Raw genomic sequence first — 56,441 nt, 5'->3', positions numbered from 1 at the left:
ACAACGAATTCACCAAGGTCGCGGCCGAGGAATTCCAGCGCATGCTGATCGAAAAGCTGCCCACCGAAGACGTGGCGGCCCGCATCCAGGCCGAGGCCGAAGCGCTGCAATAGCCGCAATGCCGCGCCGGTTACCCGGCGCGGCTTCCATCGCAACGCATGCATCCGGAGGAGGGATAGAATGCGGAAATTGGCAAGGACAGGGGCCGTATTGGGCCTGCTGCTGGCAACGACGTCCCTGGCCCAGGCCGAGACGCTCAAATTCCTGACCTGGCAGCTCACCGAGGACACTTACGGTCCCTGGTGGGAAGCGGTAATCGACAAGTTCGAAGAGGCTCATCCCGGCGACACCATCGAGGCGACGCAGATCGCCCGGCAGGATTTTGCCGATACCATGATGACCCAGTTCGCCGGCGGCTCGCCACCCGATATCGTGCATCTGGCCTCGTTCGAATATCAGCCCTTCGCCGCCAATGGCTGGCTGGAAGACCTGGGCCCCTGGATCGAGAAGGCCGGGCTCGATCTCGATGGCTGGGCGGGGCAGAATCTCTGCACCTGGGACGGCACGACGCGCTGCATCAACCTGCAGTATTTCGCCTATATCATGGGGGTGAACACGGCGCTCCTGGATGAAGCCGGGCTTGAAATTCCCAAGGGCTGGGATGAATTCGTCGCCGCCGCCCGCGCCCTCACCAAGGACAATGATGGCGATGGTATTACCGATGTCTATGGCACCGGCCTGCACCTGGCCGCGGGCAACAACTACATCAACGACATGCTCAATTTCGTGCTGGATGCCGGCGGCAGCTGGACCACGCCCGATGGCAAGCCCGCCTTCGACACGCCGGAAATGGTCGCCGCCATCGATCACTGGGCCGCGCTGATCCGCGAGGGCCTGGTGCCGGCCGATACAACCGGGGGCGATGCCCGCCAGCTCTTTGTCGAAGGCAAGGTCGCCATGCGCATCGAAAATCCGGGCCTTGCCGGGGTGATCGAGACCTCGGCCTCCGAGGAGATGAAGCCCAATCTCAAGCTCGTGGCCTCTCCCTTCGATCCCCCGGTGGGCGGGGCCTCCGCCATTATCGGCATTCCCAGCGAAATTCCCGACGAGCGCAAACAGAAGGTCTGGGATTTCATCGCCATCGCCACGTCTCCCGAAATGCAGGAGCTGTTCTCCGAAATCGTCGGGGCACCCGCGCCGCGTCCCGGTTCGGTCACCGAGGCCGTGCTGGCCTCGACGCCCGAATATGGGCTGGTGGTCGAAGCCATGGACAAGGCCGCGGCGGCCGGGGTCGACCGCGTGCCGGTGGGCCTTGAGACCCATTACAATGAACTGGCCAGCATCGTGCGCGAGGAAATCCAGCGCATGATCATCGAAAACCGCACGGCGGAGGAAACCGCCGCCGTGCTGCAGGACTGCGTTTCGGCTCTGCAATAGAGTGACTGGATCGCCGGTTCTCCGGCGGTCCCTTTTTCTTCAGAAGGAGCATGGCGATGTCAGAACTCAGCCAGTCCCGCACCGCAACTGCAGCCCCGCGCCGGTCGTCCGGGCTTTTCGGCATCGATCTGGCCAGCCCCAAACATGCCAATAAGCTCGGCTATCTGCTGCTGGCTCCGGCGGCCCTGCTGATCCTGGCGATCCTCGTCTATCCCATGCTGCTGGCCATCGATATCAGCTTCCACGATGTCAAATTCGCCACGCTCTCCTTCGGCTCGGCCGACTATACGCTGGTCAATTACCAGAAGCTGTTCTCGTCTCCCGATTTCTGGAACGCGCTGCGCGTCACCGCCCAATTGTTGCTGGTCGTCACCTCCATCAGCATGGTGGTGGGCATGGGCACGGCTCTGCTGGTCAATCAGCAATTCCGCGGCCGCAGCTTTGCCCGCATGTTGATCGCCTTGCCCTGGGCCATTCCCGAAGTAGTGGCCGTGGTCACCTGGGTCTGGATCCTCGACGCCTCCTTCGGCGTGCTCAACTGGCTCCTGATCAAGATCGGGCTGATCGGTGGGCCGGTGAGCTGGTTCTCCAGCCCCAGCACCGCCTTTTCGGCGGTGACCATGGTCATGGTGTGGAAGGGCTATCCCTTCATTTCCATCATGATCCTGGCCGGCCTCCAGTCCATTCCCGAGGAATATTACCAGGCCGCCAAGGTCGATGGCGCCAATGTCTTCCAGCGCTTTTTCTGGGTCACCATACCCTGCATCGCTCCGGTCCTGGGCGTCACGCTCATCCTCACCGTGCTCTGGGTGTTCCGCGATTTTTCCATCATCTATGTATTGACCGGCGGCGGGCCGGTGGGGGCCACCGAAACGCTGGCTATCATGACCTATGAGGAAGCCTTCAATTTCTTCCGCATGGGCTATGCCTCCTCCATCGGCGTGGTGACGCTCGTCATCTGCGCCGTGATCAGCGCCTTCCTGGTCAAAAAGACCAGCCACGCCATCTATTAGGAGGCCGCCATGAAACGCACGCTGCCCCAATCCATCCTGCTCTATACCACGCTGGTCGTGGTGATTTCGGTCCTGCTGTTCCCGGTCTATTGGATGGTCATTACCTCCCTGGCCCCCAGCAATGCCCTGCGCAGTTTCCCGCCGCAATTCTGGCCGCACAACCCGCAATGGCAGACCTATACCAATCTGATCTTCAATACCGACATGCCCCGCTGGCTGCTGAACTCGGCCGTCGTGGCGCTCGCGGCAACCGGCATTTCCATGCTGGTCTCGGTGCTGGCCGCCTATAGCCTGTCGCGCTACACCATGAAGGGCAGCGAGGCGGTGGGCCTCTTCATCCTGATGAGCAAGATGCTGCCGGCCACCATGCTGATCATTCCGCTCTTCAGCATCTTCCGCAATCTGGGGCTCATGGGCTCGCTCTGGTCGCTGATCATCGCCCATGCCACCGCCATCGTTCCCTTCGCCACCTGGATGCTCAAGGGCTATTTCGATTCCATTCCCCAGGAGCTGGAACAGGCGGCCCAGGTCGACGGCTGCACACCCTGGGGTGCCCTTTTCCGCGTGATCCTGCCCGTTTCGGCGCCCGGCCTGGCGGCAACTGCGCTTTATGGCTTCGTGCTGTCCTGGGCCGATTATCTCTATGCCCGCACTTTCCTCGCCAATGCCGCCGGCAATTGGACCGCCAATGTCGGCATCGCCACCTTCAAGGGCGAATACCAGACCGATTGGAACGTCATCATGGCGGCTTCCCTCCTGGCCGCCCTGCCCATCATGATCGCCTATCTCTTCCTGCAACGCTATCTCGTCGGCGGTCTCACCGCTGGCGCGGGAAAGTAATCTCCATGGCCGAAATTCAGATACAGAACCTCAACAAGACCTATGGCGCCTTCCACGCCCTCAAGGACATGTCGCTCCACATTGCCGATGGCGAATTCACCGTCTTTGTCGGCCCTTCCGGCTGCGGCAAATCCACCGCCCTCAAGATCCTGGCGGGCCTGGAAGCGGCCAGCACGGGGCGCATCCTGATTGGCGGCGAGGACGTGACCGACCTGGCTCCCGGCAAGCGGGACATCGCCATGGTGTTCCAGAACTATGCGCTCTATCCCCATCTGACCGTGCGCCAGAATATCGGCTTCGGCCTCAAGATGCGCGGCACCAGCAAGCAGGAGATCGATAAGCGCGTCGAGCATGCCGCCCAGGCGCTTGAGATCACCGATCTCCTCGACCGCCGCCCGCGCGCCCTGTCGGGCGGCCAGCGCCAGCGCGTGGCCCTGGGTCGTGCCATCGTGCGTGAACCGCGCCTCTTTTTGATGGACGAACCGCTCTCCAATCTCGACGCCGCCTTGCGCGTACAGATGCGGGCCGAGATCACCGCGCTGCAAAAGCGTATCGGCACCACCACCATCTACGTCACCCACGACCAGACCGAAGCCATGACCATGGCCGACCGCATCGTCATCATGCGCAAGGGCGTGGTGCAGCAGATCGGCTCGCCCGACGAATTGTTCAACCGCCCCGCCAATATCTTCGTGGCCGGCTTTATCGGCTCCCCGGCCATGAACTTCATCCGCGGCACCATCCTGGCCGAGAACGGACAATGGAGCGTCGACGCCGGCAGCCTCAGGCTTCCCCTGGGCGACAATGTCGCCGCGGCGGCCGCCGGCTATATCGGCAAGGAAATCATCTGCGGCATCCGGCCGGAATCCCTGGAACTGGCCGCCTCCGGCCAGCCGGCATTGGAGGTCGTGCCCAGCCTCGTCGAGAGCCTGGGCAATGAAGCCTATGTGCATTTCCGCATGCCGGGCCGCCAGGTGGCGGTGGCCGTAGCGGGCGAACATGAGCATGAAGCCAGCAGCAGCGGCACCCTCATCGCCCGGCTTTTCGATGGTGACAGGCCCGTCTCGGGCAAAACCGTGCGCCTCGCGCTCAAGCCAAACTCTTCCGTACACCTGTTCGATCCGGTTACAGAAGTGGCGATCAGCTAGCGGAATCAGCCATGCCCGAACCGATGCGACTAGGCGACCACGAAATGCCCATGGGCACCTCCGCCCTGGGTAAGGGGCTCTATGTGCTCGACCTGCTGGGCGAGGTCGACCGGCCGCAGCGCTTCACCCAATTGCTCAAGCTCACCGGCTTTCCCAAGGGAACGCTCCATCGCATCCTTGAGGCGCTGATGGAATTTCGCCTCATCCGCCTCAACGAGGCCGACCAGACCTATCGGCTCGGGCCGCGCCTGTTCGAGCTGGCGCACAAGGTCTGGGACGAGTTCGACCTGCGCGGGGCTGCCGCACCCGAGCTGGATCGGCTGGCCGATCTGACCCACGAAACTGTCTCGCTCTGCGAAATCGAAAGCGGCGCCATTCTCTATATCGACCGGCGCCTGGCCAGTGACGCCTTCGGTTTCCGCATCGAGGTCGGCCGCCGCGCGCCGCTGCACAATACGGCCGGCGGCAAGGCGCTGATGAGTTTCCTCGCCCCCCATCGCCAGCGCAGCCTCATCGCCGAATTGATGGCCTCGGACGATCCGGGCAAGAAGCCCGGCAACGAGGCCGAATTGCTGGCCGATCTCAGTCTCACGCGCGCTCGCGGCTATGCTCTTTCCATCGAGGACCATGTTCCCGGCGTCGTCTCGGTGGCCGCCCCTGTGCTCGACCATCGCCATGAACCCATTGCCGCCATCGGCGTATCGGGCCCGCGCGAGCGTATTTCCATCGACCGCCTGCACACGATCGGCCGCGACCTGATGGAAGCGGCCCGCCGCATTTCGGGCAATGTCGGAGCCACTGCCATGAGCATCAATGCGCCCGAACGGCCCCGCACCACCATCGCGGCCAATGCCGAATGCGTGCTGCCCGTGGCGGCCCATCTTGGGGAGGGGCCGGTCTGGACTGGCGCCGACCGGAGCCTCCTCTGGCTCGATATCCTGGCGCCCGCCGTCCATGTCTTTGATCCCGTGACCGGACAGGACCGCGCCCTCAAAGTGCCGCGCATGGTGACCTCCATCGCCGCCCGCCGGCAGGGTGGCCATGCCGTCATGACCCAGAACGGGCTCGAACTGCTCGATATCGCCACCGGCGCGCTGACCCCGGTGGTCGATCCCGAAGCCGCCATGGGGACCAATCGCTTCAACGACGCCAAATGCGACCGCCGTGGCCGGTTCTGGGCCGGCAGCATGGCGCTCGATGCTTCCGCCCCCTCGGGCAGCCTCTATTGCATCGAGCCCGATGCCAGCTGGCGCCGCGTCGATACCGGCTTCACCGTTTCCAACGGCATGGATTGGAGCCCCGATGACAGGCAGATGTATTTCGCCGATTCCGCCCAGGGCTGCGTCTTCGCCTATGATTTCGATCTCGACACTGGCTCGGTGGCCAACCGTCGGCCGCTGATCCAGATCCCGCCCGTTGAGGGCAAGCCCGACGGGCTCACCGTCGATGCCGAGGGCTATATCTGGGTCGCCGTCTGGGATGGCTGGTCGGTGCGCCGCTATGCCCCCGATGGCCGGCTCGACCGCGTGGTCGGCGTGCCGGTTCCCCGTCCCTCCAGCTGCTGTTTCGGTGGGCCTGATCTCGACCGGCTCTATATTACTTCAGGCCGCATCCGGCTGGCCGAGCGCATGCTGGTCGAAGCCCCGCTTTCGGGCGGCCTCTTCGTGTTCGAGCCGGGGGTTCGGGGTCAGCCAGGGGGGATGTTTGCCGGATGAGCACGACCAGCATCTATGCCGGCCTGCGCGGACGGCCCGTCCTGGTCACCGGCGCTGCAACGGGCATCGGCCGCGCCATTGCCCTGGCCTTTGCCGGGCAGGGCGCCCCGGTCGGCATCATCGATCGCGATGCGGCGGGCGCCGAGGCCGTGGTCGCCGAAATCGTTCAGGCCGGCGGGCAGGCAATGTCGTCGCCAGCCGATGTCGCCGATATCGCGGCGCTCCAGCAAGCCATCGCCGCCGTGGCCGAAGCGCTGGGCCCCATTCGCGTGCTGGTCAACAATGCCGGCAACGACCAGCGCCATGATTTTGCAAGCATCACGCCCGATTATTGGGACGAGCGCATGGCCATCAACCTGCGCCATCTGGCCTTTGCCGCCCAGGCGGTAACGCCGGGCATGCAGGCCGCGGGCCATGGGGTGATCCTCAATCTGGGCTCCACCTCCTGGATGCAGGGGACTGCTGGGCTTTTGGCCTATGGCACCGCCAAGGCCGCCATTGGCGGCTTCACCCAATGCCTCGCGCGCGATCTCGGACCCTCCGGTATCCGCGTCATGTGCATCGCGCCCGGCCGCACCATGACGGAACGGGCGACCGCAGGTCTCACCCCGGCCTATATCGACCAGACGCTCGAGCGCCAGGCGGTCAAGACCCTGGTGCAGCCCGAGGACATCGCAAACCTCGCCCTCTGGCTCGCCTCCGACGACGCTGGGATCATGACCGGCCAAACCATCATCGCCGATGGCGGCCACATGATGCGCTAGGGCCGGGCGAGGGGGTTTCTTTCAGGAGAGCCCCGGTCTGCCTCCCTCCCCTTGTGGAGAAGGAATGAGGGTGGGGGCTGAATTTCCCACTGGTATGGATCGTCGAGCGTGCTGCAGCGCAGCAAGGCTTATGCCGTCTTTATGCGCCCCGCCCACAAACCGCATGGCGCCATTACGCGCTTCGGGCCTAAACCGGTATCACCTTGACCGGAGGGTCTCCATGTCCCGCTTTTTTGGCTATTCCCACTATTATCTCCTCCAGCAGCAGCGCCGCACCGCCGGCGATGATCGCCATGCTTCGGCCGATGAAGCCGGTGTTCCGGGCCGCACCCTGCTGCTGCTCGGCTTTTTGGCGGTGTCGGGCGGCATCGCGGCTTGCCTTGTGCTGGCCGGCTGACCGGCAGGCGCGCCGGGCCGCTCTCACGCGGGCCGGGCTGGCTCTGCTGCTGGCTCTTATCAGCCAGGGCGCTGCCGCTTTCGATACCTGTATCTATGTCGATGAGGCGGGCAGCGTGCTGCGCATGAACCCCAGCCAGTCCTCGGCCACTCTCACCAGGCCCGACACGACGGAGATTGCCTGCTCGATCACGGCGCCCCCTTCGCCCGGCAAGGTGCGCCAAGGCGTTTGCCAGGATCAGCCGGATTGGACATTCGACGTTTTCAGCGGCACGTCCGATCCAGACCTGGCCGAGGACGATATTCTCGCTTTTCGCGGCGAACTTTGGTCCCGCAAATGCGCCTTTACGCGCTAGCTGCGTTCGATGGAATTGACGGCGTGTTCCATCAGCGACACCAGCGTCATCTTGGCGGGGGCATAGTCGGAATCGCGGCGTTCGATCTGGAGAAACCCCTGTTCGCGCAGCGTCTTGCTGAGCGTGGTCAGGTCGCGGCCATCCTCGACCACGATAAGTTCGCCGGAACGCATTCGAACCTTGTAAAGGGCCATGGCAGAGTAACCTTGAGCGCGGGAAGGGGAACCGAGAGAGCGGCCCATTGCGGCGGGGGCCGGCTCTCTCGTGGGCGTTCCCGGATTCTTCCGGGCTCGTGGTTAACTTGCCCTCTGCCTCGCCGGGGCGCCACGTAAACCCTTTATTAACCTTTATGAAGATGGTTAATATTGGCTTGCCTGCTCCGCTTTGCCCGTGGATCTCGCAAGAAGATGAGCTATTTCAAAGTGTTACTGGTCAGGGATTGCTAAAAAGCAAGCGATTTTGCTGGTGCAAAAAGTTACCATGCGTTCAGATTGAGTTCAGTCTTATTCGGGCACACTCCAGGCCTAATCTGTTGCGTGCATAGGGGCGTTACCCATGATTTCGGCCATGACCAGTTTTCTGCGCGACGAAGCGGGCGTGACCCCGGTCGAATATGGTTTGATCGCCGCAATTATCGTGGTTGCCACCACCTGCGCGGTCTCCGCTGCTGGCTTCAGCCTGGCCGACATCGCCAATCTGGCGCAGGGCCACTAGGTCCAGTTCCTATTCAGCTTTTCTGACGGGTAGACAGCCGTAATCCAGTCCCTCCTCTCGAAGGGAAGGAGCGGATCGGGGCCTCTCGGCTGACCTCAAATCTAAATGTCGATTCGGTCTGGAAACGGCCGTCCAAATAGCGCGATTGCCGTGCCCGGCTCAGCGCGGCTGAACCGCTGCCTCCACTTCCCAGTCCCGCCGCCGTGCCGGCTTGCTTGCGGCTCGGGTGACCGCCAGGTCGAGCTGATCGCGCAATTGCATGCTGGGCGTGAAGATCACGGTATGGCGCGGCGAAATGCGATGGGCGGTGCCGGTGCGCGGATTGCGGCCCAGCCGCTCGGCCCGGGGCCGAACCTGCAGCGAGCCGAAAGCGGTGAGCTTGACGCCCTCCCCCTCCATCAGGGCCTGCCCGATCAGCGCGAACATGGCATCGCCAATGGCCGCCACCTCATGCTTGGACATGCCGGTCTTTTGTGCTGCTGCTTCGCTGAGCATTGCGCGCGTGATTGTTTTGCTCACGATTTTCCTTCCCTGCCGCCATTAAATTCATAGGAGGAATTTAAGCCGCTGTCCAGCATTGTGCGCAGGGCGAGAAATATGATTTGATCGTTCAGGTTTAGTTGACTTATTTTAGAATGGTTATAAGTTAGGGGCAGTGTTAAGAGAGCCTCAATGCTATTAAATGCTTGAGTGCACGTCGTTTTTGGCCGTTGTCCCCGACTCGGCAGAAAGGTCCATCCGTGAGACTGACGCGTCAATCCAACTATGCCATTCGCGCCCTGGTCTATTGCGCGGTCAATGAGCCCGAGCTCAGCCGCGTCGCCGATATCGCCAAGTCCTACAATATTTCCGAACTGTTCCTGTTCAAGCTGATCAAGCCGCTGGTCGAAAACGGGCTGATCGAGACCGTGCGCGGCCGCCATGGCGGCATCAAGCTGGGCAAGCCCGCCGACCAGATCACCCTGTTCGATACGATCCGCCTCACCGAAGAAAATTTCGCCCTGGCCGAATGTTTCGAAGACGGCGCCGATTGCCCGCTGATCGGGGAATGCGATCTCAATGGCGCGCTCCGCGAAGCGCTGGGGGCCTTCTTCACCGTCCTGCAGAAATACACCATTGCCGATCTCGCCAGCAAAAAGCGCTCGATTCGCGACCGCCTCGGCCTCAATGTCATCGACGCCATGATGGCTCCCGCCGAATAATTTTCGGCCCCCGGTTTTGTCTCAACGCCGCTCCGGTCCACCGGGGCGGCGTTTTGCGTTCAGCCGCTGTTATTTTTTGGTTCGTCTCTGTGGCAAGATTCCATAAATATGAGTTTGACAGTCATGATTAGATATGGTTTTCTCCAGTTATCGCGAGCGCGCTGACAGTGGCCAGAGGGGTTGGTCCCCAGCGCAGCGAGCGGCACGACGGGGCTTGCTGCTACCGTCTCCCCGGGCTGGTCAGGGTCCTCAACGCCCTGACCAGCCTTTTTGCGCGCATTGATCTGGCGCACCGCCTGTGATCTATCCGGGCCGGAAATCCGGGATAATCATGGCCGCCGCACCACTTCTTTCGCTCCAGAACATTCACCTGACCTTCGGCGGCACCACGCTGCTCGAAAGCGCCGAGCTGATCGTCTCGCCCGGCCAGCGCATCGCGCTGGTGGGCCGCAATGGTTCGGGCAAGTCCACCCTGCTCAAGATTGCCGCCGGCGATGTCGCCCATGATGGCGGGGTGCGCTTCGTCGAGCCCAGCGCCACCGTGCGCTATCTGCCGCAAGAGCCTGATCTGTCAGCCTTCGCCACTACGCTCGCCTATGTCGAAGCGGGCCTCGGGCCGGGCGACGACATCTATCGCGCGCAGTATCTGCTCAATTCCCTGGGCCTCACCGGCGAGGAAAGCCCCAAAAATCTGTCGGGTGGCGAAGGCCGCCGCGCCGCTCTGGCGCGGGTTCTGGCGCCCAAGCCCGATATCCTGCTGCTCGACGAACCCACAAACCATCTCGATCTCCCCGCCATCGAATGGCTGCAGGCCGAACTCAATTCCTTGCGCTCGGCCATGGTGCTGATCAGCCACGATCGGCGCTTCCTGTCCGATCTCACCCGCGCCACCGTCTGGCTCGACCGCGGCGTCACCCGCCGGCTCGACAAGGGTTTCTCGGCCTTTGAAGCCTGGCGCGACCAGGTTCTGGAAGAAGAAGAACGCGACCGCCACAAGCTCGACCGCCAGATCGTGCGCGAAGAACATTGGCTGCGCTACGGCGTCACCGCCCGCCGCAAGCGCAATGTCGGACGTCTGGAACGCCTGGGCAATCTGCGCCAGGACAGGCGCGAGCAGCGCCGCGTGACCGGCAGCGTCAACATGACCGTCTCGGAGGGCCGCACCTCGGGCGCACTGGTTGTTGAAGCCGAAAATATCGTCAAATCCTATGGCGGCCGGCCCATCGTCAACGATTTTTCGACCCGCGTGCTGCGCGGCGACCGCATCGGCATTGTCGGCCCCAATGGTGCCGGCAAGACCACGCTGATCAAGATGCTGACCGGACTGCTTGAGCCCGATAGCGGCACGATCAAGCTGGGTTCGGCGCTGGAACTGGCCATGCTCGATCAGGGCCGCGCCAAGCTCGTGCCCGAAACCCGCCTCAAGGACGCACTGACCGGCGGGGGCAGCGACACCATCCACATCAATGGCGAGCCGCGCCATGTCGTGGGCTATATGAAAGACTTTCTGTTCACTCCCGAACAGGCCAATACCCCCATTGGCAAACTCTCGGGCGGCGAACGGGCCCGCGTCGCGCTGGCTCGTGCCCTCTCGCTCCCCTCAAATTTCCTCGTGCTGGACGAGCCGACCAACGATCTCGATCTGGAAACCCTAGATCTGCTTGAGGAAATGGTGTCGGACTATTCGGGCACTGTCATTGTCGTCAGCCATGACCGCGATTTTCTCGATCGCGTCGCCACTTCGGTCATCATTGCCGAGGGCGGCGGGCAATGGACTGAATATGCCGGCGGCTATTCCGACATGGTCATCCAGCGCGGCGAAGGGGTCAATGCCCGCGCCGCCGTCACCAAGCCCCACCGTGCCGGCAAGACGGCGCTGACGCAGACCACTGCCGCCACTGCCAAGCGCAAGCTCTCCTTCAAGGAAAAGCACGCGCTCGAAACCCTGCCCAAGGATATCGAAAAGCTCGAAGCCGAGATCAAGACGCTCAATGCGGTCCTGGCCGATGGCAATCTCTATGCCCGCGACCCCAATGGCTTTGCCGCCAAATCCAAGGCCCTGGCCGCCGCCGAAACCAAACGCGCCGCCGCCGAGGAGCAATGGCTGGAACTCGAACTGTTGCGGGAAGAGCTGGAGGGGTAGGGGGCGACCTCGGCGTCATCCCGGCTCGCGCCGGAATGACACGACGTGTACTCGACCCATCTCACCCACCGCGTCTCCCTCGGGCTTGACCCGAGGGCCGCTCTCCCCTCGGCACGCGCGGCGAATGATCCTCGGGTCAAGCCCGAGGAAGCGATTGTGGGTGGGGGAGGCCAGTGGACTCGATGTCATTCCGGCCTGCGCCGGAATGACTCAGTGGATTACCCTCCAAACGTCTCCGCCCTACCCGTTCACATTGCTGCGCCGGCGATATTCGCTCGCCACATAGAGGCAGATCAGCGCGAAAACCACGCCAATGCCCACCTGCGGCCAATCCATCCGGGCAATGAGGTCGGTGGTGTAGCTGATCGCGTTGAACGGCTCCTTGCCGATGAACCAGACGTCGACATAGCCGTCCTCGACCAGGGTGAAGGTCGTGCGATAGCCCAGATAGTCCCAGGTATGGGTGGAGAAGGGATGCAGGCCCCCAAGGGTAACCCATTCCAGCATGGCCACGATGGAGGGCAGCAGCAGCGATACCGGAATGGCCCAGCGGCCGATGGCGGTGGCCAAGGCGCCGACCAGCGCCATGAACGGCAGATACCACAATAATCCGCAAACGATGGTGACGAGGATCGCCAGCCCCACATGACCATAGACCACCGCGATATTGCCCAGCGCGGTAAAACTGCCCGTGCCATTGATCATGGTGGTGACAAAGGCCACGCCATAGAGCAGCAATCCGCTCAGCAGCGCCACGGCAAAGACCGTGCCCGGCAGGATGGTGACGGCCGCCGTCAGCTTGCTCAGCAGCATCTTGAAATCGCTGACCGGCATGGATTTCCAGAACAGCATGGAATTGTTGCGCTTGTCGGCGGCAAAGCCATCGGCGCAATAGAAGAACAAGGTGCCGGTGAGATAGAGCGACCAGGCAACGCCGAAGCCCAGAAAGCCGAGCTCGTAGATGCGCAGCGGGGCGACGGTGAACATGGCGCCCGAAAAACGCGCATCGACACGCCCCACCGTAAAGGCCAGCACCGTGGCGCCGAACAGCAGGATGACCAGCAGCAGGGGGCCATAGAGAAAGGCCCCCTTGTGTTCGATGAATTCGCGCCGCACCAGGGCAATGAAAGCCTTCATTGGGCCGGCTCCGGATTGGCGGTGGGCCGCTGCATCAGCGCAACGAACAGGTCCGACAGCGTCGGCGTCGAAAGCGTGCCGAAGGGTTCGAGCACGGCGCGGTCGACTCCGTCGAAGATCATGACGGTCTGGCCGAACCGGGTTTCCTCGTAGACCGGCTCATGTGCCCGGGCCGCGGCCTGCTGGGCCGGATCGTTGACGACCAATTGGGTAAACTTGTCGTTCACCGTCTCCATCTGCATATGCAGGATCAGTTCGCCATCGCGGATGAACATGATGTCGGACAGCATGAACTCGATCTCGTCCACCTGGTGGGTGGTGATGAGCAGAGTGCGCTCCTCGGTCATGTAATCTTCCAGCAGCCGCCGGTAGAAGCGTTTGCGATAGGTGATGTCGAGCCCCAGCGTGGGTTCGTCCAGCACCAGCAGCTTGGCGTCGATCGCCATCACCACGGCCAGGTGCAATTGCGCGATCATGCCCTTGGAGAGGGTCTTGATCTTCATCTCAGGCTTGATGTCGGTGCCAGCCAGGAAGCTCTGCGCCTTGGCCTGGCTGAAATTGGGATGGATATTGGAGAGCAGGGCAAACAGTTCCCGCACCCGCATGAACCGCGGCAGGCTCGCCACGTCAGAGATGAAGGCGACATTCTCCATCAGCTTGGCGCGCTTGGCGAAGGGATCTTCCCCCAGGACTCGGATCGTGCCTTCGCAATTGGTTAGGCCCAGCATGGCATTGAGCGTGGTGGTCTTGCCGGCGCCATTATGCCCGATCAGGCCATAGATGCGGCCGGGTGGAATATCGAAATCCAGCCCATGCAGGATTTCCTTGCCGCCGAACTTCTTGCGCAGGCCACGGGCCGAGACGATGGGTTCGACCGAAACAGAAAGATCAGTCATTTTTGATCAGCCCTTGTGCGGGAGGAGGAGTGGGAATTTTGGCGAGCAGACTGGCCACGTCCAATTCGAGCGCGGCAATTTGGGCGGCAATGCGGGGCCAGTCCTCCTTGAGGAATTTCTCCCGCTCATGGGCGAGCAATTCGGCTCGCGCCCCGGTTTTGACGAACATGCCCAGTCCCCTTCGCTTTTCCACCACGCCGATATCGACCAGAGCTTCGAATGCCTTGGTAACCGTCAGCGGATTGACCGAAAGGTCCCCGGCAATCTGGCGCACAGATGGCAGGGCATCCCCTTCCGCCGCAGCGCCGCGCAGGATCATCTCGATAAGCCGCTGCCGGATCTGCACGAAGATCGGCTGGCTGGTGTGAAAATCATCCATGTGTTGTGCCTATGTAGTGTGTTAGTTTTGTAGCACACTAAGCGCAGCTGTCAAGGGGTTTGAAGTTTGGTGATTTTGGGGTGTCAGCCGACCAGCACCGGATGGGTGCAGCGCACGCCATAGACCTTCACGTCGGCCTCGCCGATGGACACGCCCAGGGCCTTGAGCAGACCGGCAATAACCGGGTCGAGTACGGGACCCAGCGGCGTCAGCAGCGCCGACAGCAAGCCGGTGATAAGGTCCAGTCCGATGCCTATTACGGTGAGCCTGAGCGATCCCAGGAGCGATCCCATCAATGAGGTGATGATGGTGGTGGTCTTGGCGGTCTTGATGGTGCCCGCAGCGATGTCGGCAGACGAAAAGTTCAAGGCAACGGGGGTTCCCTGCGCAATTTCGGCGCGGGCGACAGCAGTCACTGTAATATTGGCCAGAATGATATTCAGCCTGATCAACGTGGCCACCCCGATATTGGGTATGGAGTTGAAGGCGCCAAACGTATTCTCGTTGACTTCACCCAGGATAAGACGCAACGCGCCTGGCCGCGCCAGGATGGTCGCGCTGCCATGCGGGTTTGCGCTGGTGGGGCAGGTGGCCGAACTGGCAATGGCCTCCGAATGGGCCGCTTCCAGATAGAGCGGAAGATTGACGTCGACTATGGGCAAAAGCCCCAGCAGGTCCAGCTTGAGTTTGGCGACAATTCTTGCACGGACCTGGGCGGTGCGCACCACCGTCTGAAGCGGGCCGATAGCGTACCAGCTGCCGCCTTGGGGCGGCTCGCCCACTGCAACGGTGGTGGTCAGACCCAGCAGGCCCGGTACATTCAGGTTCAGGCCGATATTGACCTGATGCTTGCTATCACTTAGGGCCGCGCTGGCCGAGAGCAGGTCCAGCGCGGAAATCTTGGTGAACAGGCCATTGGCCGCGCCGGTGCCGATATCGAAATCACCCAGCCCGCCCAGGCGCAGCAACTGGCCGAGTGGCAAAGTGCCATTGTTTCCAGCCGCATTGGCCAGCTTGCGCATAGCCGTCTGCTGCGTTCCGACCAGGAGATCGGCCAGCGCCGCCGCCAGCTTGCCATGGTCCACCCGCATGGCCAGCAGATCGTTATAGGTGCCGACATTGACGCCCATCTTGATGGCAAGCCTGTCGAGAAAGGCAAAGAGATCGACCTGCGCACCGACCAGGCCATTATAATCCAGCGCCGTCAGCGCGATATTGGTGCCGAGCAGCCCGTTGAGTACACCATTGATGGCCCCGCCTTCGACCTTGGCCAGCCGCGACCCCACGGAAAACGCCACCTGCGGGGTGACAGTTGCGATGGCCGAGGCGCTGATCGTGGGCGGTTCGGTCCAGCCATTGGCGAAATAAAGCGTACCCGGCTTGCTGAATGACACCTGCACTGCATTGACCGGCGTGGCATTGGCAACGAAGCGGTTGGCGGCGGCGACGGCCGGGTCGGGATTGTACCGGCCGGTCACCACCGTCAGCCCTGCCTGGGAGGCGGCAGTCATCAGCCCCGCATTCTGCAGGGATTTGTGTGCAACGCTTTGCGCCGTGGCGGCACTGGTCGCCGCTTCGAGCGCCGCCAGGTCTACCCCATTCTGCACCGCCCGGCGTTCGTAATAGAGCCCGCCGGCATCCACCGCAAAAGCCGCCACGACCGCGGAAACGGCAAAGCCGGCCGCGAACATCACCACCATATTGCCGCGCTGGCTGGCAATAAATCGCCGCCATAGAGTCATATGCCGCCCTTGCGAATGGTCGAACTATAGGCCATCTGCGCATTGGGCAGCGGCAGGGGTACATAGAGATTCCAGATCGGCAGTTCCGAAGCGTCGTAGTGCAAGGTCACCAGATATTGCGTCGGATCGCTGGTGTCGTCGCGGATATCGAAGGTCAGATGCGCGCTATCGATCAGCATGTACCCGTCGGCATTATTGTCGAGATAGGTCTCGACCAGCCGGTTCCGCTCGGTCTCGTTCAACCCGGCTATCGCGGTGCGCGCCGCGTCGGCCGTCAGCTGTTGCAGAGAATTGGCCGCCCCGAAATAAATCCCGTAGGCGAGCATGCCGGTGAGCAACAGCACAAAGACCGGCGTCAGAAGAGCGAATTCTATGGCAGACGTCGCTCGGTCGTCACGAACCCATGAAGCACGATGGGATCGCATAATAAGCCTCCCAGCTAGCCTAGATTATGCCAAAAGCCTGCGCCCAATTCGTTGACAGATCGTCAATTTTTACCGCTCAACTATTACGTATGCCTAAAATATAGGCAAATCTGGAATGGTAGATTGACCTTGCTGGCCGGGGTCTGGAAGGCTATCCAATGCGTACCAATAGGAGACCAGTGATGCCGCGCCATCCGTTCAAGATTGAAATCTGCGTCGAAGGCACCGATGGGCTGGTCGCGGCCCAAAATGCGGGTGCCGACCGGGTGGAACTTTGCGCGAGCCTGCTCGAAGGCGGGCTGACGCCCAGCCTGGGCGTGGTGCGCGAAGCCCTGCGCGTCGCCACTATTCCCTTCCACGTCATCATTCGTCCGCGCGGCGGCGATTTCCTCTATTCCGAGCTCGAATTCGCCAGCATGCTCGAGGACGTCAAGGCCATGCGCGAGCTGGGCGTGGCCGGTGTCGTCATCGGGTGCCTCACTGCCGATGGCGAGATCGATGAAGCGCGCACCAAGGCGCTGGTCGATGCCGCCCGCCCCCTCAAGGTCACCTGCCACCGCGCCTTCGACATGACGCATGATTACCGCGCCGCTATCGAGGCCCTGGTGCGCGCCGGGGTCGATCGCGTCTTGACCAGCGGGCAGCGTGACACCGCTCTTGAAGGCGTCGACATCCTCAAGGACACCACCGCCATTGCCGATGGCCGCATCGTCATCATGGCCTGCGGTGCCCTCGATCAGGACAATATCGCCCAGGTGCGCCGCGCCACTGGCGTCGATGAGATGCATTTCGCCGCCCTCAAGACGCTCAAAAGCACCATGGCCTTCCGCAATCCCCATGTCGGCATGGGTGGCACGGCCATCGAGCGCGAATATGAAATCACCGTGACCGACGAGAACGCGGTGCGCGCCACCATTGCAGCGGCGCGGGCGGCGGCTTGACGCTTCCGCCGCCGGCGTCGTGGCGCTAGGCTCGTCCGGTGAAGACACGAAATTATCTTTTTGCCCCGGACGACGCTTCGGCGCAGACCGCCCAGCTCATCGCCACCGCGGCGCGCGTCACCGGCTTCATGAAGGGAGCGCCGGGTGGTCACCGGCCGGGCTGGTATCGGCCAGGCGAAGACAATTCGGCCGTGCTGGCTCAGCTTCATGCCCGGCTGGCCGAAACCTATCCCGCGGCGGGCCCGGCATTCTGGGCCGTCCGCCTCTGGACCAACTTCCTCTGGCAACCCGCCTATCTTGCTGTTATCGCCGCCCATATCCACGGCGCCATGCCTGATCTCGGCCAGTTGTCGCAGCGTGTCGATGGCATCTATGCCGATGGCTATCGCCTGCCGGCCGGCCCGCACCAGGCTGGCTCAACCGAGCAATTGATCGCTTTGGCCGCCGCGTCCCTGCAGCCCTTCACCGCCGCCCTGCTCGATGAAATCAATGTCCTGGTCCGGCTCAAGCCATTACCGGCAAAGCGCCTCCTGGCCGATCGCATGCTCTCCATCATCGCCCGCCTGCCGCAATGGCAGGAGGTCAGCGCCGCAGCGGCGGAAGGCTATGGGCAGCAATGGCTGGCCGCATTGGGATCGAGCGGCCAGGGCCGCCTCGACCGGATTGGGGTGAGTGGTGGCCGTGAGGTGGTTATCGTGACGCGCAAGGGCTGCTGTCTCGATTATCTCATCGAACCCAAGGCCTATTGCGCCTCCTGCCCCAAACAGGGCGAAGCGGCCCGCATTGCCCGCCAGACGGCCAATGCCGTGGCGGAATTGGATTGATTTGGGCGGAGCGGTGCGGGCATTGATCTCGCCCACCCACTGCCGCTTCCTCGGGCTCGACCGAGGGTCACTCCCGAAAGATCCTCGGGTCAAGCCCGAGGAAGCGATTGTGGGAGAGGAGCTATCGCGCGAGAGTATCGCTATGGGCATGAACTCCTAATCGAATTCCTCATCGGGGTAGACGCCCCAGATCTCTTCCTGGCGCAGGTAGCCTGAATAGGCGCGGTGCTCGTCGCCCTGGGAGGCGCTGACTTCGCACCAGTCTCCGTCGCATTCCTTGATCTGTACGCGGAGCCCCGGCCCCAGCCGGGCCCGCACACCGGCATCGTCCGATTTGCTGCCCAACAGGTCGATTTCGCCATTGGCCATGACCGGGGTGACATAGCCGGCCCTGGTTCCCGAGAGCAGGTTCTGGTGCACCCAGCCCTCGTCGCCATCCACATCGCGGATTTTCCGCCACGTATCGAATTCCTGGATGATTTCGACCGGCACACCGGCCTTGAGATAGGTCCAGGCCACGTCATATTTAGTGCCCGGCCCCACCCGCACATTGATCGGGGTGGAGCGCGTGCTGGCAAAACGCGGCAGGGGCAGCCCGCTGGGATTGTCCGCTTGCGCCCAGGCCGGCGTGGCGCAGACCATCGTCAGCAGCGCCAGGCAAACCATCAGAATGCGGAGGACGAGGCTTTTGGGTAGCTGAATATGGCGGACGCGCAGCGCGCCGGAGGTCTCGTCAAACATGACTTTGCAGAAGGTCTGGATTTGCCCTATCACTACGCCATGATCCTTAATGGTCGCTGAAGGCGGGGTTGTCCACAAGCCTGCCCAGCCTCGCTTCCGGAACTTGATGACCAGCTCCAAACCCAAGATTCTCGTCACCCGGCGCCTGCCCGAATCCATCGAGGCGCGGATGGCGACGTTGTTCGAAACCGATATCAACGAAGGCGATGTTACCCTCACCGCCGATGATATTATCGAAGGACTGGCCGGCAAGGATGTGCTGGTAAGCTCCATTACCGATCGCATCGATGCCGATCTGGTTGCCCGGCTGCCCAAATCGGTGCGCCTCATTGCGCAGTTCGGCAATGGCGTCGACAATATCGATGTCGAGGCCGCCTGGGCGGCCGGGCTCACCGTCACCAATACGCCAAGCGTGCTCACCGAAGACACTGCCGATATGGCCATGGTGCTGATGCTGGCTCTGCCGCGCCGGCTGGTCGAAGGTACCCAGATGCTGGTGCGCGATGGCGTCTGGGCCGGCTGGTCGCCCACCTCCATGCTGGGGCATCGCTTGCGCGGCAAGGCGCTGGGCATTGTCGGCATGGGGCGCATCGGCACGGCGGTTGCGCAGCGGGCCAAGGCTTTCGGCCTGCACATCCATTATTTTTCCCGCAATCGCCGCCCGCCGGCCATAGAGACGCCGCTCGAAGCCACCTATTGGGACGATCTCGATGCCATGCTGGGCGTCGTCGATATCGTCTCTCTTCATACGCCCCATACCCGTGAGACCTTTCACATTCTGTCCGCCGAACGGCTGATGGCCATGAAGCCGGGCAGTTTCGTGGTCAATGTCTCGCGGCCTGAATTGATCGACGAGGCGGCGCTGGTCACCCAGATTGAAAACGGGCATCTGAGCGGGGCGGCGCTCGATGTTTTCGAAAACCGGCATGGCATTGATCCACGCCTATTGGCCCTGGCCGAGGACAATAAGGTCGTGCTGACTGCCCATATGGCTTCGGCCACGCTCGAGGCGCGTATCGAGATGGGCGAGACCGTCATCGTCAATATCCGCACCTTCATGGATGGCCACCAGCCGCCCCATCGCCTGCTGCCCGAGGGGCCACGCGATGCCGGCCGCAGCCAGCGCGCCTGATTTCGGCCACAAGTGTTGCACCGGAACAGCACAAGGCGCCCTTCGGCGCCACCATTCCGCTTTGCCTCTTGCCGGGCACCGGTTTTGCCCCCTAATCCTTGCTGGAAAGTGGCGCCAGCGGGGGCGGGCGTTGCAATTGTGTGTTGCGGAATTCGGGTGAGGAGTGCCCTCTTGTCTATTGGCAAACCGTTCATGCTGGCCGCCGGTCTCACCGGCGCCTTGCTGCTGGCGTTTCCGGCTATGGCGCAGGAGGCGGCTCCCGAACCGGTCTTGAGCGCCGCCGACAGCAAGCTGCTGCTTGATGTGCCCGGCCAGCGCCTGGCCATGCCGCTGCCCGATTGGATCAATCCGGGCGATGTCAGCTCGGGCGACGTCCGGCCGCTGGTCGAATTCAGCTATTCCGTCGAAAACGGCCAGATTAAGCTCGATATCCGTCCCAAGGGCCAGACCCGGACCGATTGGCAGACCGCTTTCGGCGCCCACCTGCAGGAACAGACCAGCGGTACGCTGGTGGGGTTCCGCCGCAGCGTCATGGCTGGCTATGGCCAGACCTGCCAGCCCGATACCATGGCCTTCTTCCAATTCGGCCAGGATAGCGGCGACGAGCTGGCGCCGCTCGGCTTTGCCTGCGGTGCTTTTTTCGATGGCCTGGAAGGGTTTGCCGGCCAGGGCGAGGTGGCGGTCATGAGCTTCCGCAAAAGCGCCAAGGGCGTCGCTGTCTTCTACCAGGCCTGGCGTGGTCCGGCCTTCGATCCATCCCAGCCCGCGAGCTGGCCGGTGGCGACCAAACTGGTCGAAGAGCGCTCGCGCCAGCTTCAGGCCGAAGTCAGTCTCACACTGGCGGATTGACGGGGGCGCGGCGAGGGCCTAATTCCCCGCCATGAGCAAAGATAACAAGCCAATTGGCCCCAGCCAGCGCATGTTGCGCGTCGGCGAACTCGTCCGCCATGCCCTGGCGGCGATCTTCGCGCGCGGCGATGTCGAGGACGATGCCCTGCGCGGCGCCGTCATCACCGTGCCCGAAGTGCGCATGACGCCCGATCTCAAGATCGCCAATGCCTATGTCATGCCCCTGGGAGGGCTGCATGCCGAGGAAATCGTTGCGGCGCTCAATCGCCATCGCAAATTCATCCGTGGCCGCGTGGCGCCGCAGATCAATATGAAATTCGCCCCCGAATTGCGTTTCTTCGTCGACGATACGTTCGAGGAAGCCAGCCGCATCGATTCCCTGCTTCGCTCCGACCGGGTGCAGCGCGATCTCGATGGCGACGAGGACGAGACCGACCATTGAGCGCGCCCAAGCGCATCAAGCGCACTATTTCCGGTTGGGTCGTTCTCAACAAACCTTATGACATGACCTCGACCCAGGCCGTGGGCAAGGTGCGCTGGCTGTTCGGCGCGGCCAAGGCCGGCCATGCCGGCACGCTCGACCCCCTGGCCACCGGCATCCTTCCCATCGCTCTGGGCGAGGCCACCAAGGCCGTGCCCCAGGTGCAGGACGGCACCAAAGTCTATCGCTTCGCCATTCAATGGGGCAGCGCCACGACGACTGACGATGCCGAGGGCAGCGTGGTGGCGACCTCTGACGTTCGGCCCGACCAAGCCGCGCTGCTTGCAGTGCTGCCGCGTTTCACCGGCACCATCCTGCAACGCCCACCGATCTACTCCGCCCTCAAGATCGATGGCGAACGCGCCTATGATCTGGCCCGGGCCGGCGAGAGCGTGGAACTGGCACCACGCGAGATCGATGTCGACGCTATCGAACTGCTGTCGCATGGCACGGAAAAATCGGTGCTCGAAGTCACCTGCGGCAAGGGCACCTATGTGCGCTCATTGGCGCGCGATATTGCCGAAGCGCTGGGCACACGCGGCCATGTCTCCATGCTGCACCGCGGCGCCGTCGGGCCGTTCAACGATACGGATGCACTGACCATCGAGCAACTTGAAGCGCTGGATATCAGCGAACGCGACGCTTTGCTGAAAAGTGTTTCGGCCGGCTTTACCGATCTGCCGGAAATCCGGCTGGACGCGCAACAGGCGACCGCCGTGCGGCATGGCAATGCGGTTCTGCTGACCGGCGCTGGTTCGCCCGTGTCGCTGGACGAATGCTGGGTGAGTTTTAAGGGCGAAGTGCTCGCCACCGGCTGGGTCGAGTTTGGCCAGTTCAAATGCCGGAGAGTCTTTAACTAGGGGATACCCCCACCTAGCCTCCCCCTGATAGGGGGAGGGACCGTTCGGTGTTTGTGACTCGATCCCGCCCCAAGAGTGGAGAGATCCCTCCCCCTATCAGGGGGAGGCTAGGAGGGGGTACCCCCTCCCTAAACAAAAAAAGGCGGGGATCGCTCCCCGCCTCCATTCATTCAACTCAAGCCTTACAGCCCGTCGGTCACCACATGGCTGAACGCCCCTTCGGGCGCCTTGGTGATGGCCGGATTGTCCGGCGACACGGCCGACAGCAGCGTATCGACGGTCTGCTGGTAATCGGCCTCGTCGAGCACGCCGGTCGAGCCTTCGGTCAGCTTGTTGATTTCGCTGACCTGATAGATCTGGTCTTCCAGCGTCATGGCGCCGGTCGAGTCATTGTCGACCACGATCTGGGCGGCTTCTTCGGGATTGGCGCGGGCATATTCCCAGCCTTTCATCGAGGCCCGCACGAACTTGGTCATCTTGGCGACAAAGGCCGGATCGGCCAGCTTGTCTTCGAGCACATAGAGCCCGTCCTCAAGCATGCCCACGCCTTCATCGCGATAGTTGAAGACGGTCAGCTCTTCGGGCGTGAGGCCCGCCTTCAGCACCTGGCCATATTCATTATAGGTCATAGTCGAGATACAGGCGGCCTGTTTCTGGATCAGCGGATCAACGTTGAAGGCTTGCTTCAGCACTTCGACGCCATCGGCGCCCCCTTCGGTGGAAAGGCCCAGCTTGGCCATCCAGGCATAGAAGGGATATTCATTGCCGAAGAACCACACGCCTAACGTCTTGCCGGGGAAGTCGGCAGTGGTCTCCACCCCTTCGTCCTTGCGGCAGGTCAGCAACAGGCCCGAATTCTTGAACGGCTGGGCGATATTGACCAAAGCCACGCCGCGTTCGCGGGCAGCCAGGCCCGCAGCCATCCAGGTGGTGATGACATCGGCGCCGCCGCCGGCAATCACCTGTTCGGGGGCGATATCGGGGCCGCCCGGCTTGATTTCGACGGTGAGGCCCTCTTCGTCATAGAAGCCCTTGGCCTGGGCCACGTAATAGCCGGCAAACTGCCCCTGGGTAACCCATTTAAGCTGGAGCGTCACGCTATCCTGCGCCTGAGCCCCGCCTGCTGCTGCGGCCAGCGCCATTGCGCCCGCCATTGTGCCGATAAGAAGTTTCTTCATCTTCGACTTTCCCCTGAGTTTTGCCCCGCCTATGCACCGCGCACAGACGGATGCCAGAAGGTGACGCCCCGTTCCATCAGGCTAATCACCCCGTAGAAGACCGATCCCGCGACAGCCGCCACCGCGATCTCGGCCCACACCATATCGACATTCATTCTGCCGACTTCGGTTGAGATCCGGAAACCCATTCCCACAATGGGCGTCCCGAAGAATTCCGCTACGATTGCGCCGATCAAGGCCAGAGTCGAGTTGATCTTGAGGGCGTTGAATATGAAGGGCCCCGCAGCGGGAAGGCGCAGCTTCATAAGGGTTTGCCAATAGCCGGCAGCATAGGTGCGCATCAGATCGCGCTCGATTGTCGAGGATGCGTTGAGCCCCGCCACACTATTCACCAGCATGGGGAAAAAGGTCATGATAACAACGACCGCAGCCTTGGATTGCCAATCAAAGCCGAACCACATGACCATGATGGGCGCAACGCCCACAATGGGTAGCGCCGAGACAAAATTGCCCAGCGGCAAGAGGCCTGATTTGAGAAAAGGCGAGCGGTCGATCAGAATGGCGACGACAAAGCCCAGCCCGCAGCCCAAGGCATAGCCGATCAGCACGGCCTTGAAGGTCTGCTGGAAATCGGCCAACAGGGTCGGCACCGAATTGGTGATGCGCGCCCAGATCATCGAGGGCGGCGGCAGGATGACCTGGGGCACATTGCCGGCGCGGGTGATGACTTCCCAGGCAACCAGGATGGTGAGCCCGAACACCACCGGAATGAGCAGGCCCAGCCCGGCATTGTCGGCATAGCCCGGCGCAATGGCCTTGGAGAGGCGTTCGACAAACAGCCAGGCAAACAGCCACGCCGCAATCAGCGCCATCCAGAAAAACGGCGGCGCCGGGGTAAAGACGCCAATGCTGGTGAGCAGGGCAACCGCGCCCAGCACGGCAAAGGCGCCATCGGCCCATAGCCCGAGGGGGATAAAGAAGCGGATCAGCGACAGCGTCCCCAGAGCCAGGAACGCCTTGAGCAACAGCCCGGCTTCAAAGGGCGTCGTAAAGCTCAGGGCAAAAGCTGCGGCACAGAGACCACCCACCACAAGCGCCAGATAGAATTGCAGCTGGCTCATGCCGGTCGCGCCCCCATGCTCTTGTTGACGAGCTTTTCGACGAGGCCGATAGCCAGCACCAATACGGCGGCGAGGATGGAGGCGGCGACCAGGGCTGCCCAGATCTGCACAGTCTGGCTGTAATAGGAGCCGGCCAGCAGCCGCGCGCCGAGCCCGGCCACTGCCCCGGTGGGCAATTCGCCCACGATAGCGCCGACCAGGCTCGCCGCTACGCCCACCTTGAGCGAGGCAAAGAGGAAGGGCACGGAGGCCGGCCAGCGCAGCTTCCAGAAGGTCTGGCCGGGCGAGGCATTATAGGTATGCATCAGATCAAGCTGGATCGCTTCGGGGCTGCGCAGCCCTTTGACCATGCCGACCGCGACCGGGAAAAAGCTCAGATAAGCCGAAATGATCGCCTTGCTGATCAGCCGCGCCGGATCGGTCGGAACGCCCAATGTGCCGGTGAAAATATTGAAGCCGATCACCACGATCAGCGGCGCCAGCGCCAGGATCGGAATGGTCTGGCTGGCCACGATCCAGGGCATCAGCGAGCGGTTCATCGCCTCATTGTGCACGATCAGCACGGCCAGCAAGATGCCCAGAACCGATCCCATGGCAAAGCCGAGCGCGGTCGCCGAGAAGGTGACCCAGGCGTGGAACAGCAGACTACGCGGCTTGTTGGGGGCGACGAGCGCGGTCGAATTCCATAGCTCACCGAAGACCTGGTGGGCGGTGGGAAGCACCGGCTTTTCCTGGTTCCAGGTATCGAGCACGAATTGGGTGGCAGGGACATTGGTAATGTCGCCACGGCGATAGACATCGTTCTGCCATGGCGCGTTCATGCCGATGGCGGCCGCATACCAGACGGCCACGATGGCGAGCAGGACAATGAGAATGGGGAAGGTGCGGGTCATCTTTCTTCCCCTCGCCCCTTGAGGGAGAGGGACGACCTTTCTGCGTTCAGCAGAAAGGTCAGGGTGAGGGGTTCCGCGCCATCCCATGCCAGAACCACAGAAAGAGACCCCTCATCCGCCCTTCGGGCACCTTCTCCCTCAAGGGGAGAAGGGAAGACGGCATCGCGGCAACCCGCCATCAAACCGTCTCCTCATAGGAATGCCCGGCCCGCAGCCCGTCACGGACCCGCGCCGCGATGGCGAGGAACTCTGGTGTCTCGCGGATATCGAGCGGCCGTTCCTTGGGGAGTGTTGACTCGATCACATCCGTCACCCGGCCCGGCCGCGGCGACATCACCACGATCTTGGTGGAGAGATAGACCGCCTCGGGGATCGAATGGGTGACAAAGCAGATGGTTTTCTGCGTGCGCTCCCACAGCTTGAGCAGTTCGGAATTGAGATGATCGCGCACGATTTCGTCCAGTGCGCCAAACGGCTCGTCCATCAGCAAGAGATCGGCGTCAAAGGCCAGCGCCCTGGCGATCGAGGCGCGCTGCTGCATGCCACCCGAGAGCTGCCAGGGGTATTTCTTCTCAAAGCCGGACAGGTTCACCAGGTCCATGGTGCGCTTGATGCGCTCGGCCTGCTGGGGCTGGTTGTAGCCCATGATCTCGAGCGGCAGTGCCACGTTCTTCTCGATGGTGCGCCAGGGATAAAGCGCCGGTGCCTGAAACACATAGCCATAGGCCCGGTCCTTGCGGGCATTTTCCGGCGTCTGCCCATTGATGGTCAGCGTGCCCGAGGTCGGCTGTTCGAGATCGGCAATGGTGCGCAAAAATGTGGTCTTGCCACAGCCCGAGGGGCCGATAAAGGAGACGAACTCGCCCTTGGAAATGGAGAGATTGACGTCGCTGAGCGCAACGACGTCCCCGTCATTGGTCTTGAAGGTGAGGCCGAGCCCGGCGGCAGAAACCACCGCCTGAGGCGGAGCCTTGTCAGTGATGGCGGCAGAAGGGTCGGTCGTCACGGACAAGGGCGGGCCTTTCTCAACAGGTCAGGAAGTGGTGGGGGAGGAGAGCCATCAAACCCCCGTCGCCGGAATGCCGGAGCGTTCGACCTTGCGCGGGGCGACGATATCTTTCCATTGGCTCAGCGCCCGGTTGACCGGGTTCTTGGCTTCGCGGCCGACGAATTTGCCATGGCCCGGCTCGGTCCTGATCTCGTTTTCGACGATCGAGACCTTGCCGCGGCTGAGCACATAGCGGGGCAGGCCGGTGACTTCAAAACCTTCAAAGACATTGTAGTCGATGACCGATTGCTGGGCCTTGGCTGTGATGGTCTTCTTGCGCGCCGGGTCCCAGACGATGAGATCGGCATCGGCGCCAACCAGCACGGCGCCCTTTTTGGGGTAGAGGCCCAATATCTTGGCGACATTGGTGGAGGTGACGGCGACGAACTCATTCATGGTCAGCCGGCCGGTATTGACCCCCTTGGTCCACAGCATCGGCAGGCGATCTTCGAGCCCGCCCGTGCCATTGGGAATCTTGGAAAAATTGCCCACGCCATTGCGCTTCTGATCGGTGGTGAAAGCGCAGTGATCGGTCGCAACGGCCGAGAGCGAGCCTGATTGCAGGCCTGCCCACAGCGAATCCTGATGCGTCTTGTTGCGGAAGGGGGGCGACATGACGCGGCGGGCGGCATGGTCCCAATCGGGGTTGAAATATTCGCTCTCGTCCAGTGTCAAATGCTGGATCAGCGGCTCGCCATAGACGCGCATGCCTTTCTGGCGGGCGCGGCGGATGGCTTCATGGGCCTGCTCGCAACTGACATGGACCACATAAAGCGGCACGCCGGCCATATCGGCAATCATGATGGCGCGATTGGTGGCTTCACCCTCCACCTCCGGCGGGCGGGAATAGGCATGGCCCTCGGGGCCGTTATTGCCAGCTTCAAGGAGCTTTGCGGTCATGGCGGCGACAACGTCGCCATTTTCGGCATGCACCAAGGGCAGCGCGCCGAGATCCGCGCAGCGCTGGAATGACGAGAACATCTCGTCGTCATTGACCATCAGGCTGCCCTTATAGGCCATGAAATGCTTAAAGCTGGTAATGCCGCGATCGACCACTTCGGCCATTTCGCTCCACACCTGCTCGCCCCACCAGGTGATCGCCATGTGGAACGAATAATCGGCATTGGCCTTGCCGGTTTTGTTGTCCCACATTTGCAGCGCCTCAAGCAGGCTCTGATTGGGATTGGGCAGGCAGAAATCGACCACCATTGTGGTGCCACCGGCCAGGCCCGCGCGGGTGCCGGATTCAAAATCATCGGCCGAATAGGTGCCCATGAAGGGCATTTCGAGATGGGTATGCGGATCGATGCCGCCGGGCATGATATAGCAGCCACTGGCGTCGAGCACCTCATCGCCGGATAGATTGGGGCCGATCTCGACGATGATATCGCCGTCGATTCTAACGTCGGCTTTGTAGGTCAGGTCGGCGGTAACGACCGTGCCGTTCTTGATGACTTTGCTCATTTCCGTTCCCTCTGAAATGCCGGGTCCCGCGCCCCTTCTTCCCCTCAGAATGGGGGCGCGGTCATATATTTAGCTGAAAGGCGTCACTCCACGATCTCCGCCGTTTCGACAACTGCGTGGAACAGCACATCGGCACCGGCCGCTGCCCATTCCTTGGAGATTTCCTCCGCCTCATTGTGGCTGAGCCCGCCGACGCAGGGGCACATGATCATGGTGGATGGCGCCACTTTGGCGGCCCAGCAGGCATCGTGCCCGGCGCCGGAAATGATGTTCATGTGGCTATAGCCCAGATCTTCGGCGGCCTTGCGGACCCGGGCGACCAGGGTCGGGTCGAACGTGACGGGATCAAAATGCCCGACGGCTTCGACCGAGCAGCCCACGCCTAGATCAGCCGAAATCTCGGCGGCCTTGGCCTCGATGGCTGCGCGCATGCGGTCGAGCTTGCCCTGGTCGGGCGTGCGCAGATCGACGGTGAACACCACCGTTCCGGGCAGCACATTGCGCGAATTGGGCGAGAACTTTGCCTGGCCGACCCCGGCCACCGCGCCCGGCTGGTTTTCCATGGCAATGGCCTGCACCGCCTCGATGATCCGCGCCATGGCAAGGCCCGCATTGACGCGCATGGCCATGGGGGTCGAGCCGGTATGGGCTTCCTTACCCGTCAGGGTGAATTCGAGCCACCACAGGCCCTGGCAATGGGTAACGACGCCGATCTGCTTGTTCTCGGATTCAAGGATCGGGCCTTGCTCGATGTGATATTCGAAATAGGCATGCATTTTGCGCGCGCCGACGTCTTCGGTGCCCAGCCAGCCGATGCGCTGGAGCTCCTCGCCATAGGTCTTGCCGTCCATGTCCTTGCGGCCATAGGCGTAGTCGATGGTGTGCATTCCGGCGAACACGCCCGAGGCCAGCATGGCCGGCGCAAAGCGCGCGCCTTCCTCATTGGCCCAATTGGTGACGACAATGGGGTGCTTGGTTTTGATGCCCAGATCGTTCATCGAGCGGATGACTTCGAGCCCGGCCAAAACGCCCAGCACGCCATCATATTTGCCGCCAGTGGGCTGGGTATCGAGATGGCTGCCGACATAGACCGGCAGGGCATCGGGGTCGGTGCCGTCGCGAGTGGCGAACATGGTGCCCATCTTGTCGACGCTCATGCTGAGCCCTGCCGCTTCGCACCAGCGCTGGAACAGATGGCGGCCCTCGCCATCCGCATCGGTCAGCGTCTGCCGATTATTGCCACCGGCAATGCCCGGCCCGATCTTGGCCATATCCATGAGGCTGTCCCACAGACGGTCGCCATTGATCTTGAGGTTTTCTCCGGGGGCAGACATGGGGCTATTCCTTATCGGATTGGGCCGGCCAAAGGGGTTCGCCCTCCGGACGGAGATAGACTTTGAGGCCGCGACAGACAAAACTGTTAGGGTCTCGACGCTCTTCAGTCAGACCACTTCCACCCCACTTGTTGGAGTAAAGATGGAAGTGCTCGTTACTACGGGGACCGTCGTCCCAATTCATAGCCTGTAGCTCACGCACGAGTTCATCTCGTCCTACGGCATCGAGATAAATCTCAACAAACACACCGTCCCGCAGGCCGCTCGTATCCGGTTGATCGCCGGGCGGATGAACCTCGAGCGAGATACGCATTATTTGACGCTCGGGAACGAGAATTCGGCGCCGCCCTTGATGCCGGCGGGCCAGCGGGTGGTGACGGTCTTGAGGCGGGTATAGAAGTGGACGCCTTCGGGGCCGTAGATGGAGTGGTCGCCGAACAGCGAGCGCTTCCAGCCACCGAAGGAATGGTAGGCGACCGGCACCGGGATGGGGACGTTGATGCCCACCATACCCACTTCGATCTTGTCGGCGAATTCGCGGGCGGCGTCGCCGTCGCGGGTGAAGATGGCGGTGCCATTGCCATATTCGTGCTCGTTGATCAGCTTGACCGCCGCATTGTAGTCGTTCGCACGCACCACCGAGAGGACCGGGCCGAAGATTTCTTCCTTGTAGATGGTCATGTCCGGGGTGACATTGTCGAACAGCGTGCCGCCGACATAATAGCCGCCTTCATAGCCCTGCAAGGTGAAGCCGCGGCCATCCACAACCAGATCAGCGCCCTGCTCGACGCCGGAATCGATGTACCCAACAATCTTGTCGCGGTGCATCTTGGTGACGACCGGACCCATTTCGGCGTCCTTGTCGGTGGCGGGGCCAATCTTGAGCGATTCAACGCGCGGCTTGAGCTTGGCGACCAGCGCATCGGCGGTGTCCTTGCCCACCGGGACAGCCACCGAAATGGCCATGCAGCGCTCGCCGGCCGAACCATAGCCCGCGCCCATCAAGGCATCGGCGGCCTGATCGAGATCGGCATCGGGCAGGATGACCATGTGGTTTTTGGCGCCGCCAAGGGCCTGCACACGCTTACCGGCCTTGGTGCCGCGCTGGTAGACATATTCGGCGATTGGGGTCGAGCCGACGAAAGAGACGGCCTTGATATCGGGGTGGTCCAGTATCCCGTCGACCATTTCCTTGTCGCCATGGACGACATTGAGAATGCCTTCGGGGAGCCCGGCTTCCATAAAGAGGTTCCAGGCTAACATGGAGGCAGATGGATCGCGTTCCGATGGCTTCAAAATGAAGGCATTGCCGCAGGCGATGGCGGCCGGGTACATCCACATCGGCACCATGGCCGGGAAGTTGAACGGGGTAATGCCGGCGACGACGCCAAGCGGCTGGCGGTCGGAATAGGAATCGATGCTGGGGCCGACATTGCGGCTGAACTCGCCCTTCAAGAGTTGCGGAATACCGCAGGCAAAATCCACGCAATCAATGCCGCGGGCGACTTCGCCCAGCGCGTCGTCATGCACCTTGCCATGCTCGCGGGAGATTTCGCGGGCCAGGTCATCGGCATATTGATCGAGCAGCGCCTTGAACTTGAACATGACGCGGGCACGCTTCATCGGCGGCGTATTGCCCCAGGCCACCTGCGCCTTTTTGGCCGAAGCGACAGCATCGTTCAATTCGCTCAGCGTCGAGAGCGGCAATTCGGCCGAGACTTCCCCGGTAGCCGGATTGAACACCGGCACGCGGCGGCCGGTTGAGACATAGCGTTTTCCGGCGACGGCGTTCTCGATAATGTTCATCATGCAATCCCCCGCAGCACGGTGCGAATACCGTCGATCAATTCGTCGATCTGGCCCTTGGAGATGATCAGCGGAGGCGAGAGCGCGATGATGTCGCCGGTGGTGCGGATCAGGAAGCCGCTTTCATAGGCGGCGAGGAAGGCCGAGAAAGCGCGCTTGGTGGGCGAGCCGGCAATCGGGTCAAGCTCGATGGCGCCGACCAGCCCGATATTGCGGATATCGATGACATGCGGCTCGCCCTTGAGCGAGTGCAGGGCATCGGCGAAATAGGGTGCGAGCTCAGCGCCGCGGGTCAGCAGGTCTTCCTGCTTATAGGTTTCGAGCGTGGCGAGCGCGGCAGCCGAAGCCACCGGATTGCCCGAATAGGTATAGCCATGGAAGAACTCGATGACGTGTTCCGGCCCGCCCATGAAGGCATCGTGGATTTCCGGCGACACCAGCACGGCGCCCATCGGGATAATGCCATTGGTCAGGCCCTTGGCGGTGACCATGATATCGGGCGTGACGCCGAAATAATCGGCGGCGAAGGGGGTGCCCAGCCGCCCGAAGCCGGTAATGACCTCGTCAAAGATCAGCAGAATGCCATGCTTTTTGGTGATGTCGCGCAGGCGCTGCAAATAGCCCTTGGGCGGGATCAGCACGCCGGTCGAGCCGGCGACCGGCTCGACAATGACGGCCGCAATGGTGGAAGCATCGTGCAGGGTGACGATGCGTTCGAGCTCATCGGCCAGGTCGAGGCCATGCTCGGGTTCGCCCCTGGTAAAGGCGTTCTTGGCAAGGTTATGGGTATGCGGCAGATGATCGACGCCGGTCAGCAGCGTGCCGAACATCTTGCGGTTGGTGACGATGCCGCCCACCGAAATGCCGCCAAAATTGACGCCATGATAGCCGCGCTCGCGGCCGATCAGCCGGAAACGGCTGCCATCGCCTTTGACACGGTGATAGGCCAACGCCACCTTGAGCGCGGTTTCGACCGACTCAGAACCCGAATTGGTGAACAGCACATGATCGAGCCCCTTGGGTGCAATATCGACCAGCCGATTGGCCAATTCGAACGCCTTGGGATGGCCCATCTGAAAGGCGGGCGCATAATCGAGCTCGGCGGCCTGCTTGGCGATGGCCTCGACGATCAGCGGGCGGGCATGGCCGGCATTGACGCACCAGAGCCCCGCCGTGCCATCGAGCACCTGGCGACCATCGGCAGTGGTGTAATGCATGTCCTTGGCCGCAACAAACATGCGCGGCGATTTCTTGAATTGCCGGTTGGCCGTGAACGGCATCCAGAAAGCGCTCAGATCGTTCGGCGCGACTGTTGTTGAAGTGGACACGATTACCCCTCGCTCCCATATTTATATGACGCAGCTGGTCATGTTTATTGGCTCTTGACGCGGGAACGTGTTACCAAGAATTTTGACCAGTTGGAAAAATGTTAGCACTCCCAAAACTTCCCGCAAGGCGAAAATGCCGCCGATCAAGTTGAAAAGCTCTCCGTCTTCCGCCCCCGCCAAACGCCAGCACAAGGCGGCGGCAAAGGCCGTCGCTCACGCCAAGGAAAAGGCGCGGCCGCTGACCCGGATTCAGCGGGAGAAGCAGGACATTATTCTCGAAGCCGCGCTGGACGTGTTTTCCCTGCATGGCTTCCGCGGCGCCACGATCGACCAGATCGCCGAAGTGGCGGGCATGAGCAAGCCGAACCTGCTCTATTACTTCCCGCGCAAGGAAGAGATTCACCGCCGGCTGATTTCCGAATTGCTGGTGACCTGGCTGGCGCCGCTGCGTGACATGGATGAGAACGGCGATCCCTTCCCCGAAATCCGCTCCTACATAAGACGCAAGCTCGAAATGGCCCGCGATTTTCCGCGCGAAAGCCGGCTCTTTGCCAATGAAATGCTGCAGGGGGCGCCACGCATTATCGAGATGATCGAGATCGACCTCAAAAATCTCGTCGACGAAAAGGCGGCGGTGCTGACCGCCTGGATGGACCAGGGCCGCATTGCGCGGACCGACCCCTATCACCTGATCTTTTCGATCTGGGCGACGACCCAGCACTATGCCGATTTCGACGTGCAGGTGCGGGCTGTGCTGGGCCCGGCGCGCGGTGGCGAAGGGCGCTTCGAGGATGCGGCGCGCTATCTCGAGCAATTGTTCCTCTATGGCCTGACGCCGCGGCCCAAGGGCTGATTGTTAAGCTGGTGCTTGACAAGGCCAATGGGTTTTCCTAATACTTAAGTCGTCAATTAAGTATTGGAGCGAGGAAATGACGCAACACGTACACGCCCATATGAGCCTGTCGCTCGACGGCTTCGGCACCGGCCTCAACCAGAGCCGGGAAAAGCCGTTCGGTGATATCGAGGGCGAACCCATGCACCGCTGGATGTTCGAGGACGCCGACAACAATCGCGCCGAGATCGAGACCATCACCAATTATGGTGCCTTCATCATGGGCCGGAACATGTTTGCCGCGCCGGGGCCGGATGTGTGGGAGCTCGACTGGAAGGGCTGGTGGGGCCCAAATCCGCCCTATCATGCCCCGGTTTTCGTCCTCACTCACTACACACGGCCGCCGATCGAGATGGAGGGCGGTACGGTCTTTCACTTCGTGACCGAAGGGCCCGAAGTGGCGCTGGCCCGCGCCAGGGAAGCGGCGGGCGCCCGCGATGTCGTGATTGCCGGCGGCGTCACCACGCTGCGGAACTACCTCAATATGGCGGCGGTCGACCTGCTTCATCTGCAGATCGCGCCGGTAGTGCTGGGCCAGGGCGAGCGGCTGTGGGATGGGCTGACTGCGACGCTCGAACCCATTGGCGCCCGCGCGACGCGGCTCACGACCCATATGGATTATCGCGTGGCAAAACCTTGATCTAGCGGCCCTTACGCGCCTTGCCGATCGGGCCAAGATGGGTGGCCTCGAAGCTTTCGAGCTTGAGGCCGTAGCCCAGCGTCCGGTCGAAACCGATATGGGCCACCCAGATGGCGGCGAGGCCATAGGCCAGCGGACCGGCAGCCAGGCCGGCCAGCGCCAGCAGGGCGGGCGCCATATAGGTGTGCCCCAGATTATAGGTCAGCGCACCAAACCGGGCGGACCGGAGATAGCCCAGCATGGTGATATCGGGCACGAGGAACAGCAGGGCGAAGATCAACCAGGACTGGCCGAGCCAGGCATAGGCCGCAACGCCCAGACCCAGCGCGGCAAGGCCTTCGAGCCGTTGCAGCAGCACGGCGCCGGCTATCGCGTATTGGCCGGAAGAAGCAATCTTGTTGGTCATGGCGAAAACCTCTGTTGAATTGCTTCGGTCCTACGACCATTCAAGAACGAAGTAATTTCGCAAATATTGATCGCCATCCATTCAAAATTGAATAGTTTGGCTAGAGACTGACCGCGATGACCAGAAGGAATGCGCCGATCAGGCCGGCATTCATGATATTTGCCGTGACGTGGCTGGCGCGGTCGGCGCCCTCATAGTCCCAGAAATTGTGAAACAACACCGTGGCTAGCACCACGAAAACGATGAGGCCAGCGCCGCCCCAGGCGCCGAGTGGCCCGATCGCCGTCAGCGCGCCACCAACGATCTGCAGCCCCACACCGATAATGGCGGCGATGCGAGGCAAGGGCAGGCCGCGCGCGGTCAGGCCGGCGGTCAGCGGGCCTACGTTGGCGATATTGCGGAGGCCAAAAATCAGAAAAGCGCCGCCCAGCAGCAGGCGGGCCAGCAGGATAAGCGTCGAGGTCAGATCGGTCGGCATGGCAGGATCCTATCGTAAGGTCAGTTGGATGCTGCTCCTATGACGAGTGGTGCTGACAGAATTCGACAGGATGACCCAAATCATTGCCGGTGTTGGCGAGATTAAATCGGTTGGGTGGGGAGGGGATAAGTTTGTGAGCCCTCTCCGATAGAGAGCGCCGATCAAAGGAGCAATATTGGCCTGGGACTCGTATCCACCCACCGGGTCATTCCGGCCCCCGGGACGCTTCGCGCCCGAGGACAGGCTCCGGCCGGAATCCATGCTGTGCCCTCTCCCAACACTGGGCGGTGCTGATGGCCTTCAGCATGGATCCCGGCCTGCGCCGGGATGACATCGTGGTTTTGATGCGTCCAGAGCAAACACGCGCCCACAGAGGAGGCCCGCTCCCTATTCCGCCGGCTCCACGGCCGGCTTGGACATCGGATTGTTCGGATGGCTGGTCCAGTTGGCGTATTTGCCGGTGACGATGCGGCCGGTGCGTTCGTCGACCGTCCCGACGGGCAAGGCTTCCATGGTGATGCAATCGTCCACCGGGCAGACATTGACGCAGAGATTGCAGCCGACGCATTCGTCGTTCATCACCTCGAAATAGCGCTTGCCGTCCTTTTCCTTGCTGATCGCCTGGTGCGAGGTGTCCTCGCAGGCAATGTGGCAGCGGCCGCATTTGATGCAGAGGTCCTGATCGATCTTGGCTTTGGCGATATATTCGAGATCGAGATATTGCCAATCGGTGACATTGCGCACGGCGCGGCCGGTAATGGCGTCGAGGTCTTTGTGGCCCTTTTCGTCCATCCAGTTGGAGAGGCCCGAAATCATTTCTTCAACGATCTTGAAGCCATAGGTCATGGCCGCCGTGCAGACCTGCACATTGCCTGAGCCCAAGGCGATGAACTCGGCCGCATCGCGCCAGGTGGTGATGCCGCCAATGCCCGAAATGGGTAGGCCATGGGTTTCCGGGTCGCGGGCAATTTCTGCGACCATGTTGAGCGCAATGGGTTTGACCGCCGGGCCGCAATAGCCGCCATGTGTGCCCTTGCCGGCCACGGTAGGCACGGGCGCAAAGTCATCCAGATCAACCGAGACGATTGAATTGATGGTGTTGATCAAAGAGACCGCATCGGTGCCGCCGGCCTTGGCGGCGCGGGCGGGTTTGCGGATGTCGGTGATGTTCGGCGTGAGCTTGGTGATCACCGGCATGCGGGTATATTGCTTGCACCAGCGCACCACCATTTCGATATATTCGGGCACCTGGCCGACAGCGGCGCCCATGCCGCGTTCGCTCATGCCATGCGGGCAGCCGAAATTGAGCTCGATGCCATCGGCGCCGGTTTCTTCCACCAGCGGCAGAATGGCTTTCCAGGCGTCTTCCTCGCAGGGCACCATGATCGAGGCGATCAAAGCGCGGTCGGGCCAGTTCATCTTGACCTGCTTCATTTCCTGCAGATTGACCTGCAGCGGCCGGTCAGTGATCAGCTCGATATTGTTGAGGCCGAGCAGGCGCCGGTCGGCGCCGAAAATGGCGCCATAGCGGGGGCCGTTGACGTTGACGACCGGGGGGCCTTCTTCGCCCAGCGTCTTCCAGACCACACCGCCCCAGCCCGCCTTGAAGGCGCGCTCGACATTATAGGCCTTGTCGGTGGGCGGAGCCGAAGCCAGCCAGAATGGATTAGGCGATTTGATGCCGACGAAATTATTGCGCAGATCAGCCATTGGAGCCTCCGGCAAGGTAAGCGTGAATACTCTCGGCCGCGTCGCGGCCCTCGGCAACGGCGGTGACAGTCAGATCGTCGCCGCCCGTGGCGCAATCCCCGCCGGCCCAGACGCCGCGCAGCGAGGTGCGGCCCTGGTCGTCGACCGCGATCTTGCCGCCTGACAATTCGAGCCCGCCGCCGTCGCTGGCAAGGGTTTGTCCAATGGCCTTGAATACCTGATCGGCCGGGATGGAAACGACTTCGCCGGTTTCGACCAATTTGTCATCGACCAGGGCGGTATAGGCCAATTCGATCCCGGTGACCTTTTCGCCATCGGTGAGCACGCGTTTGGGGGCCATCCAGTGGCGAATGGTGACGCCCTTGGCAGCCGCCAGGTCCTGCTCGAATTCCGAGGCGCTCATCTGTTCCTTGCCGCGGCGATAGACCATGGTCACCTCTTCGGCGCCGAGCAGCTTGGACTGCACGGCGGCGTCCACCGCCGTCATGCCGCCGCCGATGACAACGACGCGGCGGCCTACGGCGAGATTGGCCAGATCGGTGGCCTGACGCAGTTCGGCGATGAAATCGACGGCATTGGCGACGCCAGACGCGTCCTCATTCTCGGCCCTGAGCGCATTAACGCCGCCCAGGCCCATGCCCAGGAACACGGCGCTATATTTAGCCTGCAAATCTTCCAGCGAGAAATCGCGGCCCAGTGCCTTGTCATTCTCGATGGTGATGCCGCCAATGGCGGTGACGTAATCGACCTCGCGCTGGGCAAAGCCATCGGTGCTCTTATAGGAAGCGATGCCATATTCGTTGAGGCCCCCCGATTTGGGGCGGGCGTCAAACATCACGACATCATGACCTCTAACGGCGAGGCGATGGGCGGCGGCAAGGCCGGCGGGGCCGGCGCCGACCACGGCAATGGTCTTGCCGGTCGGTTCGGCGCGCTCGAAGAATTGGGCGCCGTGGAACATGGCGATATCGGTGGCGTAGCGCTGCAGCTGGCCGATCTTGACCGGCTTGCCTTCGGCTTCCTCGCGCACGCAGGCTTCTTCGCAGAGCTGTTCGGTGGGGCAGACCCGGGCGCACATGCCCCCCAGGATATTCTGCTCGAAAATGGTTTCGGCGGCGCCCATCGGATTGCCGGTGGCGATTTCGCGGATGAAGAGGGGAATGTCGATCGCGGTCGGACAGGCATTCATGCAGGGCGCGTCGTAACAGAAATAGCATCTGTCGGCCTCGACATAGGCCTCGTGGCGGTCGAGCGGGGGATGAAGATCGGCAAAGTTCGACTTATACTGTTGCGGTTCCAGTCGACCGGGCGCAATGCCCTGCTTGAGAACACCTTGTGCCACGTGAAACTCCCCTTGCTGCTGTATTCCCCAAGTGGAGGCTAGCGCAGCTCAAAATTTTTATCAATTGGTCAAATTATGGATGGCGGCTGTGTCAAATCGCCGGCTGGCAGGGTCTTCCGAGCGCGTGCCAAAGTGCCGCCCGGCCCTGAGGCGTCGCGGTTACACGGTAACGGGCGGCCTTTGACTCGGCCAGTGTAGACTAGGGGAGCCAAAGGCCGCCCGTCACGATCCGCTTTTGCGCAAGGTCCGGTTCAGGCGGTACCATTCTTGCAGGTCCGGCTGCCGAGTTTCCAACCCCACTGGAAAGGCGCCCCTCCCCCACGGTCATTCCGCCCGGCCCTGCGTCGGGACCGGTGACTGGCGGAACGGGGAGATAGTCGCATGCGGTTTGGGGGCGGGGATAAGTTTTTTGGGGCGGTGCTGGTTGGGGCATTGGGATACCCCCTCCTAGCCTCCCCCTGATAGGGGGAGGGATCTCTCCACTCTTAGGACTGGATCTCGTCACAACCACCAGACAGTCCCTCCCCCTATCAGGGGGAGGCTAGGAGGGGGTATCCCGACTAAGCCCCCTCCCAACCGGCCCAAAACGGCACAAAACCTGCCTTTTTCTTGCCTGATTTCGTCCTGCTCCGCCTTTTCATCTCCCGAATTCTTGCGGGAACCTTCTCGAAAAGACGATTTTCAAGCATATCGGGTGGAACCGTGACCATCAGGTCACACTGGGCAAGATGAATCCCAAATCGCCGAAAATTGTCCGCTCGATTTTCCCGATATCGGCGAATCGAGGATTCATCTCCCACAATTGGCTTAGTTCTGCTGCCAAGAGGACAAGCTGGTGCCGACAGATCCTGCGGCATATGGGCAACAGACACTCAGTTGAGGCCAGTTGTGTCCTTGATGCCCACATTGTGGCCGGGGCGCGCCGTTAATCGATTGCTCACCGTAACTACGTGAGTTTCTCAGCTTGATTAGAAAAGTCGTTTCCGTCGCCGCAATTGCTGCAGCATTGCTCTCCGTTTCCACTGCAGCCTATGCCCAATGCGGCGGCGCTTCCTGGTATGGCCCCGGCTTCAATGGCAAGAAGGCCGCATCGGGTGAAATCTTCAACGAAAACGCCATGACGGCGGCCCATCGCTCCCTCCCTTTCGGCACCAAGCTGCGCGTTACCGACCAGCGCACCGGCCGGCAAATCCAGGTTGTCATCAATGATCGTGGCCCCTTTATCGGTGGGCGTATCATCGATCTTTCCAAGGCTGCTGCCGGCGAGCTGGGTTTCCGCAATCGCGGCACCACCTCGGTCTGCATCGAGCAAATCTGAACGAAAACCAAAAAATAACCGATCATGAACGGGCCGCCTGCTGAGCGGCCCGTTTCGTTTCAGCTGCGCAGCCCGAGCGCGTCGATAGCGGCCACCTGTTCGGCCTCGAGCGGTCCTGCCCGCTCCGCCGCCAGCGCCTGTTCCAGCTCGGCGACAGTCTTGACACCCAGCACCAATGTATCGACCCCGTCCATGCCCAGTGCATAGCGATGGGCGATGATGGCGGGGTCCTCGCCCCATTGCCGGCAAAGGGCGCGATAGGGCGCCGCGCGGTCGAAATCCCTGCCGGTGGCGCGCTGGTCATCGGTGATGGGGCGGTCAAAGCCCGAGGTCAGGGCGCCGGCCTGCACGGCCCGCACCCCCATGACGCCGACGCCATTGGCCTTGGCCGCCGCGATGACGTCGCGTGGGCGGCCGGGAATGCCCGTGCCGTTCATTTCCCCGGCACTGTCCATGAGATTGGCAATGGCCTGCAGCGCTGCCGGGCGGGGGCCGGTTGAGATGGCGTCGATCGTGGCGCCGGTATGGTTGAAGCCGGTCAGGCCCCAGGAGGCGATCAGTCCATCCGCTACCAGCCGCTCGAAGGCGGGAACGACGCTCTGCCGATAAAGACCAAGGCTGGTGGAGCGCTCGTCGCGCGGCCGGTCCTCATTGGGATAGACGAAATCGTCGGGGCGGATTTCGGTATGCAGCACCATCATGTCGGCGCGGTCGAGCCGCATGGCGGCAAGGCTGGCTTCGAGCGAGGCCCGCAGGCGCGGATAGACTTCGGCGGCGGGCGGATTGCCCAGGCCATATTTGGTGGTGATGCGCACCCCGGCCGGCAGGCGGCCCTCAAAAGCCCTGGCGATCATGGCTTCGCAGGTCTTGTAGCCGGGCGCGGTGTCGATGAGATCGATACCGGCCTCGACGGCGCGATGAAGCGTGCCAATGGCATCGTCTTCGGAAGCCGCGCCCCAGACCATGCCGATGCCACCACCGCCCAGGGTGAGGCGGCTGACCGGTCCGAAGGGACCAAGACTATTCTGTTGCATTGCTGTTCCTCCCAAGGGTTCAGACCAGAGCCGGTTCGAGACCGGCAAGGATAGCAGCGATTTCGGCCATGGTTGCGGCAGGCAGCGGCCCCTTTTCGAGGGCGCCGAGATTGTCGCGCACCTGGGCCTCGGATTTGAAGCCGGGAATGGGCAGTGTGTGCGGCGAGCGTGCCAATATCCAGCCCAGGGCGCCCTGGGCCGGGCTGCGGCCGCCGCTGGTCAGCAGCTCGCGAATGGCCTCGATCCGCGCCAGGGCCTCGGGCAGGGGCTTTCCATCCTTGAAGAAGCGGACCCAGGAATGGCCCGCGGCGCGCACGTCCGAGCCGGGCAGGGTCGAGCCGGCGGTGAATTTGCCGGTCAGCATGCCCATGGCCAGCGGCGAGCGGTTGAGGCTGGCGAGGTTTTGCGCGGCACAGAGATCGAGCATGTCCGGCCCATCGCGGAAGACGCTCAATTCCTGCTGCACGGCGGCGAAATGCGGGAATTTGACCATGCGCGCGGCCTTGGCGGCATCATCGGTGCTCCAGCCCCAGGCGCGGATGGCGCCGCTCTCGGCCAGTTTCTCCAGCGCCGCGCCGGCCGCGTCGGCGGCTTCGTCCGGGAGGTCCCCGACATGGATCTGGAAGAGATCGATATAGTCGGTGCCCAATCGCTCGAGCGATTGGGCATAGGCCCATTGCACATAGGCCGGGCTGACATCGGTGGAGAGCAGGGCCTTGGCGGCGCTGTCATAGGTATAGCCGAATTTGGTGGCGATCACCGCGTCAGCCCGGCGCCCTGCCAGCGCCTTGCCGAGCACATTTTCGCTATGGCCCGTGCCATAGGCATCAGCGGTGTCGAACAGGGTGGCGCCCAGCTCGAGCGCCAGGTGGATGGCCCGGATCGATTGGCCGTCGTCGATATCGCCCCAGCCATCGGGCTTGCCATCGAACAGGAAGGGACCGCCAATGGCCCAGCAGCCCATACCCACGGCGCTGGCCTCGATGCCGGAGCGGCCGATGGGGCGGAGTTTGAAAAAGGTCATGATCGGGTCCTCGGGTCAGGCTTTGGCATTGTCGCGGATGAAATCGGCGAGGGACTCGCGGCTGGCGCCCATATCGGCCAATTGGCGGTCATCCATCGTCCGCAAGTGGCGCATAGCCACGTGGTTGAGCCACCGGGCCCGGATGTGTCGGGCAAAATTGTGCAACATCATGCTATCTCCTTGGGGGCAAAATCAGACGGCAGCCGGTGACGAGACACTGGCTTTGCAAATCTGGCTGTTTTGATTTTGCGTTCGGCGCTTTTCCTTGGCACCGTCACCGCCATACTTGCGCAAAATCCCGCCCTGCCGCTATGCTCAAGAACGCAACGCGCTTTGCAGAAATGAAAAATGGATTTCGGCTGGGACGATCTGAGGCTGTTTCTGGATGTCGCGCGGCTGGGTGGTCTGAGCGCGGCGACCGGAACGACCGGGCTGAGCGCGGCAACGCTGGGGCGGCGCATCACCGCACTCGAACGCCAATTGGGCGAGCCGCTGTTTCATCGCAGCCAGACCGGCTACCGGCTGACCCCGGCCGGCGAGGCGCTGCTGGCCCGCGCCGAAGATGTCGAGACCGCCATGCTGGCGCTCAAGCGCTGGAAGGAAGGGGCCATCGGGGACCGCGTGGTGCGCGTCTCGGCCGGAGCCTGGACCTCGGCCTTTCTCGCCCGGCACATCGAGGCGCTGTGGAGCGTGGATGATCGCTTCGGGCTCGAACTGGTCACCGCCAATGAAAAGATCGATATCGGTCGCCGCAATGCCGATCTGGGCATCCGCAACCAGCGGCCCTCCGAGCAATGGCTGGCCGGGCGGCTGATCGGCAAGGTGGCCTATGGCCTCTATTCGGGCCTTAACCTGGTCAATGGCATAGCGGCCGGCTATTTCGTCGGCATTGCCGGCGATGGCGCCCAGACCCAGTCGGCCCGCTGGATGCAGGCGCGCCATGGCGACAGGATCGCCGTGCGCGGCAACGACTCGATGAGCGTGCGCGAACTGGTGGCGGCCGGGGCGGGCCTATCGGTCTTTCCCTGTTTCGTGGGCGACAGCGACCCGCGCCTCGTCCGTGTCGCGCCATTGATCGCCGAGCTGGAAACCGATCAATGGCTGGTGAGCCATCACGAGGAGCGCCACACCCCGGCGGTGCGGACGGTGGGGGACCGGATCGCGCGGTTGATGGGGGAGCATGGGGCGCTGTTTCGAGGGGAGTTGCGGCGGGGGTAGGGTGGCTCCGGCATCGGAGTACCCCCACCTAGCCTCCCCCTGATAGGGGGAGGGATCCCTCCACTCTTGGGACCGGATCGCGTTTTATTCACAAGGCGGTCCCTCCCCCTATCAGGGGGAGGCTACGAGGGGGTATCCCCCAGTACTCTCCCGTAACCCCGCCATTAGCGCCCTCTTAGGATCACGCGCCTATTCTTGGCATTGGCAACGTGAGAACGGCGATGCACGCGACCGCCTATATCATTGGGCCTCCCGATGGCCCCGGCACCGCGCTGACGGCTCTGGCGCGGCAGCTGCATTTTGCCGCCGTGCTGCCCTTTTCCGGGCTGGCCGAGGCCGAGCGGCGCATGGACCTGACCCCGGTATGCTTTTTCCTGTTCGCGGCCGTGCCCGATGTCGAAACGCTGCGCGGTGTCGCCGAGGCCGTGCGGTTTTCGCCCAGCCGCCGGATCAGGTTTTCGCCGCTGATCTATTTTGCCGATAACCCTTCGGTCGAAACCATTGCCGCCTGCATCAATCTGGGCTTCGACGACATCATCGCCATGCCCTTTGCCCCGGCCCAGGTGCTGCCGCGCATCGAGCGGCAGATCGGGCACAATCTGGTCTATTACGAAACCCCGGGCTATTTCGGCCCCGACCGGCGCGACCGGGTAACGGCGCCCCGCCGGGCCGCCGAAAGCCGGCTGGGCGGGCAGTTCCGCCGGCTCGAAATTGTCCGCCACGCCCGCTCCGGGATCGAGGTTTTGCGCGACGATCTCTATATGCAACTGGACAGCTGAACTCGCGCTGTGCTGGTTTTGCAACGATACAAATATGTGTCTGGCGCGTTTCAAGGCGCTATTTTCCTCTCCCCCGAAATGAACTAGCGTGCGGCTCGCTTCTGTTTGCGAGTAGCTTTTATTATGAGATTCGGCATTGAGCTGCCGCCCCAGATCAAGGTCTATGGGGCATTCTTCGTTTATTCATTTTGCATGGGGAGCCTTTATCCCCGTATCCCGGCCATTCAACAGACCATGGGTGTGGGCGAAGGGGCGCTGGGCCTGGCGCTGATCGGCGCGGCCCTGGGCACGCTGATCTCGCTGACCTTTGCCGGCCCCATTATCGAGCGCATCGGCTATCGCCGCACGCTGCTGACGGCGCTGCCCGTGCTGTCGGTGCTCTATGCCATCGCGGTCTGGGCGCCCACGCCCTTGACCTTTTTCCTGCTGCTGATGCCCGTGGGCGTGACCATTGGCTGTATCGAAATCATCATCAATCTGGAAGCCGACCGGGTCGAGCACGCCATTGGGCGGCGCATCATGAACCGCTCGCACGCCTTCTGGAGCTTCGGTTTTTTCAGCGCCGGCATGGTCGGCTCATTCGTCGCCCAGGCCGGCATTTCCGCCCAGGTGCATCTGGCCATCATGATCCCCATCGTGACACTGGCCACGCTGGTCATTCTGGGCCGGTTCGAGCCGGCCGAGCATCGCAGCGGCGGCAATACCGACCAAGCGCCGCGCTTCGCTCGCCCGACCCTGGCCATTATCGTGCTAGTGACGGTGTGCCTCTCGGCCATGATCATGGAGGGCGCCGGCATCGACTGGTCGGCCATCTATATGCGGGACGTGTTCGGCGCGGCGCCCTTCTGGGCCGGCTTTGCCGTGGCCCTGGGCGCCGGGGCGCAGGCGGTCACCCGGTTTTTCGCCGATAGTTTCGTCGAACGCTGGAGCCCGGTCATCGTCGCCCGGGGCCTGCTGACCATTCTGGGCATCGGCACCCTGCTGGTCTTTTTCACCCAGGCGCAGTGGATGGCCTATCTGGGCCTGGCGCTGATCGGGGTGGGCACCAGCGCGCTGTTCCCGCTGGCTATGTCGGCCGCAGCGCAACGCACCGACCGGCCGGCCGCCGTCAATGTGGCGGCACTGGCGCAGATTTCCTTCGTCTCGTTCCTGTTGGGGCCGCCGCTGCTGGGCTATGTGGCCGAACATTTCGGCATCCGCTGGGCCTTCGGCATCGGGCTGCCGCTTGTCGTGCTGAGTCTGGTCGCCGCCGGCGCCCTTGCCCCCAAAGCTTTCAGATCGACCGTGACCCCATGAATATTGCACCGCAATACCGCATCTATGCGGGCTTTTTCCTCTTCGCCGTGACCACCGGGGCGCTGATGGCGCGCCTGCCCGATATCCAGACCCATCTGGGGGTTTCGGAAAGCCAATTGGGCCTCACCATGATCGGCATGTCGATCGGCTCGCTGATCTCGCTGACCTTTGCCGCCCCGCTGATCGAAAAGCTGGGACCGCGCATCACCGCGCTGGTGACGGTATTGGGGCCCTCGCTGCTGTTCGCGCTGATCCCCTGGTTGCCGGTGGCGCCCGCCGTATTTTTCGTACTGTTCCTGACGGGCCTCTTGTCCGGCGCGCTCGAAATCAACCTCAATGTCGAGATTGACCGGCTGGAAATGGCCTCGGGCAAGCGCTTCATGAACCGGGCGCATGGGTTTTGGAGCATGGGCTTTTTCATCACCGCCCTGTTCGGCGCCATGATCCGGCAATCGGGTCTCAGCGCGCAGCTGCATATGGGCCTGGTGGCGGTGCTGGTCGTGGTCGTCGGCGGGTATATGTTCACCGGCCTCGTGGCCGCGCCAAAGCCGGCCGGGCGGGCGCATGAAACGGGCGAACACCGCATCGCCTTCCCCAATTGGGGCCTGGTGCCGCTCTGCATCATCGGCTTTGCCGCCTTCCTCGTCGAAGGCGCTGGTATCGATTGGTCGGCCATCTATATGCGCGATGTCTTCTCGGCCGAGCCCTTTATCGGCGGCATGGGGCTGACGCTCTTTGCCTTCTTCATGGCGGCCATGCGGCTCACTGCCGACCCGGTCGTGTCCCGCTATGGTCCGCGCAGGGTGGCCATGGTGCTGCTGGTGCTGGCCGCGCTGGGGGTGCTGATGGTGGGCATGGCGCCCGCCACCTGGGTGGCGCTGGCCGGTTTTTCGCTGATGGGCATTGGCTGTTCGGCCGTCTACCCGCTGGCGGTATCGGCGGCGGCACAGCGCACCGACCGGCCTGCCGCGGTCAATGTCGCCGCGCTCGGCCAGGTGAGCTTTGTCGTCTTCTTCCTCGCGCCGCCGCTGCTGGGTTTCGTTGCCGAATATCTGGGCATCCGCAACTCTTACCTGATCTGCCTGCCGCTGCTGCTGGCCGGGCTCTGGGCGGCCAGCTTCGCGCTCGGGAACCGCAAGGTGGACGAGCCACACGGCCTGCCGCCCGAGCCGGTGCCGCCGCATGGCTGAGCCCAACCAAATCATGTGCTGACACATTCTGACGCTATGTGGTGAGAATGTGCCGGCATGGAGCCCGCCGGGCTGCCGAAAGATCAGCAGGAAAACGCATATGCGTCCGCATTACCGGATTTTCGGGGTGTTCTTCATCTTCGCGCTCTCGATGGGCGCGCTGCTGTCGCGCCTGCCCGACCTGCAGCGGCAATTCGACCTCACCGAGGGCCAGCTCGGGCTGACACTGATTGCCATGTCCTGTGGCGCGCTGGTCGGCCTCACCTTTTCGGGCCCGCTGATTGCGCGCTATCCGGCACGCACCGGCATTTTCGTGACCATATTCGCGGCGTCGTCGCTTTATGCGCTGGTGCCATTCATGCCATCGGTGCTTTTCGTCGTGCCGCTGCTCTTCCTGGCCGGCATCTGCGCCGGCGCGGTCGAGATCATCGTCAATCTCGAGGCGGACCGGCTCGAAGCGCAGCTCGGATACGGCATCATGAGCCGCACCCATGGCATGTGGAGCCTCGGCTTTTTCGTCACCGCGCTGATCAGCGCGGGTCTTCGGCAAGCCAATGTCCCGGTGCAGATTCACCTGGTTGTCGCGCTGGTCGTGGTGATGCTTGCCGGGTTTTTCGTGTTCCGGGGCATCGAGAATGCGCCGCTGCGGCCTGATTCCCATGTCGGGGAGACCCCGCGCATCGCTTTTCCCACGATCGGTCTCGCCGCCCTCTGCATCATTGGCGCGGCGCCATTGCTGGCTGAAGGGGCCGGCATCGACTGGTCGGCGATCTATATGCGAGACGTGTTCAATGTCGAGCCGTTTATCGGCGGCCTCAGCGTCACAATCTTCTCACTGTTCATGGCGATTGCGCGCTTGACGATGGATGGCGTCGTCGACCGGCTGTCGCCGCGGACCGTGGCGGCAACCTTGCTGCTGATTGCCATTACCGGATTGGTGCTGGTCGCCACGGCACCGCACGAATATGTGGCGCTGTTCGGCTTTGCGCTCACCGGCATCGGCTGCAGCGCCGTCTATCCGCTCGCCGTGTCGGCGGCGGCGCAACGCACCGACCGGCCTGCCTCGGTCAACGTGGCGTCGCTGGGGCAAATGACCTTCGTCGTGTTCTTCCTCGCGCCACCCCTGCTGGGCCTGGTTGCCGAAGAGTTCGGCATCCGCATGTCCTATTGGGTCGTGGTGCCGCTGCTCATCGCGGCGCTGCTGGTCATCCGGGCGCTGCCATCGAGGCCAAAGCTGGTCGGAGCCGGCGCACATGGCTGAGCTGGGCCCAATCGTCGACCTGCGCCAATCGGCAACGGCCCTGCGCGTGCAGCGCGGGGTCATGCGCCTTTTGCGCGAAACCTACGACATGGCCTGCTATGCCGAGGTGACCTTGCGCAGTGGCAGGCGCGCCGATGTGCTGGGGGTGGGGCCAAAGGGGGAAATCTGGATCGTCGAGATCAAGTCGAGCCTCATCGATTTCCAGGTCGACAGGAAATGGCACGAATATAGAGAATTTTCCGACCGGTTCTTCTTCGCCAAGCCGCCCGAGCTGGATGCGGGGATTTTTCCCGAAAGCGAGGGATTGATCGTGGCCGATGGCCATGACGGGGCGATTTTGCGGGACAGTCCCGATACGCCCATGGCCCCGGCCCGCCGCAAGGCGCTGATGCTGAAACTGGCGCGATTGGGCGCGGACCGGGTGCATGTGCTGATGGATCCGGGGCCCAAATAGGGGTCTTACCCCGCCATCGTCTCGCTCAACCGGCGTCGCTGGATCAGCGGTTCGATGCTCATATTGGGATGCGCCACGGCTTTGCCGTTGACCGATAGGCCGTTGCTCCAGTCCAGCCCAATGGGGCCGCTGGGCAGACCTGTCAGGGTCAAGTGGCGGCCATCGAGTGTCAGGTCCAGCGCGGCGATTTTGCGGGCAAAGGCGTCGATGTCATCGCCTTCGGCGACCAATGCCATCCAGCCCGTCACCTTGCCATAACAGCGGTATTCGCGGCCGGTGCTGGGGCCTTTGGTGACCGGCACGAGCGGGGCGGTGGCTTTGTAGGCCAAGAGGCCATTGCCCGAGCGCAGGATCAGGGCGCCGTCTATGAGACGTGCTTCGATTCCGGCCTGGGAAACATAGGCATGGGTAAAGTCGAGGCGCGGATTGGCGCCCAGATCGTAGAGCAGGAGGGCGACGTTTTCGTGCTGGGCGGCACGGGGCAGCACGCCATTGCCGGCCCAATAGGAGGGGCGCTGGCTGCCCCAGGGGTCGTCCTCGCCGGGATGGTTGATCCAGCTCCGGGCCAGGGGGTGGGCGGAGAACAGCACATCGACGACATGCTGCTGATGGCCATAGCCGCCGGGCTTGGCGCCGGCATTGCTGGAGAGCTGCACCGCCGGGGTCTTGAAGAGGCTGAGATGGGCGGCGTGGGCATAGCCCTGGGTATATTGGGCTGTGATCGCGGTATCCGGCGCAGGCCAGGCAAGCTCGGCCAGTTCGGGCGGCGGCAGATAGAGGCCGGCAGCGAACAGGGGGAGCGAGGCAACGCCATTATTGAGCCAGCCCTTGCCGAAGGCGACACTGGCAAAGGGGGCAAGCTCGGTGAGGGGGCCGGCGCGCAATTCCTTGTCATAGGCGCGGCCCATGCTGCCGGCGGGAACCCCGCCAAGGCTGTGCAGCGCCATCATGGTGAAGATGCGGTCGGTGACGCGGCGAGCCCGAGCGGCGATATCGGCGGGAGCGAATTCGACAAGGGCCAAAAGACCGATGAAATCGACGGGGTAATAGGCCGACGAATTCCATTCGGCGAGGCCTTCGGCCTCGACGGCATCGAACCACAAATGCAGCCGTTCGGCGGCGAGCCTGACCTGTTCGGCGCCCTTGCGGCCCGAGGCGGTGAAATCGCCATCCGGGAATAGCTGGCCGGCCATCAATTGGGAGACATGAAAGCACAGGGCATGGTTCTCGCTCCAGAACCACATCACGTCATTGCCCGGCTCATCCACCCAATAGCGGAAGGTCAGCAGCGCCGTTTCGGTGCGGGCGCGCAGGTCGGGCGGGAATTGCGCGGCATATTTCGCATAGGCCCAGAGCAGGGGCACGCTGACGAAATCGGCGCAGTCCCAACGCTCCTCGATAATGGTCAGCGTGGTCTCGATAATCTCGCGAAAGCGCTGGTCTGGCTCGATGCCGGAGGCCAGCATGGCGAGCGCGGTGCCCATGCGCATTTCGCCGTCGCGGGCCGCGTGCAGCAGGGCTTCGCGCTTGCGCTCGGCAATGTCGGCGTGCCGCTTTTGCGGCTCGGTGGCATGGAGCACGGCACAGGCGATCTGGCGGGTGACGCTTGTATCGTCGACGACGAAGGTGAGGTCGATGATGTGGTAGCCCTCGGGCAGTTCATCGCCCCGGCAGAGCGTGACCTGGGTCTCGCCGGCCTCGAGGATGACCGTGCGGTCGAGCATTATGTGCTTGGCGTGGGAGGTGGAGCCCACCTTGGCCTCGATGGTGACGGCAAGGCTTGCCGTTGTGTCGAATTGCAGCACCAAAGCATCGCCGGGACCGGTAAATTCGCCGGCAGGGCGGACTTCCGCAGCCAGCGCCTTGAGGCTATCGAGATGGGCGTCGGCCGGGGCGCCGGGCAGGAAGATGGCGAGCGGCACGTCGTCGAGCAGGGTCAGCTCGAAAAACCAGTTGGTGTCGCGCTCGGCCATGTCCTCGGTCAAAACGACAATGTCGCTGCCCGCGGCCTTGATGGGCAGGTGGACGACGCTCTGCTCGGTGGAATTGCGGGTGAAGGGTTCGAAACGACCGGCCAGTTCGCCATCGACCCAGATGTGGACGCCGCCGCGCGTGGAGAGGCGGAACGAGCAATAGCGGTCGACCGGAGCGCTGATTGTGGTGCGGCACCAACGGCTTAGCCGTGTGGGCGTGGAGCGGAACTGGCTGAATTCGACGCGGCGGTTGGCGCCGGGGAGGTAGAGGCTTTCCACCGGCCAGCTGGTGTCGAGCGCGAGCGTGCGGGTGGCGACGTCGCGCCAGGTGGCGACGCGGCAGGGCAGGTCGCCGACATCGACGAAGCCATTGATATATTTATAGTTCTGCCGATCTTCGGCCGGCGCCGGAACGCCGGGAAAGGGCGTGGCCATGACAGGCGAAAGGGCCCATGCGGCCAGGCTATCGCCGCGCGAAAGGGTGAGCAGAGGTGTCGTCATGGGACCTGATTGGTTAGCAGACTGTTAACATTAGGCACAGCCATTCGATAGCAAAGCAGCGCTTCGAGGCGATCGAGCAGGCCGACGAATTCGGCGGGCGAGCCGATCCGGTAATCGGGCGTTTCGGAGGCATCGGCCGGCACGTGACTGCGCAGGGTCGACCAGGCCATGAAGACCGAGGTGATGCCGAGCGCATTGGCGCCATTGATGTCGCGCGACAGATTATTGCCGATCATAACGGTGCGCCAGGCGTCGGCGCGGGTGAGGCCGGCGGCCTTGAGGGCAGCATCGAACATGCGGGCATCCGGCTTGTGGCAGCCGATATCCTCGGAAATGATATGGGCGTCGAAATGATCCCAAAGGCCATGATGGGTCAGCATGTTGACGAAGGTCTGGCGGGGGCCGTCGGCAACCAGGATCAGCTTGTGGCCGGCGGCCCGGAGATCGTCCATCATCTGCCTGGCGCCTGGGATGAGATCGGCGCGGATGACGACTTCGCTACCGGGGAGCTTTTCTTCGCTGCGCTCGTCGATCAGGGTGTCGCCGCAATCGAGAAAGATGGCGCCGAAATGCGGCACGCTGCCCGGCAGGGCCGCCATGAGCTGGGAGACGCGGCGGGGAATGAAGGCGGCGAGATCGGGCCAGGCCATCAATTGCGGTTCGATGTCGGCCGGTTCATAGCGATGGCTGGGCACGAAGGCGTCGGCCGCCATTTTGCGGCGGGCGAGGCGATGATCCAGGGGGCTTGCCCGATAGGCGCCGGCCCCGGCGAAGGGATTGCCCAGATGCACGCCCTCATGACCGGCCAGTGGGCCACAGAGCACGGCGAGCCGTTCCCGCGCCGCCGGTTGCATCTGGCGCGGATGGGCCCAATGGGCATGCTTGCCGGCCTCGGGGTAGAGGACCGGGCGGCCCTCGCGCAGTTCAGGCAGGCCATTGCCGCTGTCCATTGTCTCGCGCCGTCCATGGGTGGAGGCCTCGACGGCAATGACGGCGCCTTTGGCGTCCAGATGCACCCAGACATGTTCGAGATCGTAGAGATGGCCGATATCCCAATCATAGAATACGGCATATTCGATCGTGACCTGACCGGCTGGTTCCAGGGCGAATTTGGAGGATGGCGACTGCCCCGGCCCGGTAAAGACCGAATAGCCGAGGGCCACCGGCAGATAGGGCTCGGCGGTATCGAGCAGGAGGAGGGGCAGATGCCGTTTGGCCAGCGCCTGCGCCTGAAGGGAGCGGTCCTGCGCCGTCACGCCACCGCTCCGGTCAGGCTCAATTCATCGGCAAAGTGGCAGCGCACCTGGCGGCCCGATGGCAGGGCGCGCAGGGCCGGTTGTTCGGTTGCGCAGCGTTCCTGTGCATAGGGGCAGCGGGGGTGGAACAGGCAACCCGAAGGCGGATTGGCGGCATTGGCGATTTCGCCCTTGAGCGGCACGCGCTTGCGGGTGCGGTTGCCGCGCGGATCGGGCTGCGGCACGGCGGCCATCAGCGCTTCGGTATAGGGATGGAGCGGCTTGCTGAACAGATCATGGGTGGGCGCGACCTCCATCAACCGGCCCAGATACATGACCCCGATGCGGTCGGCGATATGCTCGACCATGCCCAGATCATGGGTGATGAAGAGGTAGGTGAGGCCGAATTGTTCCTGCAAATCCTGCAGCAGATTGATGTTCTGCGCGGCCACTGACACGTCGAGCGCCGAGACGGCTTCGTCGGCGGCGATGAAGCTGGGATTAAGCGCCAGGGCCCGGGCAATGCCGATGCGCTGGCGCTGGCCGCCGGAAAAGGCATGCGGATAGCGGGTGAGGAATTCGGGGCGCAGGCCGACAACGCTGAGCAATTCGGCCACCCGGTCGCGGATTTCGGCCTGGGTGCCCGCGCCATGGATGACCATGGGTTCACCCACCAATTCGAGCAGGGTCATGCGCGGATTGAGCGAGGAATAGGGGTCCTGGAAGATCATCTGCATTTCCTGGCGCATCTCACGCATGCCCCGCTCGGACAGGCCCGAAATGTCGACCACTTCGCCAGAAGCGCGGCGGAACAGGATCTGCCCATCGGTGAGACTATAGGCGCGCAGCATCAGGCGGGCGACGGTGGATTTGCCCGAGCCGCTTTCTCCGACCAGGCCAAAAGTTTCGCCCTTTTTGATATCGAGGGAGACATCGTCAATGGCCTTGATGTCCCCGACATGGCGTTTGCGCCAGCCGGCCTGGATGGGGAAATATTTCTTGAGCCCGCGGACGGAGATCAAGGTGTCATCGGGCAGAGCCAGTTCTGGATCAGACATGCCAGTATTAGACATGGGCTGGCTCCTGCTGTTCGGTTTGGGCGAATTGCTCGGCAATGTGGCAGCGCGACATCTGGCTGCCAAAGCGCAATTCGGGCGGCACTTTGGTGTCGCAGAGACCGGGCACGGCATGGATGCAGCGCGGATTGAAGGCGCAGCCATTGGGTACGCTGAAGGGGTCGGGCACCATGCCGGGAATGGTGGGCAGGCGCCGGCCTTGATCGACGCCGAGGCGCGGAATGGAGCGGAGCAGCGCCTGGGTATAGGGATGCTTGGGGGCGTAGAAAATGTCGTCGACATCGGCGGTTTCGACAATGCGGCCCAGATACATGACCGAGACGCGGTCGGCGATGTCAGCGACGACGCCGAAATTGTGGGTGATGAAGACGATGGCCATGCCCAGCTCGGATTTGAGCTCCTTGAGCAATTCGATGATCTGGGCCTCGGTGGTGACGTCGAGCGCGGTGGTGGGCTCGTCGGCAATGAGCAGGCTCGGATCGCAGGAAATGGCCAGCGCAATCATGGCGCGCTGGCGCATGCCGCCCGAGAGCTGGTGGGGATAGGCATCGACCAATTGGGCCGGGCGGGGCATCTGCACTTTGGCCAGAAGCTCGATGGCGCGGGCGCGGGCATCGGCCTTGCTCAGGCCCTTGTGCAATTGCACGGTGCGCATGATCTGGGTGCCGATGGTGTGGACCGGCGACAGCGCCGTCATCGGCTCCTGGAAGATCATGCCGATATGATTGCCGCGCACCTTGCGCACGGCGCGGCTATTGCGATCGAGCGCGGAGAGTTCGAATTCTTCGCCGGTGCGGGGGCGCAGGCGAATGCTGCCGCCGGTCTCTTTGGCGTTCTTGGGCAGCAGCCGCATGATGGCGCGGGCAGTGATGGATTTGCCTGAGCCGCTTTCCCCGACAATCCCCAGCACTTCGCCTTTGTTGACATGGTAGGAAACGCCATTGACGGCCTTGACCAGGCCCTCGCGCATGGGGAATTGGACCTGCACATTGTCCAGTTCGAGCAGCCGGTTTTCAGCCATGGTGTGGGTCATGATATCATTGCCCATAAGGATCGGCCGCGTCGCGCAGGCCATCGCCGAGGAAATTGAAGGCCAGGACGGTGAGCACCACCGCCAGGCCCGGCGAAAGCAGCCAGGGCGCCATCGAGATCGAACGCAGGTTCTGGGCATCCTGCAACAGCACGCCCCAGCTGACGACGGGGGGCCGTAGCCCCAGGCCCAGGAAGCTGAGCGCGGTTTCGCCCAGGATCATTTCGGGCACGGCCAGGGTCAGTGCCGCGATGATGTAAGAGGTCATCGAGGGCAGCATATGCTTGGTGATGATGCGGTATTCCGAGGCCCCGGCCAGCCGGGCGGCCATCACGAAATCCTCGTTGCGGATGGCCATGAATTGCCCGCGCACCACGCGCGCCAGATGGGTCCAGCCGATCAGGGCGAGGATCAATGTGATCAGCACATAGACAAAGATGGGGTCCCAGGCGATGGGCAGGGCAGCGGCGAGGCCCATCCAGAGCGGGATGGTGGGAATGGAGCGGATGAACTCCATCAGGCGCTGGATTGAGCTATCGATCCAGCCGCCGAAATAGCCCGAGATCGAGCCCAGGGTGAGGCCCAGCACGAAGGCGAAGATCACGCCCACGAGACCCGCCGAGAGGGTGACGCGGCCGCCATGCATGAGGCGGGAGAAGACGTCGCGGCCCAGATCGTCGGTGCCGAGCAGGTTGATCTGCTGACGCCGGTCATCGACGCCGAACAGGTGGATGTTGGATTTGAAGAGGCCGAAGAAATTGTAGTCGTCGCCCTGGTAGAAGAGCTGGATGGGCAGCGGGGTTGCGGTGTCGGTTTCGTAGATGACGCGCGCCGTTTCGAGATCGCGTTCGCGCTCCAGCCCATAGACGAAGGGGCCGACGAACTGGCCCTCATGGAAGAGATGAATGCCGGTGGGCGGGGCCAGGGTCCTGAGGCGCTGCACCTTGAACGGATCATAGGGGGCAACCTGATCGGCAAAGATCGCCGTCAGCGCCAGCAGCACCAGGAACCACAGCGAGATGACGGCCAGCAAATGCTTGGAAAAGCGGCGCCAGATCAATTGCCAGGGCTTGGCGGTATAGAGGTCTTCCTTGTGGTCGCGGACCTTGGGGGTTTCGAGGGCGGTATCGGTCACGGGAGCACTCCTCACGCGTAGCGGATGCGCGGGTCGAACCACGCCAGCAGGATATCGGAGACCAGCGTGCCGATCACGGTAAAGACGCTGAGGATGAGGATGAAGCTGCCCGCCAGATACATGTCCTGCATCTTGAGCGCCTGCAGCAACAACGGCCCGGTGGTGGGCAGGTTGAGCACCACGGCGGTGATCACGTCGCCCGAAAACAGGGCGGGCAGCGACCAGCCGACGGTGGAAATGAAGGGATTGAGCGCGACGCGCACCGGGTAGTTCCACACCACCTGGCGTTCGGAAAGGCCCTGGGCATAGGCGGTCTCGACATAGGGCTTGCCCAATTCATCGAGCATATTGGCGCGCATGACGCGGATCAGCCCGGCCGCGCCGCCGGTTGCCAGCACCACCAGCGGAATCCACAGATGCGACAGCAGGTTGACGAGTTTGTCCCAGCTCCAGGGGGCGTTCTGATATTGCGGGGAGAACAGCCCGCCCACATCGATCTGCAGATAGATAAAGCCGATCCACATCAGGATCAGCGCCAATAGGAAATCGGGCACGCCTTTGCCGAGGAACCCGAACACGGTGAAGAGGTGGTCGAGAATGGAATATTGGCGCGTGGCGGAATAGACGCCGACGGGAATGGCAATGATCCAGGTAAAGACCAGGCTCAGCGAGGAAATGGCCAGGGTCAGCGCCAGCCGGTCCCAGATCAGACTGCCCACCGGGGCGTTCCATTCCAGGGAATGGCCGAAATCGCCGCGGAACACGATGTTGGAAATCCAGCGCCAATATTGCACCAGAATGGGATCGTTGAGCCCCATATTCTGCCGCATGATCGCTTCCTGCGCGGCCGAAACATAGTCGCCCTGCTGGCGGAGCTGGGCGGCATAGGAGGTGACGTAGTCGCCCGGCGGCAGCTGGATGATCACGAAGGAAATGAACGAGATAAAGATCAGCGTCGGTATCGCCAGAAGCGCTCGACGCCCGATAAAGGCAACCATGCTGCTATGTCTCCCCTATTCGCCCCCGCGGGCCGGCTTGGAGTCCAGATCGCGGGGGCGAGGCGATACGCGGGGCAACGGCTCCGCGCACCTGCTTGTCTGTCAGTTCTGCTCGAGCCAGAACTGCTGGGTGCGGGCCAGGCCCACGCCGCGGAAGATGTCGTCCTGCACCAGATCGGGCTGCACATTGTGCATGGCGTTGGAGACGATATTGACCACCGGGCCCTCGCCATAGACGCCGATCACCCAGCCCTGTTCGCCAAAGATGCGGGCCATTTCGTTGACCGAGACGTCGGCTTCCTCAACCGAAGCCGATTGCGAGGCCTTGTCCCAGAGCGCCCAGATCTCGCGGATCGGATCGTCGGCGGGCGGTTCGATCCCTTCGGCGCCGTCGGTGCTGTACCACTTGAAATATTCGTTGCCGAAGCTGTCCCAACCCATCAGGCGCCGCGGATCGGCCGGAACATAGGTCATGCGGTCGAACGGAATCCAATGCATCTGGAAGTCGTTATTGGCCCGGTTATTGTCCCATTGCGTGCGGTCGATGACGCGGGGCAGCATTTCGATGCCGACCTCGGCATAATTCTCGGTCAGCAGTTCCAGCGTCTTGGCATGGGCCGCGTCGCTGGTTTCCACGACGAGGCTGAAGCGCTTGCCATCGGGACGGAGGCGGAAGCCCGCATCGTCGCGCTTGTCCAGGCCCGCTTCATCGAGCAGCTGATTGGCCAGGTCCGGGTCGTATTCGGTCCAGTGGCTGGCGAGCTCTTCATTGTAATATTGCGAGCCGGAAACCGGCGCCGCCTGGACGGGCTGGGCGAGACCGGACTGGGTCAATTCGATGATCAGCTCGCGGTCGACCGCCACCGAAAAGGCCTCGCGCACCTTGGCATCGGCAAACAGGGCCGCCAGCGTCTCGTCCTTGACCGTCATATTGGGCACGAGCGACCAGATATTGGTGTCCTTCCAATTGACCGTGTGATAGCCGCCGCGCGCCTCGTTTTCCTTGTAGAAGGTGTAATTGGCCAGGCTCAGATGGCGGTCCTGCATGTCGAGCTGCCCCTGCGCCACCATCAGGTTGAGCGTTTCGGGATCCTGGAACAGGCGGTGCTCGATGCGGTCGATATAGGGGAGCTGATTGCCCTCC

Annotated in this window: 57 protein-coding genes (2 of these 57 cut by a window edge); 27 read left to right on the top strand and 30 right to left on the bottom strand. The window is 62.7% G+C overall.

Annotated features, from left to right (window positions below):
- The 9 genes from QQL79_RS16780 to QQL79_RS16740 all read left to right on the top strand — a co-directional run.
- Positions 1-113, top strand: partial view of an ABC transporter substrate-binding protein gene (locus QQL79_RS16780; RefSeq protein WP_284392707.1) — the 3' end only. It extends 1,150 nt beyond the left edge of the window; the window shows 113 of its 1,263 coding nt (coding positions 1,151-1,263); its start codon lies beyond the left edge, outside the window; the stop codon is at positions 111-113.
- A 67-nt stretch (positions 114-180) separates the two neighbouring features.
- Entirely contained in the window at positions 181-1,437 is a 1,257-nt protein-coding gene (locus QQL79_RS16775; RefSeq protein ID WP_284392706.1) for an ABC transporter substrate-binding protein, read from the top strand.
- 56 nt (positions 1,438-1,493) lie between these two features.
- Entirely contained in the window at positions 1,494-2,450 is a 957-nt protein-coding gene (locus QQL79_RS16770) for a carbohydrate ABC transporter permease (protein ID WP_284392705.1), read from the top strand.
- A 9-nt stretch (positions 2,451-2,459) separates the two neighbouring features.
- Positions 2,460-3,290 carry a carbohydrate ABC transporter permease gene (locus QQL79_RS16765; RefSeq protein WP_284392704.1) on the top strand — a complete coding sequence of 277 codons (831 nt, stop codon included), beginning with the start codon at positions 2,460-2,462 and terminating at the stop codon, positions 3,288-3,290.
- Between the two features lie 5 nt (positions 3,291-3,295).
- Positions 3,296-4,438 carry an ABC transporter ATP-binding protein gene (locus QQL79_RS16760; protein WP_284392703.1) on the top strand — a complete coding sequence of 381 codons (1,143 nt, stop codon included), beginning with the start codon at positions 3,296-3,298 and terminating at the stop codon, positions 4,436-4,438.
- Between the two features lie 11 nt (positions 4,439-4,449).
- A complete protein-coding gene (locus QQL79_RS16755) occupies positions 4,450-6,153 on the top strand; it encodes an SMP-30/gluconolactonase/LRE family protein (RefSeq protein ID WP_284392701.1) in 1,704 nt (567 codons plus the stop codon).
- Positions 6,150-6,917, top strand: coding sequence for an SDR family NAD(P)-dependent oxidoreductase (locus QQL79_RS16750; RefSeq protein WP_284392700.1), 768 nt, complete (start codon positions 6,150-6,152; stop codon positions 6,915-6,917). The genes QQL79_RS16755 and QQL79_RS16750 overlap by 4 nt, the downstream gene beginning before the upstream one ends.
- Before the next feature lie 220 nt (positions 6,918-7,137).
- Positions 7,138-7,314: a hypothetical protein gene (locus QQL79_RS16745; protein WP_284392699.1), complete on the top strand. Its 177-nt coding sequence runs from the start codon at positions 7,138-7,140 to the stop codon at positions 7,312-7,314.
- Positions 7,298-7,669 (top strand): hypothetical protein, encoded by a 372-nt coding sequence (locus QQL79_RS16740; protein ID WP_284392698.1) that lies wholly within the window; start codon positions 7,298-7,300, stop codon positions 7,667-7,669. The genes QQL79_RS16745 and QQL79_RS16740 overlap by 17 nt, the downstream gene beginning before the upstream one ends.
- Here QQL79_RS16740 and QQL79_RS16735 read toward each other — a convergent pair.
- Positions 7,666-7,863, bottom strand: a complete 198-nt coding sequence (locus QQL79_RS16735; protein WP_284392697.1) for a hypothetical protein — start codon at positions 7,861-7,863, stop codon at positions 7,666-7,668. The genes QQL79_RS16740 and QQL79_RS16735 overlap by 4 nt on opposite strands.
- Positions 7,864-8,236: 373 nt before the next feature.
- Here QQL79_RS16735 and QQL79_RS16730 point away from each other — a divergent pair, with 373 nt between their 5' ends.
- The gene (locus QQL79_RS16730; RefSeq protein WP_284392696.1) at positions 8,237-8,383 is read left to right on the top strand and encodes a Flp family type IVb pilin; all 147 of its coding nucleotides are present in this window, start codon (positions 8,237-8,239) and stop codon (positions 8,381-8,383) included.
- Between the two features lie 159 nt (positions 8,384-8,542).
- Here QQL79_RS16730 and QQL79_RS16725 read toward each other — a convergent pair whose 3' ends face one another.
- On the bottom strand, positions 8,543-8,902 hold the full coding sequence (locus QQL79_RS16725) for an HU family DNA-binding protein (RefSeq protein ID WP_284392695.1): 360 nt from the start codon (positions 8,900-8,902) through the stop codon (positions 8,543-8,545).
- 221 nt (positions 8,903-9,123) lie between these two features.
- Here QQL79_RS16725 and rirA point away from each other — a divergent pair, with 221 nt between their 5' ends.
- Positions 9,124-9,585: an iron-responsive transcriptional regulator RirA gene (rirA, locus tag QQL79_RS16720; RefSeq protein WP_284392694.1), complete on the top strand. Its 462-nt coding sequence runs from the start codon at positions 9,124-9,126 to the stop codon at positions 9,583-9,585.
- Positions 9,586-9,916: 331 nt separating this feature from the next.
- Complete coding sequence (locus tag QQL79_RS16715) at positions 9,917-11,728, top strand: ABC-F family ATP-binding cassette domain-containing protein (protein ID WP_284392693.1); 1,812 nt, start codon at positions 9,917-9,919, stop codon at positions 11,726-11,728.
- 240 nt (positions 11,729-11,968) lie between these two features.
- On the opposite strand, the gene QQL79_RS16710 is transcribed toward QQL79_RS16715, so the two are convergent.
- The 5 genes from QQL79_RS16710 to QQL79_RS16690 form a co-directional block, all read right to left on the bottom strand.
- Entirely contained in the window at positions 11,969-12,865 is an 897-nt protein-coding gene (locus QQL79_RS16710; RefSeq protein WP_284392692.1) for a hypothetical protein, read from the bottom strand.
- A complete protein-coding gene (locus tag QQL79_RS16705) occupies positions 12,862-13,761 on the bottom strand; it encodes an ABC transporter ATP-binding protein (protein WP_284392691.1) in 900 nt (299 codons plus the stop codon). The genes QQL79_RS16710 and QQL79_RS16705 overlap by 4 nt, the downstream gene beginning before the upstream one ends.
- On the bottom strand, positions 13,754-14,140 hold the full coding sequence (locus QQL79_RS16700) for a GntR family transcriptional regulator (RefSeq protein ID WP_284392690.1): 387 nt from the start codon (positions 14,138-14,140) through the stop codon (positions 13,754-13,756). The genes QQL79_RS16705 and QQL79_RS16700 overlap by 8 nt, the downstream gene beginning before the upstream one ends.
- An 83-nt stretch (positions 14,141-14,223) precedes the next feature.
- The gene (locus QQL79_RS16695; RefSeq protein ID WP_284392689.1) at positions 14,224-15,882 is read right to left on the bottom strand and encodes a TadG family pilus assembly protein; all 1,659 of its coding nucleotides are present in this window, start codon (positions 15,880-15,882) and stop codon (positions 14,224-14,226) included.
- On the bottom strand, positions 15,879-16,307 hold the full coding sequence (locus QQL79_RS16690; RefSeq protein ID WP_284392688.1) for a TadE/TadG family type IV pilus assembly protein: 429 nt from the start codon (positions 16,305-16,307) through the stop codon (positions 15,879-15,881). The genes QQL79_RS16695 and QQL79_RS16690 overlap by 4 nt, the downstream gene beginning before the upstream one ends.
- Before the next feature lie 182 nt (positions 16,308-16,489).
- Here QQL79_RS16690 and QQL79_RS16685 point away from each other — a divergent pair, with 182 nt between their 5' ends.
- Both QQL79_RS16685 and QQL79_RS16680 read left to right on the top strand, forming a co-directional pair.
- Entirely contained in the window at positions 16,490-17,248 is a 759-nt protein-coding gene (locus QQL79_RS16685; RefSeq protein WP_284392687.1) for a copper homeostasis protein CutC, read from the top strand.
- A gap of 38 nt (positions 17,249-17,286) precedes the next feature.
- Positions 17,287-18,072, top strand: coding sequence for a siderophore ferric iron reductase (locus tag QQL79_RS16680; RefSeq protein ID WP_284392686.1), 786 nt, complete (start codon positions 17,287-17,289; stop codon positions 18,070-18,072).
- 156 nt (positions 18,073-18,228) lie between these two features.
- On the opposite strand, the gene QQL79_RS16675 is transcribed toward QQL79_RS16680, so the two are convergent.
- A complete protein-coding gene (locus QQL79_RS16675) occupies positions 18,229-18,738 on the bottom strand; it encodes an SH3 domain-containing protein (protein WP_370461258.1) in 510 nt (169 codons plus the stop codon).
- A gap of 181 nt (positions 18,739-18,919) precedes the next feature.
- On the opposite strand from QQL79_RS16675, the gene QQL79_RS16670 reads away from it, so the two are divergent.
- The 4 genes from QQL79_RS16670 to truB all read left to right on the top strand — a co-directional run bounded on the left by QQL79_RS16670 (position 18,920) and on the right by truB (position 22,135).
- Positions 18,920-19,945 (top strand): 2-hydroxyacid dehydrogenase, encoded by a 1,026-nt coding sequence (locus QQL79_RS16670; protein WP_284392683.1) that lies wholly within the window; start codon positions 18,920-18,922, stop codon positions 19,943-19,945.
- Positions 19,946-20,116: 171 nt separating this feature from the next.
- Positions 20,117-20,794 carry a hypothetical protein gene (locus QQL79_RS16665; protein ID WP_284392682.1) on the top strand — a complete coding sequence of 226 codons (678 nt, stop codon included), beginning with the start codon at positions 20,117-20,119 and terminating at the stop codon, positions 20,792-20,794.
- A 31-nt stretch (positions 20,795-20,825) separates the two neighbouring features.
- Positions 20,826-21,236, top strand: coding sequence for a 30S ribosome-binding factor RbfA (rbfA, locus tag QQL79_RS16660; RefSeq protein WP_284392681.1), 411 nt, complete (start codon positions 20,826-20,828; stop codon positions 21,234-21,236).
- Entirely contained in the window at positions 21,233-22,135 is a 903-nt protein-coding gene (gene truB, locus QQL79_RS16655) for a tRNA pseudouridine(55) synthase TruB (RefSeq protein ID WP_284392680.1), read from the top strand. Before rbfA ends, truB begins: the two co-directional genes overlap by 4 nt.
- Before the next feature lie 182 nt (positions 22,136-22,317).
- Here the strand turns inward: truB and QQL79_RS16650 are convergent, their stop codons facing one another.
- From QQL79_RS16650 to aptA, 8 genes are all read right to left on the bottom strand, one after another.
- Positions 22,318-23,313 (bottom strand): ABC transporter substrate-binding protein, encoded by a 996-nt coding sequence (locus tag QQL79_RS16650; protein WP_284392679.1) that lies wholly within the window; start codon positions 23,311-23,313, stop codon positions 22,318-22,320.
- Between the two features lie 29 nt (positions 23,314-23,342).
- Positions 23,343-24,185, bottom strand: coding sequence for an ABC transporter permease (locus QQL79_RS16645; protein ID WP_284392917.1), 843 nt, complete (start codon positions 24,183-24,185; stop codon positions 23,343-23,345).
- A 245-nt stretch (positions 24,186-24,430) separates the two neighbouring features.
- Positions 24,431-25,327, bottom strand: coding sequence for an ABC transporter permease (locus QQL79_RS16640; RefSeq protein WP_284392678.1), 897 nt, complete (start codon positions 25,325-25,327; stop codon positions 24,431-24,433).
- Between the two features lie 178 nt (positions 25,328-25,505).
- Positions 25,506-26,333 carry an ABC transporter ATP-binding protein gene (locus QQL79_RS16635; RefSeq protein WP_370461257.1) on the bottom strand — a complete coding sequence of 276 codons (828 nt, stop codon included), beginning with the start codon at positions 26,331-26,333 and terminating at the stop codon, positions 25,506-25,508.
- Positions 26,334-26,387: 54 nt separating this feature from the next.
- A complete protein-coding gene (gene hydA, locus QQL79_RS16630) occupies positions 26,388-27,839 on the bottom strand; it encodes a dihydropyrimidinase (RefSeq protein ID WP_284392677.1) in 1,452 nt (483 codons plus the stop codon).
- Between the two features lie 83 nt (positions 27,840-27,922).
- On the bottom strand, positions 27,923-29,173 hold the full coding sequence (locus QQL79_RS16625; protein WP_284392676.1) for a Zn-dependent hydrolase: 1,251 nt from the start codon (positions 29,171-29,173) through the stop codon (positions 27,923-27,925).
- A 312-nt stretch (positions 29,174-29,485) separates the two neighbouring features.
- Positions 29,486-30,979 (bottom strand): CoA-acylating methylmalonate-semialdehyde dehydrogenase, encoded by a 1,494-nt coding sequence (locus tag QQL79_RS16620; protein WP_284392914.1) that lies wholly within the window; start codon positions 30,977-30,979, stop codon positions 29,486-29,488.
- Positions 30,979-32,259: an omega-aminotransferase AptA gene (aptA, locus tag QQL79_RS16615; protein ID WP_284392913.1), complete on the bottom strand. Its 1,281-nt coding sequence runs from the start codon at positions 32,257-32,259 to the stop codon at positions 30,979-30,981. The genes QQL79_RS16620 and aptA overlap by 1 nt, the downstream gene beginning before the upstream one ends.
- 181 nt (positions 32,260-32,440) lie before the next feature.
- On the opposite strand from aptA, the gene QQL79_RS16610 reads away from it, so the two are divergent.
- Together QQL79_RS16610 and QQL79_RS16605 are read left to right on the top strand one after the other, a co-directional pair.
- Complete coding sequence (locus tag QQL79_RS16610) at positions 32,441-33,160, top strand: TetR family transcriptional regulator C-terminal domain-containing protein (protein WP_284392675.1); 720 nt, start codon at positions 32,441-32,443, stop codon at positions 33,158-33,160.
- Positions 33,161-33,236: 76 nt separating this feature from the next.
- Entirely contained in the window at positions 33,237-33,839 is a 603-nt protein-coding gene (locus QQL79_RS16605; RefSeq protein ID WP_284392674.1) for a dihydrofolate reductase family protein, read from the top strand.
- A 1-nt stretch (position 33,840) separates the two neighbouring features.
- On the opposite strand, the gene QQL79_RS16600 is transcribed toward QQL79_RS16605, so the two are convergent.
- The 4 genes from QQL79_RS16600 to QQL79_RS16585 form a co-directional block, all read right to left on the bottom strand.
- On the bottom strand, positions 33,841-34,245 hold the full coding sequence (locus QQL79_RS16600) for a DUF4260 family protein (RefSeq protein ID WP_284392673.1): 405 nt from the start codon (positions 34,243-34,245) through the stop codon (positions 33,841-33,843).
- A 100-nt stretch (positions 34,246-34,345) separates the two neighbouring features.
- On the bottom strand, positions 34,346-34,723 hold the full coding sequence (locus tag QQL79_RS16595; RefSeq protein ID WP_284392672.1) for a DoxX family membrane protein: 378 nt from the start codon (positions 34,721-34,723) through the stop codon (positions 34,346-34,348).
- Between the two features lie 387 nt (positions 34,724-35,110).
- Positions 35,111-36,433, bottom strand: coding sequence for an NAD-dependent dihydropyrimidine dehydrogenase subunit PreA (gene preA, locus QQL79_RS16590; RefSeq protein ID WP_284392671.1), 1,323 nt, complete (start codon positions 36,431-36,433; stop codon positions 35,111-35,113).
- Positions 36,426-37,775, bottom strand: coding sequence for an NAD(P)-dependent oxidoreductase (locus QQL79_RS16585; RefSeq protein ID WP_284392670.1), 1,350 nt, complete (start codon positions 37,773-37,775; stop codon positions 36,426-36,428). The genes preA and QQL79_RS16585 overlap by 8 nt, the downstream gene beginning before the upstream one ends.
- A gap of 964 nt (positions 37,776-38,739) precedes the next feature.
- Here QQL79_RS16585 and QQL79_RS16580 point away from each other — a divergent pair.
- Positions 38,740-39,093: a septal ring lytic transglycosylase RlpA family protein gene (locus QQL79_RS16580; RefSeq protein ID WP_370461230.1), complete on the top strand. Its 354-nt coding sequence runs from the start codon at positions 38,740-38,742 to the stop codon at positions 39,091-39,093.
- Between the two features lie 59 nt (positions 39,094-39,152).
- On the opposite strand, the gene QQL79_RS16575 is transcribed toward QQL79_RS16580, so the two are convergent.
- The 3 genes from QQL79_RS16575 to QQL79_RS16565 are packed head-to-tail and all read right to left on the bottom strand — an operon-like array spanning position 39,153 to position 41,322.
- Positions 39,153-40,127: an aldo/keto reductase gene (locus QQL79_RS16575; protein WP_284392669.1), complete on the bottom strand. Its 975-nt coding sequence runs from the start codon at positions 40,125-40,127 to the stop codon at positions 39,153-39,155.
- A gap of 19 nt (positions 40,128-40,146) precedes the next feature.
- Entirely contained in the window at positions 40,147-41,151 is a 1,005-nt protein-coding gene (locus QQL79_RS16570) for an aldo/keto reductase (RefSeq protein ID WP_284392668.1), read from the bottom strand.
- A gap of 15 nt (positions 41,152-41,166) precedes the next feature.
- Positions 41,167-41,322, bottom strand: a complete 156-nt coding sequence (locus QQL79_RS16565) for a YjiS-like domain-containing protein (RefSeq protein WP_284392667.1) — start codon at positions 41,320-41,322, stop codon at positions 41,167-41,169.
- A 177-nt stretch (positions 41,323-41,499) separates the two neighbouring features.
- Here QQL79_RS16565 and QQL79_RS16560 point away from each other — a divergent pair, with 177 nt between their 5' ends.
- The 6 genes from QQL79_RS16560 to QQL79_RS16535 all read left to right on the top strand — a co-directional run bounded on the left by QQL79_RS16560 (position 41,500) and on the right by QQL79_RS16535 (position 47,349).
- Positions 41,500-42,369, top strand: coding sequence for a LysR family transcriptional regulator (locus QQL79_RS16560; protein ID WP_284392666.1), 870 nt, complete (start codon positions 41,500-41,502; stop codon positions 42,367-42,369).
- Positions 42,370-42,590: 221 nt separating this feature from the next.
- Entirely contained in the window at positions 42,591-43,148 is a 558-nt protein-coding gene (locus tag QQL79_RS16555; protein WP_284392665.1) for a hypothetical protein, read from the top strand.
- Between the two features lie 123 nt (positions 43,149-43,271).
- Positions 43,272-44,444: an MFS transporter gene (locus QQL79_RS16550; protein WP_284392664.1), complete on the top strand. Its 1,173-nt coding sequence runs from the start codon at positions 43,272-43,274 to the stop codon at positions 44,442-44,444.
- Complete coding sequence (locus QQL79_RS16545) at positions 44,441-45,634, top strand: MFS transporter (RefSeq protein WP_284392663.1); 1,194 nt, start codon at positions 44,441-44,443, stop codon at positions 45,632-45,634. Before QQL79_RS16550 ends, QQL79_RS16545 begins: the two co-directional genes overlap by 4 nt.
- Before the next feature lie 100 nt (positions 45,635-45,734).
- The gene (locus tag QQL79_RS16540) at positions 45,735-46,895 is read left to right on the top strand and encodes an MFS transporter (RefSeq protein ID WP_284392662.1); all 1,161 of its coding nucleotides are present in this window, start codon (positions 45,735-45,737) and stop codon (positions 46,893-46,895) included.
- The gene (locus tag QQL79_RS16535) at positions 46,888-47,349 is read left to right on the top strand and encodes an MmcB family DNA repair protein (RefSeq protein WP_284392661.1); all 462 of its coding nucleotides are present in this window, start codon (positions 46,888-46,890) and stop codon (positions 47,347-47,349) included. The genes QQL79_RS16540 and QQL79_RS16535 overlap by 8 nt, the downstream gene beginning before the upstream one ends.
- Positions 47,350-47,354: 5 nt before the next feature.
- Here QQL79_RS16535 and QQL79_RS16530 read toward each other — a convergent pair whose 3' ends face one another.
- The 7 genes from QQL79_RS16530 to QQL79_RS16500 all read right to left on the bottom strand — a co-directional run.
- Entirely contained in the window at positions 47,355-49,823 is a 2,469-nt protein-coding gene (locus tag QQL79_RS16530; protein WP_284392660.1) for a hypothetical protein, read from the bottom strand.
- A complete protein-coding gene (locus QQL79_RS16525; RefSeq protein ID WP_284392659.1) occupies positions 49,820-51,079 on the bottom strand; it encodes an HAD family hydrolase in 1,260 nt (419 codons plus the stop codon). Before QQL79_RS16525 ends, QQL79_RS16530 begins: the two co-directional genes overlap by 4 nt.
- On the bottom strand, positions 51,076-52,131 hold the full coding sequence (locus tag QQL79_RS16520) for an ABC transporter ATP-binding protein (RefSeq protein ID WP_284392658.1): 1,056 nt from the start codon (positions 52,129-52,131) through the stop codon (positions 51,076-51,078). The genes QQL79_RS16525 and QQL79_RS16520 overlap by 4 nt, the downstream gene beginning before the upstream one ends.
- Positions 52,124-53,167: an ABC transporter ATP-binding protein gene (locus QQL79_RS16515; protein ID WP_284392657.1), complete on the bottom strand. Its 1,044-nt coding sequence runs from the start codon at positions 53,165-53,167 to the stop codon at positions 52,124-52,126. The genes QQL79_RS16520 and QQL79_RS16515 overlap by 8 nt, the downstream gene beginning before the upstream one ends.
- Before the next feature lie 4 nt (positions 53,168-53,171).
- Complete coding sequence (locus QQL79_RS16510) at positions 53,172-54,299, bottom strand: ABC transporter permease (RefSeq protein WP_284392656.1); 1,128 nt, start codon at positions 54,297-54,299, stop codon at positions 53,172-53,174.
- An 11-nt stretch (positions 54,300-54,310) separates the two neighbouring features.
- The gene (locus QQL79_RS16505; RefSeq protein ID WP_284392655.1) at positions 54,311-55,297 is read right to left on the bottom strand and encodes an ABC transporter permease; all 987 of its coding nucleotides are present in this window, start codon (positions 55,295-55,297) and stop codon (positions 54,311-54,313) included.
- A 102-nt stretch (positions 55,298-55,399) separates the two neighbouring features.
- Positions 55,400-56,441, bottom strand: the 3' portion of a protein-coding gene (locus QQL79_RS16500) for an ABC transporter substrate-binding protein (RefSeq protein WP_284392654.1). The gene runs 866 nt beyond the window's last position; 1,042 of the gene's 1,908 nt are visible here — the last part of the coding sequence; its start codon lies off the right edge, out of view; the stop codon is at positions 55,400-55,402.

The organism is Devosia yakushimensis (assembly GCF_030159855.1).
Taxonomy (GTDB): Bacteria; Pseudomonadota; Alphaproteobacteria; order Rhizobiales; family Devosiaceae; genus Devosia; species Devosia yakushimensis.
The sequence above is the reverse complement of the archived record's forward strand: the minus strand, read 5'-3'. Positions and strand labels throughout refer to the sequence as shown.

Excerpts from the sequence above, each read along its gene's own strand:
- QQL79_RS16685 (WP_284392687.1), top strand. The coding sequence starts at position 16,490 with ATGCCGCGCCATCCGTTCAAGATTGAAATCTGCGTCGAAGGCACCGAT.
- QQL79_RS16560 (WP_284392666.1), top strand. The coding sequence starts at position 41,500 with ATGGATTTCGGCTGGGACGATCTGAGGCTGTTTCTGGATGTCGCGCGG.
- QQL79_RS16595 (WP_284392672.1), bottom strand. The coding sequence starts at position 34,723 with ATGCCGACCGATCTGACCTCGACGCTTATCCTGCTGGCCCGCCTGCTG.
- QQL79_RS16600 (WP_284392673.1), bottom strand. The coding sequence starts at position 34,245 with ATGACCAACAAGATTGCTTCTTCCGGCCAATACGCGATAGCCGGCGCC.
- QQL79_RS16675 (WP_370461258.1), bottom strand. The coding sequence starts at position 18,738 with ATGGTTTGCCTGGCGCTGCTGACGATGGTCTGCGCCACGCCGGCCTGG.
- QQL79_RS16670 (WP_284392683.1), top strand. The coding sequence starts at position 18,920 with ATGACCAGCTCCAAACCCAAGATTCTCGTCACCCGGCGCCTGCCCGAA.
- aptA (WP_284392913.1), bottom strand. The coding sequence starts at position 32,259 with ATGCCGTTCACGGCCAACCGGCAATTCAAGAAATCGCCGCGCATGTTT.
- QQL79_RS16760 (WP_284392703.1), top strand. The coding sequence starts at position 3,296 with ATGGCCGAAATTCAGATACAGAACCTCAACAAGACCTATGGCGCCTTC.
- QQL79_RS16530 (WP_284392660.1), bottom strand. The coding sequence starts at position 49,823 with ATGACGACACCTCTGCTCACCCTTTCGCGCGGCGATAGCCTGGCCGCA.
- QQL79_RS16695 (WP_284392689.1), bottom strand. The coding sequence starts at position 15,882 with ATGACTCTATGGCGGCGATTTATTGCCAGCCAGCGCGGCAATATGGTG.
- QQL79_RS16755 (WP_284392701.1), top strand. The coding sequence starts at position 4,450 with ATGCCCGAACCGATGCGACTAGGCGACCACGAAATGCCCATGGGCACC.
- rbfA (WP_284392681.1), top strand. The coding sequence starts at position 20,826 with ATGAGCAAAGATAACAAGCCAATTGGCCCCAGCCAGCGCATGTTGCGC.
- QQL79_RS16650 (WP_284392679.1), bottom strand. The coding sequence starts at position 23,313 with ATGAAGAAACTTCTTATCGGCACAATGGCGGGCGCAATGGCGCTGGCC.
- QQL79_RS16535 (WP_284392661.1), top strand. The coding sequence starts at position 46,888 with ATGGCTGAGCTGGGCCCAATCGTCGACCTGCGCCAATCGGCAACGGCC.
- QQL79_RS16620 (WP_284392914.1), bottom strand. The coding sequence starts at position 30,979 with ATGAACATTATCGAGAACGCCGTCGCCGGAAAACGCTATGTCTCAACC.
- QQL79_RS16550 (WP_284392664.1), top strand. The coding sequence starts at position 43,272 with ATGAGATTCGGCATTGAGCTGCCGCCCCAGATCAAGGTCTATGGGGCA.
- QQL79_RS16735 (WP_284392697.1), bottom strand. The coding sequence starts at position 7,863 with ATGGCCCTTTACAAGGTTCGAATGCGTTCCGGCGAACTTATCGTGGTC.
- QQL79_RS16715 (WP_284392693.1), top strand. The coding sequence starts at position 9,917 with ATGGCCGCCGCACCACTTCTTTCGCTCCAGAACATTCACCTGACCTTC.
- hydA (WP_284392677.1), bottom strand. The coding sequence starts at position 27,839 with ATGAGCAAAGTCATCAAGAACGGCACGGTCGTTACCGCCGACCTGACC.
- QQL79_RS16610 (WP_284392675.1), top strand. The coding sequence starts at position 32,441 with ATGCCGCCGATCAAGTTGAAAAGCTCTCCGTCTTCCGCCCCCGCCAAA.
- QQL79_RS16605 (WP_284392674.1), top strand. The coding sequence starts at position 33,237 with ATGACGCAACACGTACACGCCCATATGAGCCTGTCGCTCGACGGCTTC.
- QQL79_RS16765 (WP_284392704.1), top strand. The coding sequence starts at position 2,460 with ATGAAACGCACGCTGCCCCAATCCATCCTGCTCTATACCACGCTGGTC.
- QQL79_RS16775 (WP_284392706.1), top strand. The coding sequence starts at position 181 with ATGCGGAAATTGGCAAGGACAGGGGCCGTATTGGGCCTGCTGCTGGCA.
- QQL79_RS16540 (WP_284392662.1), top strand. The coding sequence starts at position 45,735 with ATGCGTCCGCATTACCGGATTTTCGGGGTGTTCTTCATCTTCGCGCTC.
- QQL79_RS16705 (WP_284392691.1), bottom strand. The coding sequence starts at position 13,761 with ATGACTGATCTTTCTGTTTCGGTCGAACCCATCGTCTCGGCCCGTGGC.
- QQL79_RS16515 (WP_284392657.1), bottom strand. The coding sequence starts at position 53,167 with ATGACCCACACCATGGCTGAAAACCGGCTGCTCGAACTGGACAATGTG.
- QQL79_RS16565 (WP_284392667.1), bottom strand. The coding sequence starts at position 41,322 with ATGATGTTGCACAATTTTGCCCGACACATCCGGGCCCGGTGGCTCAAC.
- QQL79_RS16545 (WP_284392663.1), top strand. The coding sequence starts at position 44,441 with ATGAATATTGCACCGCAATACCGCATCTATGCGGGCTTTTTCCTCTTC.
- QQL79_RS16730 (WP_284392696.1), top strand. The coding sequence starts at position 8,237 with ATGACCAGTTTTCTGCGCGACGAAGCGGGCGTGACCCCGGTCGAATAT.
- QQL79_RS16575 (WP_284392669.1), bottom strand. The coding sequence starts at position 40,127 with ATGCAACAGAATAGTCTTGGTCCCTTCGGACCGGTCAGCCGCCTCACC.
- QQL79_RS16745 (WP_284392699.1), top strand. The coding sequence starts at position 7,138 with ATGTCCCGCTTTTTTGGCTATTCCCACTATTATCTCCTCCAGCAGCAG.
- QQL79_RS16505 (WP_284392655.1), bottom strand. The coding sequence starts at position 55,297 with ATGGTTGCCTTTATCGGGCGTCGAGCGCTTCTGGCGATACCGACGCTG.
- QQL79_RS16520 (WP_284392658.1), bottom strand. The coding sequence starts at position 52,131 with ATGTCTAATACTGGCATGTCTGATCCAGAACTGGCTCTGCCCGATGAC.
- QQL79_RS16770 (WP_284392705.1), top strand. The coding sequence starts at position 1,494 with ATGTCAGAACTCAGCCAGTCCCGCACCGCAACTGCAGCCCCGCGCCGG.
- QQL79_RS16750 (WP_284392700.1), top strand. The coding sequence starts at position 6,150 with ATGAGCACGACCAGCATCTATGCCGGCCTGCGCGGACGGCCCGTCCTG.
- QQL79_RS16690 (WP_284392688.1), bottom strand. The coding sequence starts at position 16,307 with ATGCGATCCCATCGTGCTTCATGGGTTCGTGACGACCGAGCGACGTCT.
- QQL79_RS16555 (WP_284392665.1), top strand. The coding sequence starts at position 42,591 with ATGCACGCGACCGCCTATATCATTGGGCCTCCCGATGGCCCCGGCACC.
- preA (WP_284392671.1), bottom strand. The coding sequence starts at position 36,433 with ATGGCTGATCTGCGCAATAATTTCGTCGGCATCAAATCGCCTAATCCA.
- QQL79_RS16710 (WP_284392692.1), bottom strand. The coding sequence starts at position 12,865 with ATGAAGGCTTTCATTGCCCTGGTGCGGCGCGAATTCATCGAACACAAG.
- QQL79_RS16570 (WP_284392668.1), bottom strand. The coding sequence starts at position 41,151 with ATGACCTTTTTCAAACTCCGCCCCATCGGCCGCTCCGGCATCGAGGCC.
- QQL79_RS16700 (WP_284392690.1), bottom strand. The coding sequence starts at position 14,140 with ATGGATGATTTTCACACCAGCCAGCCGATCTTCGTGCAGATCCGGCAG.
- QQL79_RS16640 (WP_284392678.1), bottom strand. The coding sequence starts at position 25,327 with ATGACCCGCACCTTCCCCATTCTCATTGTCCTGCTCGCCATCGTGGCC.
- QQL79_RS16625 (WP_284392676.1), bottom strand. The coding sequence starts at position 29,173 with ATGTCTGCCCCCGGAGAAAACCTCAAGATCAATGGCGACCGTCTGTGG.
- QQL79_RS16645 (WP_284392917.1), bottom strand. The coding sequence starts at position 24,185 with ATGGCGCTGATTGCGGCGTGGCTGTTTGCCTGGCTGTTTGTCGAACGC.